The 51,704-nt window shown below is 73.1% G+C and carries 44 protein-coding genes and 4 pseudogenes (1 of these 48 running past the window's edge); 27 read left to right on the top strand and 21 right to left on the bottom strand.

Annotation, left to right across the window (positions count from 1 at the left end):
- Positions 1-498: pseudogene (locus tag ACFXAE_RS01405) on the bottom strand (Toxic cation resistance protein); the annotation flags it as partial.
- A gap of 252 nt (positions 499-750) precedes the next feature.
- Here ACFXAE_RS01405 and ACFXAE_RS01400 point away from each other — a divergent pair.
- A complete protein-coding gene (locus tag ACFXAE_RS01400; protein ID WP_384706425.1) occupies positions 751-2,829 on the top strand; it encodes a PhoX family protein in 2,079 nt (692 codons plus the stop codon).
- 105 nt (positions 2,830-2,934) lie between these two features.
- On the opposite strand, the gene ACFXAE_RS01395 is transcribed toward ACFXAE_RS01400, so the two are convergent.
- The 3 genes from ACFXAE_RS01395 to ACFXAE_RS01385 form a co-directional block, all read right to left on the bottom strand.
- Entirely contained in the window at positions 2,935-3,936 is a 1,002-nt protein-coding gene (locus ACFXAE_RS01395) for an endonuclease/exonuclease/phosphatase family protein (RefSeq protein ID WP_384706423.1), read from the bottom strand.
- Positions 3,937-3,979: 43 nt separating this feature from the next.
- Positions 3,980-4,918, bottom strand: a complete 939-nt coding sequence (locus ACFXAE_RS01390; RefSeq protein ID WP_384706422.1) for a hypothetical protein — start codon at positions 4,916-4,918, stop codon at positions 3,980-3,982.
- Positions 4,919-5,208: 290 nt separating this feature from the next.
- Entirely contained in the window at positions 5,209-5,652 is a 444-nt protein-coding gene (locus ACFXAE_RS01385; protein ID WP_384706420.1) for a hypothetical protein, read from the bottom strand.
- Positions 5,653-5,827: 175 nt separating this feature from the next.
- Here ACFXAE_RS01385 and ACFXAE_RS01380 point away from each other — a divergent pair, with 175 nt between their 5' ends.
- The gene (locus ACFXAE_RS01380; protein ID WP_384706460.1) at positions 5,828-6,991 is read left to right on the top strand and encodes a PP2C family protein-serine/threonine phosphatase; all 1,164 of its coding nucleotides are present in this window, start codon (positions 5,828-5,830) and stop codon (positions 6,989-6,991) included.
- 75 nt (positions 6,992-7,066) lie between these two features.
- A complete protein-coding gene (locus ACFXAE_RS01375) occupies positions 7,067-8,149 on the top strand; it encodes a hypothetical protein (RefSeq protein WP_384706418.1) in 1,083 nt (360 codons plus the stop codon).
- Positions 8,150-8,503: 354 nt separating this feature from the next.
- Here the strand turns inward: ACFXAE_RS01375 and ACFXAE_RS01370 are convergent, their stop codons facing one another.
- Positions 8,504-8,668 carry a hypothetical protein gene (locus ACFXAE_RS01370; RefSeq protein ID WP_384706416.1) on the bottom strand — a complete coding sequence of 55 codons (165 nt, stop codon included), beginning with the start codon at positions 8,666-8,668 and terminating at the stop codon, positions 8,504-8,506.
- A gap of 97 nt (positions 8,669-8,765) precedes the next feature.
- Here ACFXAE_RS01370 and ACFXAE_RS01365 point away from each other — a divergent pair, with 97 nt between their 5' ends.
- Positions 8,766-10,109, top strand: coding sequence for a tetratricopeptide repeat protein (locus tag ACFXAE_RS01365; protein ID WP_384706414.1), 1,344 nt, complete (start codon positions 8,766-8,768; stop codon positions 10,107-10,109).
- Positions 10,110-10,175: 66 nt separating this feature from the next.
- Positions 10,176-10,916, top strand: a complete 741-nt coding sequence (locus ACFXAE_RS01360) for a GAF domain-containing protein (RefSeq protein ID WP_384706412.1) — start codon at positions 10,176-10,178, stop codon at positions 10,914-10,916.
- Positions 10,917-11,288: 372 nt separating this feature from the next.
- On the opposite strand, the gene ACFXAE_RS01355 is transcribed toward ACFXAE_RS01360, so the two are convergent.
- A complete protein-coding gene (locus tag ACFXAE_RS01355) occupies positions 11,289-12,101 on the bottom strand; it encodes a hypothetical protein (protein ID WP_384706410.1) in 813 nt (270 codons plus the stop codon).
- A 262-nt stretch (positions 12,102-12,363) separates the two neighbouring features.
- On the opposite strand from ACFXAE_RS01355, the pseudogene ACFXAE_RS01350 reads away from it, so the two are divergent.
- Positions 12,364-12,513 (top strand): annotated as a pseudogene (locus tag ACFXAE_RS01350) (nucleoside hydrolase); the annotation flags it as partial.
- 32 nt (positions 12,514-12,545) lie between these two features.
- On the opposite strand, the gene ACFXAE_RS01345 reads toward ACFXAE_RS01350, so the two are convergent.
- On the bottom strand, positions 12,546-13,079 hold the full coding sequence (locus ACFXAE_RS01345) for a copper chaperone PCu(A)C (RefSeq protein WP_384706408.1): 534 nt from the start codon (positions 13,077-13,079) through the stop codon (positions 12,546-12,548).
- A 186-nt stretch (positions 13,080-13,265) separates the two neighbouring features.
- On the opposite strand from ACFXAE_RS01345, the gene ACFXAE_RS01340 reads away from it, so the two are divergent.
- Both ACFXAE_RS01340 and ACFXAE_RS01335 read left to right on the top strand, forming a co-directional pair.
- On the top strand, positions 13,266-14,969 hold the full coding sequence (locus ACFXAE_RS01340) for a glycoside hydrolase family 13 protein (protein ID WP_384706406.1): 1,704 nt from the start codon (positions 13,266-13,268) through the stop codon (positions 14,967-14,969).
- Positions 14,970-15,229: 260 nt separating this feature from the next.
- Complete coding sequence (locus ACFXAE_RS01335; RefSeq protein ID WP_384706404.1) at positions 15,230-15,997, top strand: carboxypeptidase regulatory-like domain-containing protein; 768 nt, start codon at positions 15,230-15,232, stop codon at positions 15,995-15,997.
- 19 nt (positions 15,998-16,016) lie between these two features.
- Here ACFXAE_RS01335 and ACFXAE_RS01330 read toward each other — a convergent pair whose 3' ends face one another.
- Positions 16,017-16,388 (bottom strand): DUF6479 family protein, encoded by a 372-nt coding sequence (locus ACFXAE_RS01330; RefSeq protein ID WP_384706402.1) that lies wholly within the window; start codon positions 16,386-16,388, stop codon positions 16,017-16,019.
- A 266-nt stretch (positions 16,389-16,654) separates the two neighbouring features.
- On the opposite strand from ACFXAE_RS01330, the gene ACFXAE_RS01325 reads away from it, so the two are divergent.
- The 3 genes from ACFXAE_RS01325 (at position 16,655) to ACFXAE_RS01315 (ending at position 17,746) form a co-directional block, all read left to right on the top strand.
- The gene (locus ACFXAE_RS01325) at positions 16,655-16,777 is read left to right on the top strand and encodes a hypothetical protein (protein WP_384706400.1); all 123 of its coding nucleotides are present in this window, start codon (positions 16,655-16,657) and stop codon (positions 16,775-16,777) included.
- Positions 16,778-16,922: 145 nt separating this feature from the next.
- Entirely contained in the window at positions 16,923-17,303 is a 381-nt protein-coding gene (locus ACFXAE_RS01320) for a MerR family transcriptional regulator (RefSeq protein WP_384706398.1), read from the top strand.
- Between the two features lie 239 nt (positions 17,304-17,542).
- Positions 17,543-17,746: a cold-shock protein gene (locus tag ACFXAE_RS01315; RefSeq protein ID WP_003969786.1), complete on the top strand. Its 204-nt coding sequence runs from the start codon at positions 17,543-17,545 to the stop codon at positions 17,744-17,746.
- Between the two features lie 127 nt (positions 17,747-17,873).
- On the opposite strand, the pseudogene ACFXAE_RS01310 reads toward ACFXAE_RS01315, so the two are convergent.
- Positions 17,874-18,344 (bottom strand): annotated as a pseudogene (locus ACFXAE_RS01310) (serine hydrolase); the annotation flags it as partial.
- 40 nt (positions 18,345-18,384) lie between these two features.
- On the opposite strand from ACFXAE_RS01310, the pseudogene ACFXAE_RS01305 reads away from it, so the two are divergent.
- A pseudogene (locus ACFXAE_RS01305) lies at positions 18,385-18,699 on the top strand (penicillin-binding transpeptidase domain-containing protein); the annotation flags it as partial.
- A gap of 160 nt (positions 18,700-18,859) precedes the next feature.
- On the top strand, positions 18,860-19,780 hold the full coding sequence (bla, locus tag ACFXAE_RS01300; protein ID WP_384706396.1) for a class A beta-lactamase: 921 nt from the start codon (positions 18,860-18,862) through the stop codon (positions 19,778-19,780).
- A gap of 26 nt (positions 19,781-19,806) precedes the next feature.
- Here bla and ACFXAE_RS01295 read toward each other — a convergent pair whose 3' ends face one another.
- Both ACFXAE_RS01295 and ACFXAE_RS01290 read right to left on the bottom strand, forming a co-directional pair.
- Entirely contained in the window at positions 19,807-20,127 is a 321-nt protein-coding gene (locus tag ACFXAE_RS01295; RefSeq protein WP_384706394.1) for an antibiotic biosynthesis monooxygenase family protein, read from the bottom strand.
- Positions 20,128-20,205: 78 nt separating this feature from the next.
- Positions 20,206-21,030, bottom strand: a complete 825-nt coding sequence (locus ACFXAE_RS01290) for a hypothetical protein (protein ID WP_384706392.1) — start codon at positions 21,028-21,030, stop codon at positions 20,206-20,208.
- A gap of 234 nt (positions 21,031-21,264) precedes the next feature.
- Here ACFXAE_RS01290 and ACFXAE_RS01285 point away from each other — a divergent pair, with 234 nt between their 5' ends.
- Positions 21,265-22,413, top strand: coding sequence for a sugar ABC transporter substrate-binding protein (locus ACFXAE_RS01285; protein WP_384706390.1), 1,149 nt, complete (start codon positions 21,265-21,267; stop codon positions 22,411-22,413).
- An 81-nt stretch (positions 22,414-22,494) separates the two neighbouring features.
- Here ACFXAE_RS01285 and ACFXAE_RS01280 read toward each other — a convergent pair whose 3' ends face one another.
- Complete coding sequence (locus tag ACFXAE_RS01280; protein WP_384706388.1) at positions 22,495-24,072, bottom strand: carbohydrate-binding protein; 1,578 nt, start codon at positions 24,070-24,072, stop codon at positions 22,495-22,497.
- 684 nt (positions 24,073-24,756) lie between these two features.
- Between ACFXAE_RS01280 and ACFXAE_RS01275 the strand changes: the two genes are divergently transcribed.
- Both ACFXAE_RS01275 and ACFXAE_RS01270 read left to right on the top strand, forming a co-directional pair.
- Complete coding sequence (locus ACFXAE_RS01275) at positions 24,757-25,434, top strand: DUF998 domain-containing protein (RefSeq protein ID WP_384706387.1); 678 nt, start codon at positions 24,757-24,759, stop codon at positions 25,432-25,434.
- A gap of 59 nt (positions 25,435-25,493) precedes the next feature.
- A complete protein-coding gene (locus ACFXAE_RS01270) occupies positions 25,494-25,706 on the top strand; it encodes a DUF4287 domain-containing protein (RefSeq protein WP_384706385.1) in 213 nt (70 codons plus the stop codon).
- On the opposite strand, the gene ACFXAE_RS01265 is transcribed toward ACFXAE_RS01270, so the two are convergent.
- Positions 25,707-26,912 (bottom strand): acyltransferase family protein, encoded by a 1,206-nt coding sequence (locus tag ACFXAE_RS01265; protein WP_384706383.1) that lies wholly within the window; start codon positions 26,910-26,912, stop codon positions 25,707-25,709.
- Between the two features lie 130 nt (positions 26,913-27,042).
- On the opposite strand from ACFXAE_RS01265, the gene ACFXAE_RS01260 reads away from it, so the two are divergent.
- From ACFXAE_RS01260 to ACFXAE_RS01250, 3 genes are all read left to right on the top strand, one after another.
- A complete protein-coding gene (locus ACFXAE_RS01260; protein WP_384706381.1) occupies positions 27,043-27,987 on the top strand; it encodes an RNA polymerase sigma-70 factor in 945 nt (314 codons plus the stop codon).
- 100 nt (positions 27,988-28,087) lie between these two features.
- Positions 28,088-29,287: an NAD(P)/FAD-dependent oxidoreductase gene (locus tag ACFXAE_RS01255; protein ID WP_384706379.1), complete on the top strand. Its 1,200-nt coding sequence runs from the start codon at positions 28,088-28,090 to the stop codon at positions 29,285-29,287.
- 327 nt (positions 29,288-29,614) lie between these two features.
- Positions 29,615-30,451, top strand: coding sequence for a DUF2182 domain-containing protein (locus tag ACFXAE_RS01250; protein WP_384706377.1), 837 nt, complete (start codon positions 29,615-29,617; stop codon positions 30,449-30,451).
- Positions 30,452-30,483: 32 nt separating this feature from the next.
- Here ACFXAE_RS01250 and ACFXAE_RS01245 read toward each other — a convergent pair whose 3' ends face one another.
- The 4 genes from ACFXAE_RS01245 to ACFXAE_RS01230 all read right to left on the bottom strand — a co-directional run bounded on the left by ACFXAE_RS01245 (position 30,484) and on the right by ACFXAE_RS01230 (position 34,667).
- Positions 30,484-31,158, bottom strand: coding sequence for a DUF1326 domain-containing protein (locus ACFXAE_RS01245; RefSeq protein ID WP_384706375.1), 675 nt, complete (start codon positions 31,156-31,158; stop codon positions 30,484-30,486).
- A 224-nt stretch (positions 31,159-31,382) separates the two neighbouring features.
- Complete coding sequence (locus tag ACFXAE_RS01240; RefSeq protein WP_384706373.1) at positions 31,383-31,733, bottom strand: helix-turn-helix domain-containing protein; 351 nt, start codon at positions 31,731-31,733, stop codon at positions 31,383-31,385.
- Between the two features lie 980 nt (positions 31,734-32,713).
- Entirely contained in the window at positions 32,714-34,231 is a 1,518-nt protein-coding gene (locus ACFXAE_RS01235; protein WP_384706372.1) for a DEAD/DEAH box helicase, read from the bottom strand.
- A gap of 232 nt (positions 34,232-34,463) precedes the next feature.
- On the bottom strand, positions 34,464-34,667 hold the full coding sequence (locus ACFXAE_RS01230) for a cold-shock protein (RefSeq protein ID WP_030939356.1): 204 nt from the start codon (positions 34,665-34,667) through the stop codon (positions 34,464-34,466).
- Between the two features lie 838 nt (positions 34,668-35,505).
- On the opposite strand from ACFXAE_RS01230, the gene ACFXAE_RS01225 reads away from it, so the two are divergent.
- On the top strand, positions 35,506-36,690 hold the full coding sequence (locus ACFXAE_RS01225) for a UDP binding domain-containing protein (protein WP_384706370.1): 1,185 nt from the start codon (positions 35,506-35,508) through the stop codon (positions 36,688-36,690).
- A 51-nt stretch (positions 36,691-36,741) separates the two neighbouring features.
- Here the strand turns inward: ACFXAE_RS01225 and ACFXAE_RS01220 are convergent, their stop codons facing one another.
- A complete protein-coding gene (locus tag ACFXAE_RS01220) occupies positions 36,742-37,515 on the bottom strand; it encodes a polysaccharide deacetylase family protein (protein ID WP_384706458.1) in 774 nt (257 codons plus the stop codon).
- A 598-nt stretch (positions 37,516-38,113) separates the two neighbouring features.
- Here ACFXAE_RS01220 and ACFXAE_RS01215 point away from each other — a divergent pair.
- From ACFXAE_RS01215 to ACFXAE_RS01200, 4 genes are all read left to right on the top strand, one after another.
- Positions 38,114-40,153: an FAD-dependent oxidoreductase gene (locus ACFXAE_RS01215; RefSeq protein ID WP_384706368.1), complete on the top strand. Its 2,040-nt coding sequence runs from the start codon at positions 38,114-38,116 to the stop codon at positions 40,151-40,153.
- Positions 40,150-41,988, top strand: coding sequence for a thiamine pyrophosphate-binding protein (locus tag ACFXAE_RS01210; protein ID WP_384706366.1), 1,839 nt, complete (start codon positions 40,150-40,152; stop codon positions 41,986-41,988). Before ACFXAE_RS01215 ends, ACFXAE_RS01210 begins: the two co-directional genes overlap by 4 nt.
- A gap of 59 nt (positions 41,989-42,047) precedes the next feature.
- Positions 42,048-42,557, top strand: coding sequence for an inclusion body family protein (locus ACFXAE_RS01205; protein ID WP_384706364.1), 510 nt, complete (start codon positions 42,048-42,050; stop codon positions 42,555-42,557).
- 561 nt (positions 42,558-43,118) lie between these two features.
- Positions 43,119-43,778 (top strand): hypothetical protein, encoded by a 660-nt coding sequence (locus tag ACFXAE_RS01200; protein ID WP_384706362.1) that lies wholly within the window; start codon positions 43,119-43,121, stop codon positions 43,776-43,778.
- Between the two features lie 201 nt (positions 43,779-43,979).
- Here the strand turns inward: ACFXAE_RS01200 and ACFXAE_RS01195 are convergent, their stop codons facing one another.
- Positions 43,980-45,437, bottom strand: a complete 1,458-nt coding sequence (locus tag ACFXAE_RS01195; RefSeq protein ID WP_384706360.1) for an FG-GAP-like repeat-containing protein — start codon at positions 45,435-45,437, stop codon at positions 43,980-43,982.
- A gap of 627 nt (positions 45,438-46,064) precedes the next feature.
- The gene (locus ACFXAE_RS01190) at positions 46,065-47,861 is read right to left on the bottom strand and encodes a serine/threonine-protein kinase (protein WP_384706359.1); all 1,797 of its coding nucleotides are present in this window, start codon (positions 47,859-47,861) and stop codon (positions 46,065-46,067) included.
- A gap of 248 nt (positions 47,862-48,109) precedes the next feature.
- Here ACFXAE_RS01190 and ACFXAE_RS01185 point away from each other — a divergent pair, with 248 nt between their 5' ends.
- Positions 48,110-49,255 (top strand): FHA domain-containing protein, encoded by a 1,146-nt coding sequence (locus tag ACFXAE_RS01185; RefSeq protein WP_384706357.1) that lies wholly within the window; start codon positions 48,110-48,112, stop codon positions 49,253-49,255.
- Between the two features lie 247 nt (positions 49,256-49,502).
- On the opposite strand, the gene ACFXAE_RS01180 is transcribed toward ACFXAE_RS01185, so the two are convergent.
- Positions 49,503-50,420 carry a DUF3152 domain-containing protein gene (locus ACFXAE_RS01180; protein WP_384706355.1) on the bottom strand — a complete coding sequence of 306 codons (918 nt, stop codon included), beginning with the start codon at positions 50,418-50,420 and terminating at the stop codon, positions 49,503-49,505.
- Between the two features lie 164 nt (positions 50,421-50,584).
- Here ACFXAE_RS01180 and ACFXAE_RS01175 point away from each other — a divergent pair, with 164 nt between their 5' ends.
- On the top strand, positions 50,585-51,271 hold the full coding sequence (locus ACFXAE_RS01175; protein WP_384706353.1) for a response regulator: 687 nt from the start codon (positions 50,585-50,587) through the stop codon (positions 51,269-51,271).
- Positions 51,268-51,704, top strand: the start of a protein-coding gene (locus tag ACFXAE_RS01170; RefSeq protein WP_384706351.1) for an ATP-binding protein. It continues 1,201 nt past the right edge of the window; 437 of the gene's 1,638 nt are visible here — the first part of the coding sequence; its start codon is at positions 51,268-51,270; the stop codon falls past the right edge of the window. The genes ACFXAE_RS01175 and ACFXAE_RS01170 overlap by 4 nt, the downstream gene beginning before the upstream one ends.

Below are 51,704 nucleotides of genomic sequence, written 5' to 3'. Positions count from 1 at the left end.
CTCCGCTTCGGCCTTGGTGGCAGCCTCGGGCTTCGCTTCCGGCTCGACCTCGACGTCGGTCACCGGCTCGGTCTTCGCTTCGGCCACCGGATCCGCCTCTACCTCCGCCTCGGCGGCGGTCTCGGGCTTCTCCTCGGGCTCGGCCTCCGGCTTCGGCTCGGGTGCCGGGGTCGCCTCGATTTCCTGGGCCGGGGGCGAGGGGGCGTCCGATCGGGTGGGCCCGGGGACCGCGATGTTGTCGAAGGCCGCGGAGACCAGGTCGTGTTCCTCGCGGGGCTCCGGGACGGAGGCCGTGCGGGACGGTGATGTGGGCTCGGGGGACGGAGAAGGGGACGGGACCTTCGGGGCCGCGGGTGTCTCCGCGGCCGGCTCCGTCGGGGCGGGCGACGTCGGGGACGTACTCGCCGTCTCGGCGACGTCCGCCGCACCCCCCGCTTCGGCGGGCCTCGCTTTGCGTGACCGGCCGAACGCGTTCCGCAGGAGAGTGAGAATGCCCATGTGCGCAACCCTTCGCGTGGTTGATGCCCGTCAATCCCTGGCCAGGACGGACACGTAAGGTTAGCGGCCCGCAAGGGCGATCTTGGGCAGGGTTGGGTTTGCGGAATCGTATATGTCAAGGGCGCGATTCGGCCCGGCACAACGTCCCAGATGCTGCCGCAGGTTCACTCACCGTTCATCAGGACGCCCGGCTACCGCACGTATGTACCCCTACGGTCACGCTGACACCACGGGCACCCAAGGAGAGAAAACGTGCGAAAGCTGCTGCCGTTGATCGGAACGTCGTCCGGTTCCCACCCCGGCGGCCGGTCCGCCATGACCTGCCGTTTCCGGTGTGGTGACGCCTGCTTCCACGAGGTGCCCAACACCAGCTCCAACGAATACGTCGGTGACGTCATCGCCGGCGCCCTCAGCCGCCGCTCCATGATGCGCGCGGCCGCCGTCGTGACCGTCGCCGCGGCCGGTGCCGGAGCCGTCGGTGTCGCCGCCGCGCCCGAGGCGCAGGCGGCGCCCGCCGCCAAGGGCGGTCACCACCACCACGACAAACCCAAGGGCGCCCGCGGTCTGCGGTTCACGCCCGTCGCCCCGAACACCGCCGACGCCGTGACCGTGCCGGAGGGCTACCGGCAGAACGTCGTCATCCGCTGGGGCGAGCCCATCCTGCGCGGTGCGCCCGCCTTCGACCCGGAGAAGCAGAGCGCCAGGGCGCAGGCCGGGCAGTTCGGGTACAACTGCGACTTCCTCGCCCTGCTGCCGCTGCGCGGCGAGCGCGACCGGCAGCTGCTCGTCGCCAACCACGAGTACACCGACGAGATCCTGATGTTCCGGGACTACGACGCCGCCAACCCCACCCGCGAGCAGGTCGAGATCGCCTGGGCCGCGCACGGGCTCGCGGTGGTCGCGGTGGAGGAGGAGCACCGCACCGGCAAGCTGACGCCCGTCACCCGGCACCAGCTGAACCGGCGCCTCACGGCCACCTCCGAGTTCCGGCTCACCGGGCCCGTCGCCGGGTCCGACCTGGTGAAGACCTCCGCCGACCCGAGCGGCACCAAGGTGCTCGGCACCCTCAACAACTGCGCCGGCGGCACCACCCCGTGGGGCACGACCCTGCACGGCGAGGAGAACTTCAACCAGTACTTCGCCAACGGCAGCCGCACGACCGACAAGCGGTACGGCATCGGGACCGGCGCCACCGAGCGCAAGTGGGAGCGCTTCGACAAGCGGTTCGACGTCTCCCAGGAGCCCAACGAGGTGCACCGGTTCGGGTACGTCGTCGAGCTGGACCCGTACGACCCCGACTCCACCCCGCGCAAGCACACCGCGCTCGGCCGGTTCAAGCACGAGGGCGCGACCGTGCGGCTGACGCACGACGGGCGCCCGGTCGTGTACTCGGGCGACGACGAGCGCTTCGACTACTTCTACAAGTTCGTCGGCAGCAAGAAGATGCGGCACGGCAACAGCCGCTCCGCCCGCGAGCACAACCTCTCGCTGCTCGACGAGGGCACGCTGTACGTCGCCGAGCTCATCGGCGACTCCCCGGACTTCGAGATCGACGGTACCGGCAGGCTTCCGAAGGACGGCGAGTTCGACGGCAGGGGCCGGTGGATCCCGCTGGCCACCGCCACCGCCGACGGTGCCGTCAGCCACGTCGAGGGCATGACCGCCGAGGAGGTCTTCGTCTTCACGCGTCTCGCCGGTGACAAGGTGGGCGCCACCAAGATGGACCGGCCCGAGGACATCGAGCCCAACCCGGTCACCGGCAAGGTCTACATGGCCCTCACCAACAACTCCAACCGAGGCAAGGCCGGTTACGCCGCCGCCGACGAGGCCAACCCGCGCAACGCCAACAAGCACGGCCACGTCCTGGAGCTCACCGAGCGCTGGAACCGGCCGGAGAGCACGAAGTTCGCCTGGTCGCTGTTCCTGGTCGCGGGCGACCCGGAGGACCCGGCGACGTACTTCGCCGGGTTCCCGAAGGACTCCGTCAGCCCGATCTCCTGCCCGGACAACGTCGCCTTCGACGACCACGGCAACCTGTGGATCTCCACCGACGGCAGCGCCCTCGGCTCCCACGACGGCCTCTTCGGTGTCGCCACGCGCGGCGACCGGCGCGGTGAGCTGAAGCAGTTCCTCACCGTGCCCAACGGTGCGGAGACCTGCGGTCCGGTCATCCAGGACCGGCGGGTGCTCGTCGCCGTACAGCATCCGGGCGAGGTGGACGGGGCGACGGTGGACCGGCCGGCCAGCACCTGGCCCGACGGGCCCGGCACGTACGTCCGCCCGGCCGTGGTCGCGGTGTGGCGCGCGGACGGCCGCGACATCGGCGTCTGACGCGGACGCCGGTGAACGACCGGGCCGGTGCGCCGGCCCGCTCCTTCCGGCAGTCACCGTGCGGTGTGTGCGGGCCGTCCCTTCCCGGGGCGGCCCGCACGTCCGTCACCGGCCGGCGTGCAGGGTCAGGTCGACGACCAGGGCCCTGTGGTCGGTGTCGGGGAGGTCGAGGAAGCGGGCCCGGCGCGCGGCGAAGTCGTCGGAGACCAGGACGTGGTCGATCTGGGTGCCGAAGGCCGGGGCGGTGCGGGACGGCCAGGTCGGGGTCCGGTCGGCACCGTCCAGGCGGGCCGCGTCGCGCAGACCGGTGTCGAGGATGCGGCGGAAGGCCGCGTGGTCCTGGGAGGCGTTGAAGTCCCCGGCGAGCACGGTCGGGGTGCCCCGGTCGGCGGCGGCCGCGTCCCGCAGCCGGCCGAGCTCCCGCTGCCACAGGCCCACCTGGTCGGGCAGCGGCGGCATGGGGTGCGCGAGCTGGAGCCGTACGGCGTGCCCGTCGACGTCGGCGACGGCGCCGGGCATGCCCATGGTGCCGGGGACGCCGCCGGTGGCACGCAGCGGGAAACGGCTGAGGACGACCGAGCCCTCGGAGCCGCCGCCCTCCACCGCCTGCCGGTGCGGGTAGGTGCCGGCCAGCTCCCGCTTCAACGCCGCGTCGCAGGTGTACTCGCACTCCTGGACGAACACGAGGTCCGGCTCCTCCCGGCGTACGGCGTCGATCAGTGCGCCGGTGGCCTGCCCGAACTCCACGTTCGAGGTCAGCACCCGCAGCTCGGCGACGGGCGGCCCCGCGGGATCGCCGGTCTTCCCGTACGGCTCGATGTACCAGGCCAGCAGCCCGAGCAGGGCCACGCCCCACACCGCACCGGTCCACCACCGGGCGAACAGGGTGAACAGCAGCCCGGCGGCCGTGGGCACGAGCAGCCAGGGCAGGAAGGCGAGGAGCTGGGGCACGGGGGTGATGCCGTCGGTGTCGGCGGTCCGGCAGCCGACGACCACGCTCACCCCGGCGAACAGCAGCCCCGCGCACCAGGCGCCGGACCGCCGTCGTCCCCCCGTCCGCCCGGCCCCGTCCCCGGTGACCCACGGGTCGGCAGTCGCAGTGTCCAACGTTCCGGCCTTCCGCTCGCGGGTGCGCTGCCCGAATACTCCCTCAAAGACGAGGGAGGGTGGCGGGCGGTTGCCGGGAACCACCGGTCGGGGCGGTCGTCGGAGCCGGGGGTTCGCGGCGGCTTCCGAAGCGGCCGGTCAGCCAGGAGAGCAGGGCCACCGTCAGGCCCAGGGCGAGGAGGAACCAGGACGCCGTGCGCAGGGTGGCGGTGAGGGCGTCGTAGACCGCGGCCGCCGCCGGGCGGTGGACGCGGTCGGCCAGGTCGGCCAGGGTGAGCCGGCGGCCGACGGCGATCGCGAGGGCGAGCAGGGCGCCGCCCAGGGCCGTGCCCAGGCCGGTCGCGGTGAGCGCGCGCCGGCGGCAGGCGGCGACGGCGATCCCGGTGACGGCGAGGACGACGGCCGCGAGCGGCAGCCAGAGGGCGGCGGCGTCCAGCACCTGGTACCCCTTCCGGAGTCCGGCCACCTCCCCGGCCGGCACCACCGCGACCTCGGTGTGCTCGACGGGGATGCGGTGGGCGAAGGGCATGTGGTCGGCGGCGAGCCGCGCCCGTACCCGCGCGGTGACGGGCGCGAGGTCGACGGTGACCGGGCCGGGGGTGGCCGTGTCGTCGCGCAGGGCGTGCAGCACGGCGTCGTGGACGGCTCTGTTCCCCGCCTCCCAGGCCGTACGGAACGCCTCGGTGCGGGTGAACGAGCGGACGGCGTCCCGTACGAACGGTCCGAGGGCGGGGCCGGCCGCCGTCTTGGGGGCCAGTTCGCGTACGACCTCGTCCCCGACGGCGTCGGCCACGGCGTCGCGGACGTCGGGGTCGGTGGCGAGCGGTGCCATGGTGTCGACGTAGCGGCCGGTGTCGGCGAGGGCGAAGGCCGCCCAGGCGGCCAGGGCGCCGCAGGGGGCGAGCAGGCAGGCCAGGGCGACGAGGACGGCCGAGAGAGCGTTGCGCAGGCGCAGGAGGCGGGGTTCCTGGTGGAGGGGCACGTCTCCAGGCAAGGTGCGGGGGGCCGGGGGCGCGAGCGCTGGGGGCGCGTACGGGTGTACGGGGCTGCCCGGACGGGCCGCTGAGCCCATGTGGGTGCGGGGCGGGGGCGGGTCGTGCGGCCCGGCGTTCGCGGGGTGCCTTCCCCGGAGGGGGGACCCCCGGCCCATCCTCCCCACCCTCCCCCACTCTCGGCTTCGCTCGCGCGGGGACTCCCATCGCCCTGGGGCACCTCCCGGGCCCTTGAGTCACTGGGGGAGGCACGACTGCCCGCGGTTGGTGGAGGGGCGTCTCACCTCGCCCGGTGGCCCGCCGCGTCCTCGTGGGTGTAGAAGCGGTAGAACATCGTCAGGAAGACTCCCGCCGCGACCGCCAGGCCCAGGATCGCGGAGCGCAGGACGCCGGGGCTGGCGGCCTGGATGACCAGGAAGCCGATCGCGATGCCGCCGAACGCGGCCCAGAGCACCGCGTGCAGTTCGCGCCGCACCTTCGGGGCCAGGGCGAGGAGCGCCATGAACACCAGGGCGAACACGAGGCCGGTGAGGAAGCCGAACAGGAAGTTCTCCACGGTGATCGGCCCGCCGTAGCGCCGGTTGGCCGCCGCCCAGTAGCCGTACACGACTCCGAGCAGGACGGGTACGACGACCTTCGCCGCCCTGTGGGTGCGTGCGCTGAAGATGTCGGTCGGGCCGGCCCGCTCGATCGCTCCCCGGGGCCGGGGTGCCGCGTGCACCATGAGAGCACTCCTCTCTCCTCGCCCCCGCCCCACCAATGCACACCTCTCCGGGCCGGTCGGCAAGTGGAGAGCGGATGCGGGCGGTACCGCCCCGTGTTTCGCTGGGGCCGTGAATCCGAGCAGCGGGGGACACGGCCTGCACGACCGGTCCGCCCTGCCCGGCCGGCGCGACGCCGTGCACCGGCACGAGCTGCTGCGGGTGCGGGGCCGCAGTGTCGCCTGGGTGCCGCCGCTGCTGCTGCTCACCGCCATCGCGGTGGCCGACTACAACACCACCGGCGAGTTCCGGATCATCTCCTGGATCGTGCTGGTGCCGGGCATCGCCGCCGCGATCTGCGGGGTGTGGGGCACGGCCCTGTTCGCCGTGCTCGCGATGGCCGTGTACACCGTCGTGGACAACGCCTGGCCGCACCAGTTCCAGGCGGGGCTGCCCGACTTCATCCTCGTCGCCGCCGGCGGCGTCCTCTCCACGCTGGCCTGCGTAGTGCGGGTGCGCGGTGAGCGCCGCGCGCTGCACATGCGGGACGTCACCGAGACCGTACGGCGCACCGTGCTGCGCCCCCTGCCGCCCGGCTGGGGCGGTCTGGAGCACGCCGGGGTCTACCTCACCGCGGACGCCCAGGCCCGGGTCGGCGGCGACTTCTACGACATCCAGCCGGGTCCGTACGGCACCCGGGTGTTCGTCGGTGACGTCCAGGGCAAGGGGCTGGGCGCGGTGGAGACGGCGTCGGTGCTGCTCGGGGCGTTCCGCGAGGCCGGTTACAACGAACCGGAGCTGACGGCCGTCGCCGACCGGCTGGAGGCCCGGATGCTGCGGCACCGCGAGTACACCACCGCCCTCGGCCGGGCCGACGGCGACCGGTTCGCCACCGCCGTACTGCTCGGCTTCCCGGCGGACCGGACCGACGTGGTGGACGCCGTCGTCCTCGGGCACGAGCCGCCGCTGGCGGTCGGCCCCGGCGGTGTGCGGTCCCTGCCGGCCGGCGGAGGGCTCCCGCTCGGCTGCCGCGACCTCGCCCCGGGCCCGCCGCCGGTGTGCCGGGTGCCGGTCGCCGCCGACGAGACGCTGCTGCTGGTCACCGACGGCGTGACCGAGGCCCGGGACGGCGCCGGCGACTTCTACCGGCTCGCCGACGACCTGGCCCGGGCGGTGGCGGCGGACCCGCGGGTCGTGGCACCGGGCCGGCTGGTCGCCGTCGTACGGGACGGGACGCTGCGGCACAGCCGGAGGCACCTGGTCGACGACACCACCGCCTTCGCGGTACGACGGACCCGTGCGCCCCGTGTGTCTCGCGCGCCGGGGGGCGAAGGCCCCGAAGGGGGACGTTCACCTCACTGACATCACCCTTCGCGGCCGCAGCGGTTACCGTGCTGCCGTAGGTGATCGTCGGGGGAATCGACAGGGGAGGGGACCATGCCCGGAACCGTGCTGCTGCTGGCGGCCTCGCCGCTGGGCCGCGGGCGGCTGGTGGACGCGGCGTCCGTGCTCCCGGTCCTCGCGGCGGTGCCGCCCGCCGTGCTGTCCGGCGCGGACACCGCGAACGTCGTCGAACTCGCCGACCCGCTGGAGCCGCAGGCCGTACTGACCCGGCTGCGCGCCGCCGCCGCGGCGCCCGGACCGCTGACCGTGTACGTCACCGGCCAGCTCCAGCTCGACCGCCGCCAGCGGCTGCCGCATCTGGCGCTGGCCCGCACGACCGCGGCCACCGTGCGGTACACCGGACTGCCGTGGCACTGGTTCCGGGAGGAACTGCGGCTGCGTCCGGCGGGTGCGACGACGCTGTTCCTCGATCTGCACGCCGACCCGGAGACCTGGCAGTCGCTGAGCGCGGCGCGCCCGCCGGGCCCGTCCCCGCTCGACTGCGGACCCGACAACGCCGTCTACGGCCGTGTCGCGCCCCCGCCGCCGTCCCGGCGCGGGATCGCGGCACCGGCGTACATGAAGGCGGTCGCGACGATCCTGCGCAGCGGATGGCGTCCGCCGGACGAGGAGCTGCACCAGCAGGCGCTGACCCGGATCGCGCCGGAGAGCGCGGGCACCGATCTGCCGCTGGCGCGGCGCGGGCCGGTGCCGGGTGATCCGCACGCGGCCGTCACCGCCGCCGTGCGCTCCGGCCGGCACGCGGACGCCGACGCGCTCGCCGCGCGGCTGGAGCAGGCGGCCCGGCTGGCGCACGGGCCGGCCTCCGAGGAGGCGCTGCACTGGACGGAGGTCCGGGCGGACCTGGCGATGCTGGCCGGGGACGCGGCGCGCAGCTGCGGTACCTGGCTGGCCGTCGCGACTGCCCGGCTGACCGCCGGGCAGTCGGCGGACGCGCCCGCCGTCGAGACGGCCGTGGACCGGGCGCACCACCAGTGGGGCCGGATCGGCGACCCGGCCCGTGCCCGCGAACTCGGTGCGGTCCTCGCGGAGTTGCGCGGCCGGGTGCCGGGGCGGCGCGAGGGGGCCCTGGACCATGTGCGGCAGCAGCTGCGGCAGTTGCAGACGCAGGGCTGAGGGCCGGGACGGACGACCGCGGACGGACCCTCACCCGTGGGCGACAGCGGTGCCAGGGTGGTGGGTCATGGCCGAGGGGGACGGTGTGGCCAACCAGGGCATTCGGGTACGGCTGGACGGGAACGCCACCGAGAGCGACGTCGGGGTGCCGCGCAAGGCCCTGTCCGGCCGACGGGCCGCTCCACCGGACGGTGCCGGGCCGCTTTGCCGGACCGGGCTCGCTGGACGGTGCCGGGCTCGCTGGACGGTGCCGGGCCGCTTTGCCGGACCGGGCTCGCCGGACGGTGCCGGGCCGCTTTGCCGGACCGGGCTCGCCGGACGGTGCCGGGTCCGCCGGACGGTGCCGGGTCCGCCCTACCGGACCGCCGCCTCCACCGGTGCCGTGGTCTGCCGGTGCGGCTCGGGGTCGGTGGCCTTGGCCGGGCCCGCGTTGGCCGCCAGGACCAGCGCCGCGACCGCGGCGACGGCCGCGGCGAAGCCACGGGCGTAACGCTCGGTGATGCGTGTGCGTTCCAGCACGGCGACCTCGCAACAGCAACGGGTTAAGCACGTTTAATCCACGGTTTAACCTAGGGGCTGTCGGACGCGAACGGCAAGAGGCACTGGGGGAGTTGGCGTGGGGGAGCGGGACGAGCCGGCGGCCATCGGGCGACGGGTCCAGCAGTTGCGGGTGGAGCACGGGCTGACCCAGAAGCAGCTGGCGGAGCCGGTGTACACGCCCGCGTACATCTCCACGCTGGAGGCGGGACGGGTGCGCCCCTCCGACGACGCGCTGCGGCATCTCGCCGGCCGTCTGGGAGTCACCTTCGACGAACTGGCCACCGGACGCCCGGCCCGGCTCGTGACCGAGGTGCACCTGCGGCTGACCGGGGCGCAGCGCACGCTCGCCGTCGGCGAGACGGAGGCCGCGGTGGAGCAGTACACCGGGCTGCTCGCCGAGGCGGAGGCGCACGGCCTGGCCGAGGAGCAGGCCGCCGCGCTGCTCGGGCTCGGGGAGTGCGCCCTGGAGACCGGCGAACTGGCCGAGGGCCGCCAGTACTTCGAGCGGGCCGAGGCCCGGCTCGCCGAGGCGCCGTTGCCCGCACGGGTGCCGGCGCTGCGCGGGCGGGCCGTCGCCCACTACCTCGCGGGGGAACTTCGTTACGCGGTCTACCTCCTCGAGTCCACGATCGACGAGCTGAACCGGGGCGGCCTGCACGACCCGGACGCGCTGCTGCTGCTCTACGCCAGCGCGATCGGCCCGTACATGGACATGGGCGCGCACGCGCGGGCCGCGCAGGCGGCGGAGTTCGCGCTGGCGCTCGCGCCGCAGTCCGGTGACCCGGCGCTGGTGGCGCGCATGCACCGGTCGGTGGCTCGCACCCTGCTCGCCGAGGGCCGTCTCGCCGAGGCGGACGCCTCGCTGGCCAAGGCGGCGGAGCTGTACCGCGGGCTGCAGCTCCGCACCGAGCTGGCCAACTGCCACTGGATGCGCGGCTACGTGTACGCGCAGAACGGCGAACTGGAGCGCGCCGAGAAGGAGATGCGTGAGGCGCTGGAGATGCTGTCGGCCAAGCGGGCGTCCCTCTACAGCAGCCAGGTGACCGTCGAACTGGCCGACGTACTGCGCCGGCGCGGCAGCTCCCAGGAGGCGGAGGCCATGCTGCGGGACGTGCTCGGCGGGCTCTCCCCCGAGCGGGGCGCGGTGCACGCGGCGGCGGCGCACCGGCTGCTCGGGATCATCGCCGAGGACGCCCGCCGGGCGGAGCAGGCCGAGGAACACTACGTCCGCGCGATGAGCCTGCTGGAACGCGCGGGCGCGGCCGGCGACCTGGCCGACCTGTGCCGCCTCCTCGGCGACCTGCTGCGCCGCACCGGCCGCGTCGAGGCGGCCCTGGACGCCTACCGCACCGGCCTGGGCCATCGCACGGCCCCGGGCACCACGACCCTGGGGCCGGCCCCGGCACAACCCCCGGTCTGACCGTTTCGGGCCGGGCGGGCCGGGTAGTCGGGCCTCGTTTCCGGAGGTGAGCGGCCGGAGGAGGCGGTGGGCGTGTGGCCCAGGGACGGTCCCGAGGGCGACCCGGGCCGGGAGGACGAACGGGTGATCGGCGCGATCGCCGCGGAGCTGCGTGACGCCGGACCGGCCGCCGTGCCGGGGCGGCTGTGCGCGGTGGCCGTCGAACTGCTGCCGGTGGACGGCGCGAGCGTGTCGCTGCGCGGCGAGAGCATGCCCGTACAACTCGGCGCCTCCGGTCCGCGGGCCGCGCGTCTCGCCCAGCTCCAGGCCACCCTGGGTGACGGTCCCTGTCACCACGTCATGGAGACCGGCGCGCCGGTCCTCGCCCGCGACCTCGCCGCCGCCGACTGCGCAGGCCGCTGGCCCGTCTTCGCCCAGCAGGCGCTCGGCGTCGGCGTACGCGCCGTGTACGCGCTTCCCCTCGGCAGCGCCGCCGTCTGCGTCGGCACCCTCGACCTCTACCGCGACACCCCCGGCGGACTCACCGACGGCCGGCTGCGGATGGCCCGGCTCGTCGCCGGCGTCATGACGGTGGCGCTGATGGACCTGCCCCGCGACCTCCTGGACGGCGACGAACCCTGGCTCAGCGGACTGGCCGCCGACCACGACCGCGTCCACCAGGCCGTCGGCATGATCATGGCCCAGTTGGGCATCGGCGCCGCCGAGGCCCTGGCCCGCCTGCGTGCCGACGCCTTCGCCCACGACCGCACGGCCCTTGAGGTGGCGCTGGACGTCATGGCCCACCGCAGGCGCTTCGACACCCCTTGAGTGTGTCGACCCCGCCGGCCGGCCCCGCGCTTCCCACGCTCGGCGGCCTTGGACACAGCCGTCCTCCTCCTCACCCGCGCCGTGGTCCTCGGCGTCATGACGATCCGGAACCACCTCTCCCGCGCCGCCCGCCGCGCCGCCCGCGTCGAGCGCGAACCCGACGCGGTGATGCGTCACTTGGACCTCCATGGGGAGATCCCGGGACTCCATGAGGAGATCCCGGGAAGGGACGGGATCCTCGCCCTCGTACGCCAGGACAAGAAGATCCAGGCGATCGAGCCGTACCGCGAGACCACGGGCGCGGACCTGGTCGAGGCCGAGCAGGAGGTGGACCGCCTGAGCCGACCCGCCGCTTCCCGACGGGACCCCGCCTCAGACCCGTACCCGCGCCTGCCGGCCGACGTCCGCCAGGCGGTCCACGCCGAGCTGGGTCATCGCCTGGGTGACCTCGGGGAGGACCGCGCCGAGGCCACCGTTGGTGAGGGTGATCGTGTCATCGCCGACACGGACCGCCGCGAGGTTCACGGTGAGACGCGTCGGGGCTCCTTCGGACGCCTCCCCGGTCATCGTCAGCCGCAGTCCCGCCCGCGCGTCGCCGGCCTCCGGGAGCGGGAGCTGCGTCACCTCGACGAGCTGGGCGCCGGCCCGGGTGGGCGTCGCCTCGAACCGCTCGCACGTCTCCGGCAGCGTCCTCATCCAGGCCAGGACGCGGTCCACGTCGGCGGGCGGGTGCGCGGCGACCTGGTAGCGCAGCTGGGAGTCGTTGTAGGCGTCGTCGAGCGTGGCGGTGGCGCTCGGTCCGGACGGCGGGCCGAACAGTTCCTCCGTGTAGAGGGCGTCGAGCAGCCGGCGGCAGTCGGCGTTCTCCGTCTTCGCCTTGAGCATCCCGTCCCGCCAGGTCGCCGCGCCCCGGCTCGCCATCCACGGCTCCCCCAGATCCGTCTCCGTGATCAGCGCCGCCCGCAGCTGCTCCTCGCTCAACGCCGGCGGGCCGGGCGGGGGCTGCTCGGCGGCGGGCGAGGCGGAGGACGTGGAAGCGGAAGCGGCCGGGGGCTCGGACACGCCCGCGGGCAGCGCGCGCGGCACCTCCCGGTCGCCGGCCACGCACGCCGCCGCGGTCAGCAGGGCCGTCACCGACAGCGCGGAGGCGAGGAGGGCGCGGGCGGCGGCCGGGGCATGGGTCATGGGGGTGCCTCCTGGGGGAACCGGGCCGTCCACGGGCGGCCGTGTTCCCACGGCACCACCCCGCCGGTCGCCCCACCAGCGCGGCGAGCCGTCCGGGTGAGCCGCCCGCGCGGAAACCGGCTCGCACCCCACGTAGGGACGGCAGTCACGCACACCGGCGGAAGGAGCCCTCGTCGTCACCGACGGCCGGTCCGTCCCGGTGATCATCGACTGCGACACCGGGGTCGACCACGCCCTGGCCCTGCTGTTCGCCGTACGCCACCCGGCCCGCGGCCAGACCGTGGTCGACCGCCGCGTCCGCGCCGGCGAGTCCGAGCTCCACGAGGGCACCCGCGAACAGCCCCCGGTGAACGTCGGCCTGGATGTGGATGTGGACCGCTGCGTCGAGCTGTACCTGGCGACGGTCGAGCGGCCCTCGGAGCAGCCGTTCGTCGGGGGGCCGGGTCACTGCTTCGGGGCGCCGCTCTCGTCGTACACGGGCGGCTGCGCCTGGATGCCGAAGGTGGCCGATCCGGCGTCCTCGAACCGCAGGGTGATCTCGGTGGCGTCGCCACCCCTGATCACCTGGCGCACGTCCCGCAGGATCAGGTGGTCCTTGCCGGGCTCCAGTTCGACCAGGTCGTTCTCGGGCACCTCCACGCCGTCCGACAGGCGCTTGCCGTCGGAATCGACGATGTCGACGGACGCGGCCATCGGTGAGCTCGCGCCCACCAGCCGGTCGCTGCCGCCGCCCTTGTTGTAGAGCCACACGTACGCCGCGACGTCGTCGCCCGGCTGCCAGGGATCGCCCGTCGGCTCGGCCAGATGCGCGTACCGGATCATGAGGTCGCCGACGCGGGTGTTCTGCCCCGGCGCGTCCCAGTCCGGGAGGGAGAAGTCGTCGTCCGCGCCGCATCCGCCGCCCGCCAGGGCGAGGGTGGCGGCGAGCGCGCCCGCCGCCAGGCCGTGCCGGGCGCGCGGTGTGCGGGGAAGGGCCATGCTCGCTCGCTCCTCTCGCGGATCCACCGTCCTGCGCACTGAGTAGCCCGGACGAATTCCGGCAAACGAGAGGGAAGGGGTCTCGCCACACCGGCGGGCCCGAGCTCCCCACTGCCCGAGTGTTCACTTTTACGGTGGTGTGGACAGATTCTCTGCCGGTACCCGCACGCACCCAGAGGAGACCGCGTGACCGACCGCACCACCACGCCCGCCCCCCGGCCGCCGCACCCCGCCCCCGGCGCCACGCCCGACCTCTCCTCCCAGAACCCCGACTGGTGGCGGCAGGCCGTCGTCTACCAGGTCTACCCCCGCAGCTTCGCCGACGCCGACGGCGACGGACTCGGTGACCTGCGCGGCATCACCCGGCGCCTCACCCACCTCGCCGCGCTGGGCGTCGACGCCCTGTGGATGAGCCCCTTCTACCCCTCCGAGCTCGCCGACGGCGGCTACGACGTCGCCGACCCGCGCGACGTCGACCCCCGCCTCGGCACCCTCGACGACTTCGCCGAGCTCGTCGCCGAGGCCCACCGGCTCGGCCTGAAGGTGATCGTCGACATCGTCCCCAACCACACCTCCCACCAGCACGTCTGGTTCCAGGAGGCGCTGCGCGCCGGGCCCGGCTCCCCGGCCCGCGACCGCTACGTCTTCCGCGACGGCAAGGGGGAGCGGGGCGAGCTGCCGCCCACCGACTGGCAGTCCGTGTTCGGCGGCAGCGCCTGGCAGCGGGTGCCGGACGGACAGTGGTACCTGCACCTGTTCGCCGCCGAGCAGCCCGACCTCAACTGGGGCCACCCGGACGTCCGCGCCGACGTCCGCACCACCCTGCGGTTCTGGTCCGACCGGGGCGTGGACGGCTTCCGCGTGGACGTCGCGCACGCCCTCGCCAAGGACCTCGACGAGCCGCTGCGCGACCTCGGCGCCCCCGAGCTGAGCCGCGAGGGCGCCCTCGCCGACTTCCCGCCCGGCACCCACCCCTTCTACGACCGGGACGAGGTGCACGAGATCTACCGCGACTGGCGCAAGATCCTCGACGCCTACTCCCCGCCCCGCATGGCCGTCGCCGAGGCCTGGGTGCCCGGCGCCCGGCGCGCCCTGTACGCCCGTCCGGACGAACTGGGCCAGGCCTTCAACTTCGAGTACCTGGAGGCCGGGTGGGACGCGGAGGAACTCCGCCGGGTCATCACCGACTCGCTGGAGACCGCGCACGCCGCCGGTGCCTCGGCGACCTGGGTGCTCTCCAACCACGACGTCGTCCGGCACGCCTCCCGGCTGATGCTGCCGCCGGGCACGGACGAGAACGCCTGGCTGCTGTCCGGCGGCCACGCCCCCGCCGTCGACCCGGACGCCGGTCTGCGCCGGGCCCGCGCCGCCACCCTGCTGATGCTGGCGCTCCCCGGCTCGGCGTACGTCTACCAGGGCGAGGAGCTCGGCCTGCCCGAGGTCGCCGACCTGCCCACCGAGGTCCTCCAGGACCCGATCTGGGAACAGACGGGGCGCGTCCGCAAGGGCCGCGACGGGTGCCGGGTGCCGTTGCCGTGGACGACGACCGGTCCGTCGTACGGCTTCGGGGCGGCCGGTGCCTGGCTGCCGCAGCCGCCGTCCTTCGCCGCGTACGCCGTCGAGGCACAGGACGGGGCCGAGGGCTCGACCCTGGAGCTGTACCGCGCGGCCCTGCGGATCCGTCGCAAGCTGATCGACGGCGAGACGCTGACCTGGGCGGAGGAGACCCCGGAGGGAGTCCTGCAGTTCGACCGCGGCGACGGCTGGCGCTGTGTGGCCAACCTGTCCGCCGGCCCGGTCTCCCTCCCGGCGGGCGAGGTCCTGCTGACCAGCGCGCCCCTGGAGGACGGCCGCCTCGGCCCGGACACCACGGCCTGGCTCGGCCGCTGACCCGCACACCGTCCCGTCCCGGCCCGCCGGGACGGGTCAGGACAGGACAGGACAGGACAGACCCGTGGACGGGGCCGGTCCGCCGGAGGTCCCCGGGCCGGCTGCGGGCGGTCGTCGGCCTCCGGCAGCGGGTCCCGCTGCCACCTCCGGCCGCCGCCCGGCCACCCGTACGGCCGTTCAGCACGGGCGACCTGAGCGGACGCACCGGCAGAATCGGCTCCGGGGGTGCCCGTGACGGCCGTACAGGGAGCCCGCCGACGATGAACAGGTCCAGCAGGACAGCGGCCGCCGCGCTGACTGCGGCCGGGATTCTCGCGGGTGCGGCGTGGCCGACGGGCGGGGCTTCTGCCGCCGCTCGCGCCCCGGCGGCGACGCACGACCGGGTGCTCTGGGGCGCCGCGACGATCCCGCCCGGCCGGGACGGCATCGTCGAGGCCGCCGGACTCACGGGCTCCGCCCTCGGCGCCGGTTCCACGCTGACCCTGAGCGCCCCCGCCGGGGCCCGGGTGACGGGCGTCCCCCTCGACGCCCCCGGCTACCGGGGCACGGTGGCCGCCGACGGCCGCAGCGCCGTCTACACCGCGGTCTCGGCGGAGCGGCCCTGGCGGGCGGGCACCTTCCCCTTCGTGCTGGTGGTGCCCGTGGACGCGGTGCCCGGAACCCGGCTGAGCGGATGCGTCCTGCGGCTCGCGGACGCGGACGGCACGGCCCGGGCGGCCGGCGGCTGTCAGGTGACCGTGGGACTGGCCGAACCGGCCCTGACCCGCCCGGAGCCCGGTGTGCCGCTGGGCGCGCGGCCGGTGATCGCCGGCACCGCCCACCCGGGCGCGCGGATCACCGTCTCCGACCGGGACGGCCACGAGGTGTGCACCGACACCGCCGGGTCCGACGGCCGCTGGAGCTGCGCTCCCGGGCCCGCCCTCCCGGCCGGCCCCAACCGGCTCCAGGCCACCGCCGTCCTGAACGGCGTGAGCGCGTCGAGCGAGCAGATCCAGATCACCGTGGGGAACGCCGCCCCGGCCCGCTGACCGGCGGCGCCCCGCCGGGTCACACGTGCCCGGGGCCTCCGCTGCCGAAGGAGCCGCTGGATCCGGGCAGCCAGCGCCTGCGTTGCTGGTCCTTGCCCGTCCTGGTGGCGGCGTGATGGAGCTCGTAGGGCATGAGCCGTGAGCCGGTCCTCGACATGTCCGGCATCTCGTCCGGCTCCCGGATCTCCCGCATCTCGCGGACCGCTCCGCCGTCCGGCAGCCTCGGCTGGTCCTCCGCGGTGGGGCGGGGCTCCTCCTGGTCCATGTACCGCATTCCGACACGTACGGCCCAGATCAGCGCGCCGGCCACGAGCAGCCCGCCGATGAAGGCCGCGAAGACGGCCCACCGGTGCGTACTGGAGGCCAGAACTACATACGTTGCCGTGTCCATGCTTCCGAGTATCGCTGAAGAAATAGGATAAAGCGCCCGGAATGTTCCACCTCGTCACGCTCGTGGCCCGCCCCGGCGGGCGGTCGCCCCCGTGCCGTGACAGATTGCGGCCAGAGGAAGGCCGGGCCGGGCCGTCGCGTCCCCACGTGTGCAGCTCGGGGCCCGGTCCGGCCTTCCCGCCTCCGCGGCCCTGCCCGAGGGCGACGGCATCCCGCCGGGAGTGCTCCCCGCTTCGTACGGAGAGGGCGAGGAGGGAGTGCCCGTCGGTGAACAGCCCGCCGCCCGGCGCCCTCCCCGGCGGCGCCCTCCCCGGGGCCGGACTCGGTGGCGTCCTCGGCGCGACGGGCCCGCACCGCACCCGCCATCGCACCCGCCCGGCCAAGGCGTAGCGGCCGCGTGGAATCCCGCCGCGGGACGTGCGCAGGACATCTGCCGTCGCCACGACAGTTTTTCCGCCGGGCCGACTAGAGTTCTCCCTGGGGAACCCGTCCCCTGTGGCGGACCGTGCCCACCATGGTCCGCGGAAAGGTGCGTATGCCCTCGGAAGGTCAGCCGTACGCCGACGGCCGACGGCCGGACCAGGACCGGCTCCCCGTCGCCGACCGGCTCGACGACGACCACTTCCCGGCCTACACCATGGGCAGGGCCGCCGAACTGGTCGGAGCCACACCCGCTTTCCTCCGCGCCCTGGGCGAGGCGCGGCTGATCACCCCGACGCGCTCGGGAGGCGGTCACCGCCGCTACTCACGCCACCAGCTGAGGCTGGCCGCCCGCGCCCGCGAACTGGTCGACCAGGGCACACCGGTCGACGCCGCGTGCCGCATCGTCAGCCTCGAGGACCAGCTGGAACAGGCCGCACACGCCAACGAGGAGCTGCGCCGGCGAGGCGCGGGGGCGGTCCACGGAAGCCGATGAAAATCTGTCCCGGCCGAAACAGTATTTCCGCTCCGCCGAACAAAATCTCTTTCCCTAAACACCCTGCGGTGCTTTATTCCAGTGATTTTCCTCGCTTGCCGTTGACATCCTCCGTGCTAGGCTGACGTCAGTTGCAGTTGTGGTTGCCAGTTTGCTACCGGGTCTCCGGGCAGGTGATCATCGCGACGATGTAGGGATTCGTAAAGTGCGATTCCCGGCACTGTCTCAGGAGAATTGATATGGCCACCGGTACGGTGAAGTGGTTCAACTCGGAAAAGGGCTTCGGCTTCATCGAGCAGGACGGCGGCGGCGCCGACGTGTTCGCCCACTACTCGAACATCGCCACCTCGGGCTTCCGTGAGCTCCAGGAAGGCCAGAAGGTCAGCTTCGACGTCACGCAGGGCCAGAAGGGCCCGCAGGCGGAGAACATCGTCCCCGCCTGACCTGTACGCAGGGATTCGAGAGCAGGGGTCCGCACTTCGGTGCGGGCCCCTGCTCTCTGTTGTGCCGGCCCTTCCCGGACCTTCCCAGCGCTGCCCGGCCCTTCACGCCCGCCTTTCGCGCGCGGGATCAGCGTGACCGCAGACCTTTCGCCCGCAGCGCGTCCACCGCGATCCGCGCGGCCGTGCCGATCACCGCGTCGGCCGCCGGAAGGACGGCCGCGGTGTGCGCGGTCCGGGTGAACACGGCGACGGCGTAACGGCCCCCGTCCGGATACTCGACGACACCGACCTCGTTGCGCAGGGTCGGCAGGCTGCCGGTCTTCCCGGCGACGTGCACGTCGTCGAACGGGAAACCCGACGCCAGACGGTGCGGCCACACCTGCAGCCCCAGGATCCGCCGGACGGCCGCGCCGTGCTCCGGCGTACACGCCTCGTCCCGCCACACGGCGGCCAGCAGCCGGGTCATGTCGCGCGGTGTGCTGCGGTTGGTGCGGGCCGGGTCGAGCGCCCGCAACCGGGTGACGACCCGCGGGTCGGCGAGTGCCCGGGCCCCGTCGGGACCGGCGTCCTCCTTGACGGTGGCGAGCATCTCGCCGAAGGTGCCGGTGTCCCGGGACGCGACGGAGAAGGCCGCGTCGATGATCGGGCAGGGCCGGGTCCAGGCCAACCCTCTGATCATGGCGTCGGTCACCGCGACGGCCGTGTCCGGCACCTTCCACCAGCCCTCGCTCGTCGCCGGCACGAAGGACGGGACCACCACGACCCCGCTGCCGCCGGAGGTCGTGACCCGGCTGCGCGAACTGATGCGGGCGACCGTCACCGAGGGCACGGCGCGCGTGCTGGCCGACCTGCCCGGCGACATCGGCGCCAAGACCGGGACCGCGGAGGTCTCCGAGGAGCAGGACAACAACGGCTGGCTGGTCGCCCACCGGGGCAATGTCGCCGTGGCCTGCGTGGTCGAGGAGGGCGTCACCGGGGGCGGCTCGGCCGGACCGGTGATCCGTTCCCTGCTGTCCGCCGTACCCGAGTCCTGGCCGAGCCGTCCCGACCGAACCGTCCTGACCTGCCAGTCCTGGCCGAGCCGTCCCGACCGAACCGTCCGAAAGGAACCCCGTGACCGCACGCCCCTCCCGCCGCGCGTTACTGCTGGCCGCGGCCCTCGCCCCCGTGGCGGGATGCGCCACCGGCACCCCGGCGCGCGAGCGTGGCCGGACCGGCCCGCCGGCACCGAGCCGCACCCCCACGCCCTCGCCGGTGGACCCCCAAAGCCTCACCGACCTGGAACGCGAGTACGGCGCCCGGCTCGGGGTGTACGCCCTCGCGACCGGGACCGGCGCCACCGTGGTCCACCGCGCCGACGAACGCTTCGCGCTCTGCTCCACCTTCAAGACGCTCGCGGCGGCCGCGGTCCTGGACCGTCACCCGGTCGCCGGCCTGGACCGGCGCGTCACCTACACCCGGGCCGACCTCGTCGCCTACTCACCGGTGACCGAGAAGCACGTCGGGACCGGCATGTCCCTCCGCGACCTCTGCGACGCGGCCGTACGGTACAGCGACAACACCGCCGCCAACCTGCTGCTGCGCGAGATCGGCGGCCCGCGCGCACTCACCGCCCACCTGCGCGGACTCGGCGACCGCGTGAGCCGCCTCGACCACAACGAACCCGAGCTGAACAGCAACCCGCCGGGAGACCCGCGCGACACCACCAGCCCCCGGGCCGTCGCCGCCGACTACCGCGCCCTCGTCCTCGGCGACGCCCTGCCGGCCGCGAAGCGGGAGCTGCTGACGGACTGGCTGATCCGCAGCACCACCGGCGGCCGGCGCGTCCGGGCCGGCGTTCCCCGGGACTGGAAGGTGGGCGACAAGACCGGCACCGGCGACTGGGGCCGGGCCAACGACGTCGCCGTGCTCTGGCCGCCGCGCGGCGCCCCGCTGGTGATCGCCGTCCTGACCGAGCGGCCCGACCGCGAGGCCGACCCCAGCGACGCCCTGGTCGCCGAGGCGACCCGTCGTGTGCTCACCGCCCTCGTCTGAGCCGGGTCGAGGGGGCGGCTTCGGCGTCAGTCCTGCTTGGGCGCGGCCTGCTGGACCACCTCGAAGGACCACAGCGTGGCGTCCGTGGCCGCCGGCCGGGGCTTCTCACCCTGGGCCCCGCCGTGGGCGGCCTGGCCGCGACCGGCCATCCAGCGTTGGAAGTCCTCCTCGGTCCGCCAGCGGGTGTAGACGAGGTAGGTGTCCGTGCCTTCCACCGGACGCAGCAGCTCGAACCACTCGAACCCGTCCGAACCCTCCACCGCCCCCGCCCGCGCGGCGAACCGCTGCTCCAGCGTCTCGCGCTGCTCCGCCGGGACCGTGAGTACGTTGATCTTTACGACGCTCATGTCCTGATTGTTCCGCAGGGCCGTCCCGGAACATGCGGCGGGGCACGGTCCGTGCGGGCGCGCCACCCCGGCGGGAGGTCAGCCGAGGCAGATCACCAGGAGGCAGAGCTGCGCGGAGTCCGGCTCGGTCGCCGGTGGCGTGGAAGGGGCGGAGGGGGCGGGCTGGGCGCCGTCACCCTGGTCGGTGCCGCCGTCTCCGTCGCCGCTGCCGGCGGCCGGGGGCGGTGACACCGGTGGCGTGACCGTGCCGGAGCCGGAACCCGAGACGGATTCCGGTCCCGATCCCGTGTCCGAGCGCGAGCCGGAGCGGGAGACGGAGTCCGGGGAGGTCGTACGCGGCTGTGACGGTACCGCCGTCTCCGGGGCGGCTGCGCCGTCCGTGCGGGTGTCGGAGGGGGCGGTGGGCGCCGGTGCGGCTTCGGTGTCCGTCCGCTCGCGCCTGTCGTCGGCCGAGGGGGACTGCGCCGTACGGTCCGGGGAGGACGTCGGGGCGTCCAGGCCGTCGTCGTACCGGTCCGCGGGGGCCTTTGCACCGCCCATGCCCCTGAGGTCGGGCGCCGTGGCGGCCTGGGCGCGGTCCGAGCCGCCCCGGTCCGTCGAGGCGAGGGTCAGCCCGCCGCCGACGAAGGCCACGGCCGTCGCGACCAGGGCCCGCCGCTGGGTCTTCTTCCAGCGGACCAGCTGCCGCCGCCGCGCCGCCCGGCCCGTACCCGTGGGGGTGGATATGGAGGCCGGCCGTGGGGCCGGGGGCATGACGACGGTATCGGGCGCCACGGCCGTCGCCGGTCCGGGAACGGTGCGGCCACCGATGACGGCGGGCGCGATGTCGGGGGCGTAGGCACCGCAGCCCGGGCAGACCAGGGCGCCGTTCAGATGCCGGCGACACGTGGAGCAGTAGTCCATCCGCTGTCTTCCTGAGTTGACGTACCGACGCCGACGCCCGCCGGGGCGGCCGGTCCGGAGCAGGGGACAGCCACGCTAACGACGTCCCCGGCCCACTGTGTGCAGTCCGTGTGCCGCTCCTGCGCACATTCCCCGCACGGCCCGCGAGGGTGCCGTGAGCATGCGTACCGCACCACCGCACAACGGACACAGTCGCCTGGTCGCCCTGCTGCACTCGCCCGGAAGGCATTCCCCGTGAACCCCCGTACCACCCCCCGCGCCCGCACCGCCTCCGTACGCCGCACCGCCCTGCTCCTGACCGCCTGCCTGTCGGCCCTGTCGCTCACCGCGTGCGGTGTCGTCGGCGCGGTGGGCGGCGACGACGCGTCCGCGTCACCGAGCGTGAGCTACGACATCACCGTGGGCCTGCTGCTGCCCGACAAGGACACGGCGCGCTTCGAGAGGTTCGACCGCCCCCTCATCGAGGACCGCGTCTCGTCCCTGACCAACAAGCAGGGCAGGGTCGTCTATGCCAACGCCGAGGGCAGCAAGGACAAGCAGAGCGAGCAGTTCCGGAGGATGGTCGCCGACGGGGTCGACGTGATCGTGGTGGACGCGGTGGACTCCAAGGCCGTCGCGCCGGACGTGGAGAGGGCGAAGGAGGCGGACATACCCGTCATCGCCTACGACCGTCTCGCCGAGGGCCCGATCGACGCGTACGTCTCCCACGACAACGAGCTCGTCGGCCAGGTACAGGGCCGCGCCCTCGTGAACGCGCTCGGCGAGAACGCCGAGGACAGCAAGGTCGTCATGATGAACGGCGCGCCCACCGACCCGAACACGGCGCTGTTCCGGGAGGGCGCGCTCGGCGAACTGGACGGCAAGGTGGACATCGCCAAGTCGTACGACACCAGGAAGTGGCTGCCCGAGGTCGCCGCGGAGCACATGCGCGAGGCGGTGAAGGAGGTCGGCGCCGGGGACATCGCCGCCGTCTACTCGGCGAACGACGGCATGGCCGGCGCCGTCATCGAGGTGCTTCAGGACGCGGGGGTCACCGATCTTCCGCCGGTGACCGGGCAGGACGCCGATCTGGCGGCGGTGCGGCGGATCGTGTCGGGCACGCAGTACATGACGGTGTACAAGTCGTTCCTGCTGGAGGCGACGGGGGCCGCGGACATGGCGGTGGCCAAGGTGCAGGAGAGGTCGATCCAGTTCGACGCCCTGGCGCGTGACGTGGTCGACAGCCCGACGCACAAGGACATCCCGGCGATGCTGGTCCCGGTGGTCGCCCTCACGAAGGAGAACATCGAGGCCACGGTGGTCCAGGACGGCGTCTACACCGTCGAGGACATCTGCGCCGGGGCGTACGCGGCGGACTGCGCGGAGATCGGCCTGACGTCGTAGGAAGCCGGGAGTAGGGAGCGGGAAGCGGGAGGCGGCCGGTCCCCCCGGAGGAACCGGGAGGCCGGCCGCCGCTCACCTCCCCTACGGAGTCACCGTGTTGCCGCCGAAGCGGACGACCAGGCGGCCGTCCGAGGCGAAGGACCAGTCCAGGGCGCCGGAGTAGCCGGCGCACCGGGAGCCGTTGGAGCCGGACCAGAACTGGTTCGAGCCGTCGACGTTGCCGATGGTCCTGTCGTTGGACCCGCTGCCGCCGCGGCACGAGGTGTTGTCGCGGAACACCGAACTGCCCGCGTCGAAGTTGAAGTTGCGCTCGGCGTTGTCGATGCTGACGTTGCCGGAGACGGTCATCGAGCCCGGGTTGCTGTTGTACGTGAACCCGTGCTTGCCGTTGTCGTAGGCGATGCTGCGCCGGATGACGTGGTCGACCCCGATGTCCTCGCCGCCGAGCTTGTAGCCGTTGCGGTCGCCGTTGCCTGCCTGGCCGCCGTTGCTGAGGGTGCCGTTCTCGTAGGCGAGGGAGTCCTCGATGGTCACCGCGCCGATCGCGCCCGTGTCCGACTTGGTGTAGAGGTCCCAGCCGTCGTCGATGTTGTTGTGGGCGACGGCGTACCGGAAGACGTTGCCGGGTCCTGAGGTGAGCTTGGCGGCGAAGCCGTCGGCGTCCTCACCGTCGGAGTCGGCGTTGTCGTGCGACTCGGCGCTCAGGACGAGGTTGTTGGACGGCCACTGGTCGCGGGGCGTGTCGGAGGTCATCCGCGAGAGCTGCAGCCCGGTGTCGCGGTTGTAGCGGGTCACCGTGCGCTCGAAGACGTTGTTGCTGCCGCCGACGAAGATGCCGTTGTCCCCGGCGCGTTCGACGACGATTCCCTTGACGTGCCAGTACGACCCGTTCACGGCGAGCCCGCGGTTGGACGAACTCTCGCTCTGTGCCGAGAAGTTCAGGACGGGCGTCTCACCCGGGTAGGCGGCGAGCTCCGTGCGGTCGCCCGAGGTTCCGTTGTTGCCCGCGGGGATGGTGACCGTCTGGGAGTGGTTGTAGGTGCCGCCGCGCAGGTAGATCGTGCCGCCGGGGGTGATGCGGTCGATCGCGGAGGTGAGCGTGGTCGGGTCGGACTGGGTGCCGGACGCGCCGGCGCTGCCGCCCGGTGCCACGTAGAGGGCGGAGGCGGGCGGCGGGGTGGTCGTGTCGCCGCTCGTCTCCACGTCGATGTAGTCGATGTTGGGCAGTCCCGCGGACGAGGTCGGGCTGAGCCGGACGGTGTTGCCGCCCGAGCGCACCGGCACGGTGAGCGTCTTCGTGGTCCAGCCCGTCCAGTCGCCGGTGGCCTCGAAGGAGGCGGAGGCGACCGTGCTGCCGTTCACCACGATGTTCGCGGCGCGTGCGCCGCCGCTGCCGTTGGCGAAGCGCACCCGGAGCGTCGCCGTCTCGGCGGCGGAGGCGCTCACGGTGAACTGGACGTAGCCACCGGTGCCGTTGGTGCCGTTGCAGAAGCCGCTGCCGGAGTATCCGGACCACTCGGTCTCGACGGCGCCGGTGCAGACCGCCGAGGACCCTTCGGCCTCGTACCGCACGGTGGCGGCCTGCGCGGGGTTGCCGGACATCGCGACGAGCGCGCCGGCCAGCAGGCCGGCGCAGGCGAGGGCGGGTCTCAAGTGCATCGTTCGTCTCCAGGTTCGGTCGGCTGGTCGGACGAGTTCATCGGTGCGTTCGAGTGTGTGAACGGAGAAAGCGCTTTCCGGGACCGTAGGGGCATGTCGTGGGCGCGTCAAGGGTGTTGACGCTGAATCAGATTCACGTCCATGAACGACCGGATTGTGGCGGCATGCCCCGCGCGGGCCGGCGGGGCCATCCGACCGTGCCGGCGAACGCGTCACACGGCCGCCGCTGTTCCACCGCGCACACCGGTGTCCGCCGCCCGGTGGGCAGGTGTTCGCGGGCCCGGCCGGTGATCCGGCGGGTGCCGGCCCGGCCGGTCCGGAGGTCGTCGGTGGCCCGGCCGGTCCGGAGGTCGTCGGTGGACCGGCCGCACGGGCAGTCGAACGCCGCGCGGAGGATGTGGGTGGCCCGTTCCGCGGGATGGCGCGACGGGCCGGTCGCGGCCGGACTCCGGCGGCTGCCGCCGAGGTCCGGGAGGACCGTCCCGCCGCCGGAGCCGGAGTCGCTCAGGCCGGTTCCCGGCACCGGTGCCGTCGGACGCCCCGGCGGAGAGCCTGTGCGCCGTCGACGATCCGACCGGCACCGACCCGGGAACGTGTGACGCGGCACACATCGTCCGGAGCGATGACTCCGCCCCGCGCCGTTGGTCGTACACACGACAACACCGGCGCAAGAAAGGCCCGGCCATGACCCACACGCTCGGCGAACCCCGCCCCCGCCCCGTCGCCCCTGCCACGCCCACGTTGCCGCGCCCGACGGCACGGTGGGCCGTGACCGGCGGCGTGCTGGCGGGTCCGCTGTTCCTCGCGGCCGGCCTCGTCCAGGGGTCCGCGCGGGAGGGCTTCGACTTCACCCGTCACGCGATCAGCCAGCTCGCCCTCGGCGGGGCGGGCTGGATCCAGACCGTGAACTTCCTGCTCGCCGGGGCCTTGCTCATCGCCGGGGCGGCCGGTCTGCGCCGGGTGCTGGACGGCGGCGCGGGCGCGACCTGGGGCCCCGCCCTGATCGGTGTGTGCGGTGCCTCGTTCTGGGCCGCCGCGGCCTTCCCCGCCGACGCGGGCGCGGGCTTCCCCGCCGGCTCCCCCGACACGGCCACGCTGAGCGGACACGGGGCCGCCCACATGGCCGCCGGGATGGCCGGCTACCTCGCCCTGTGCGCCGCGTTCGTCGTCCTGGCCCGCCCGCTCGCCGGCCGCGGCCACCGCGGCTGGGCCGTCGCCTCCCGCCTCGCGCCCGTCGCCGTCCTCGCCGGATTCGCCGGCTCCGCCGCCTCCGTCCTCGCGTTCACCGCGGGCGCGGGCCTCGGCCTGCTCTGGCTGACCGCGCTGACGGCCCGGCTGGCCACCACCCCGGCGGACCGTTAGCCGGCTGCCGCACCATCGACCTCATCAAGATCTTTCCGATCCGAGACGGGAGCACCCCCATGACCGACGCGGTAAAGGGCCCTGCCAGCTACTTCCCCTCCATCGAGAAGAAGTACGGCCGGCCTGTCGCCGAGTGGAAGGAGCTCATCCGCTCCTCCCCGCTCACCAAGCACATGGAGCTCGTCACCTGGCTCAAGGCCGAGCACGGGCTGGGCCACGGACACGCCAACGCCCTGGTCGCCCACACCCTGGCCGAGGACAGCGGCAGGTGATCAGACCCGGGCCGGCGCGGGCCGCCGGGCCCGGCGCAGGAACGGTGCCTCGACGACGTAGTACGACAGCAGGGCCGTCAGGACGGTCAGCACGGCCGTGGCCGGCAGGAGTCCGTCCTTCATCCCGAGGGAGGCCAGCAGCCGTATGACGGGGTAGTGCCACAGGTAGATGCCGTAGCTCAGGTTGCGGCCCACCCAGGTCAGCGGCGTGAGCGAGAGCAGCCGGGAGAGCCCGCTCCCGGGGCGCAGTTCGAGCGCCGCGACCAGGGTGGCGGACAGGACCGCCACCAGCAGGAACCCGACGGTGTACCAGCAGACCGTCCACGGGCCGGCGTCGGCGGTCACCGGCATCCGCCAGGCCACCAGCGCCAGCACGCCCAGCGTCGGCCAGGCCAGCCGGCCCGCCCAGGCGCGCAGCACGGCCAGCCGGGGATCGTCGGCGCACAGCCGCGCCAGGACCACGGCGACGAGGGCGCCGGCCAGCAACTGGTCGGCGCGGGTGTCGGTGCCGTTGTAGATGCGGTGGGCCGCGTCCGGCTGCCACAGGGCGCAGCGCCACAGCACGGGCAGCGCGCACAGGGCCGCCGTGCAGAGCAGCACCGTGCGCGCCCGGGTGTACCGCAGCAGCACCAGCAGCGCGAGCGGCCAGAGCAGGTAGAACTGTTCCTCCACACCCAGCGACCAGGTGTGCGCGAGCGGCCCCATCAGGTCGCCGTACGGCCCGGACTGCGCAGCCCGTACGACGTTGACCAGGAACAGTGCCGACAGGCCCGCCGCCCGCAGGGAGCCGTCGAAGCCCCACAGCGAGGTGGTCACCGACAAGGCCGCGCAGACCGCGCACAGGGCCAGCAGCGCGGGGACGAGCCGCAGCCAGCGCCGCCGGTAGAAGGGGAGCAGGGCGACGCCGCCGGTGCGGGCGTACTCGGCGAGCAGCAGCCGGGTGATGACGAAGCCGCTGAGGGTGAAGAAGAGGTCCACGGCGACCGAGCCGCCCGGCAGCATGTCCGGTGCCACGTGGTAGGCGAGCACCAGGGCGACCGCCACCGTCCGCAGCCCGTCCAGGCCGCTCACCCGGCCGCTGCGCGCCACCGCGGACGGGAAGCCCCGTCCTCGCGGCGGCTCGGGTCCGCCGAAGCCGCGGGGCTCCGCCTCTCCCGTGCCGAGTCCGGAGTCCTCCGCTGTCGCCGAGCCCGCTTCCTGAGCCATGAACGAGATCGCTTCCCGTCTGCCGACTGCCTGGGGTGATCCGGTGAGCCTGTCCCGAAACCACGGACGCATGCCTCCGTACGCCCACCTGGAGGGCCTGATCACCCCGGCGGGGGCTACGATCCGGGGCATGGCGCTGAGCGGTCGGGACGTGGATCGGTTCGAGGCCTTCCGGCCCCGGCTGGAGGCCATCGGCTACCGTCTCCTCGGCTCCGCGAGCGAGGCCGAGGACGCCGTGCAGGAGACGTTCCTGCGCTGGCAGGCCGCCGACACCGGCCGCATCGAGGTCCCCGAGGCCTGGCTGACGAAGGTGCTCACCAACCTGTGCCTCAACCAGCTCACCTCGGCCCGCGCCCGGCGCGAGACCTACGTGGGCGAGTGGCTCCCCGAGCCGCTGCTGGCCGGCGACCGGATGCTCGGCCCCGCCGACACCGCCGAACAGCGCGAGTCGGTCTCGTACGCCGTCCTCACCCTGCTGGAACGTCTCACCCCCAACGAGCGGGCGGTGTACGTGCTGCGGGAGGCCTTCGACTACCCGCACCGGGAGATCGCCGCGATCCTCGACCTCACCGAGGCCGCCAGCCAGCAGATCTTCCACCGGGCCAGGAAGCACGTCGCCGAGGGCAAGGCGCGCACCGAGGTCGACGAGGCCGCCGCCCGGAGGGTCGTCGACGAGTTCCTCGCGGCCGCCACCAGCGGCCGGACCGAGCCCCTCGTGCGGCTGCTCACCCAGGACGCTGTCGCGATCGGCGACGGCGGCGGGAAGGTCCCGGCCCGTGCCAAGGCGTTCGAGGGCGCGCTCGCGGTCGCGACGTTCATGCGGGGCCTGTTCAAGCCGGGCAAGGCCAAGCGCGACATCGTGGGCGGGTCGCCCGCCGTCCACGCCACGACCGCCAACGGCGACCCCGCCCTCGTGATGGTCCTCGACGGCCGGGTCGTCGGCATCATGTGCTTCGCGGTCACCCCCGAGGGCATCACCGCGATCCTCAACCAGGTCAACCCCGACAAGCTGGAGCGCGCGACCCGGCTCTGGGCGGCCGCCGACCACGGCGACCCCCTGCTCACCGTCTTCTGACCGTCATGTGATCCACGTCGCACTCCGCTCCTGTCAGGAAACGGTGGGCCGCCCGGTTCAAGGGGCGACCCGCCGAAGAGCCGACGACAGGAGCAGGGAAATGCAGCACCGCATCATCGTCCTCGGAGCCGGATACGCCGGAGCCATCGCCGCCGGCCGCCTGGCCAGGCGGCTGCGCCGCGAGGACGTCGCCATCACCCTCGTCAACGCCGAACCCGACTTCGTCGAGCGCGTCCGGATGCACCAACTCGCGGTGGGCCAGGAGCTCAGGTCCTTCCCCCTCGACGAGATGTTCGCGGGCACCGGCGTGGAACCGAGGCAGGCGACGGTGACGGCCGTGGACGCCGACCGCAGGACGGTCACCGTCACCGACGACACCGGGGGAACCGGGCAACTGACCTACGACACCCTCGTGTACGCCCTCGGCAGCGGCTGGGACACCCAGGGCGTCCCCGGCACGGCCGAACACGCCCACGGGATCGCCGGCCGCCCCGGCGCCCTCCGCCTGCGCGAGCGCCTGGCCGGCCTGGACGCGGGGCGGTCCGTGGTCGTGGTCGGCGGCGGACTCACCGGGCTGGAGGCCGCGGCCGAGATCGCCGAGTCCCGCCCGGACCTCGACGTCTCCCTCGCCACCCGCGGCGACCTCGGCGACCGGCTCTCCGCCAAGGGCCGCAGGCACCTGCGCGAGGTCTTCGGCAGGCTCGGCATCACGGTGCACGAGCAGGCGTCCGTCACCGCAGTCGGGGCCGACCACGTCACCCTCGCCGACGGCCGCTCCCTCCCGGCCGCGGTCACCCTGTGGACCACCGGCTTCGCCGTCCACCCGATCGCCGGGGCCACCACCCTGAAGACCGACGACACGGGCCGGATCGTGGTCGACGGCACCATGCGCTCCCTCTCGCACCCGGACGTGTACGCCGTCGGCGACGCGGCCCTGGTGGAGGGCCCCGGCGACAAGCCGCTGCGGATGTCGTGCGCCTCGGGCGTCCCCACCGCCTGGCAGGCCGCCGACTCCATCGCGGCCCGCCTGACCGGCGGCAAGCTCCCCCACGCGCCGCTGCGCTACTTCAACCAGTGCATCTCGCTGGGCCGCAAGGAGGGCCTGATCCAGTACGTCACCGCGGACGACCGCGCCGTCGAGGCGGCCCTGACCGGACGCCTCGCCGCCCGCTACAAGGAACTGGTCTGCAAGGGCGCGGTCTGGGGCGTGGTCCACCCGACCCTCGGCATCCCGACCCGCACCCGCGGCGTGCTCCGGGAGCCGACCGCCCCGGACCCGACGGTCAGGGCGGCGGCCTGACGCGCACCGGGTTGGACGTGCACCGGGCCGGACGCGCACTGGGTTGGACGTGCACCGGGCCGGACGCGCACCGGGCCGGACGACCCCCGGGCCGGACGCGCACCGGGCCGGACGACCCCCGGCCGGCCGGTGACGAAGCCGTGGCGCGTGGACCGTTCCGGGAGCCGTCGGGCTTGTCGCTCCCGCCTTCACCGCGCCGGTCGCAGGAGCGGACCTGGTCCTCCTCGCCCGGGACCCTTAGAAGGCCGGCCGCCCGGGCCCGCGGCGTGAGGTCGCGCCGCCGGCCGGTGCGTGCTGTCCTGGAACCAGCCGCAGGAGTACACGCCGATGCGCCACAGCCGGACTTCCCTCTCCATGTCCGCCCGGTCGCCCGCGCCGACCGGAGCGGGCGGCGGCCTGCTGCCGGCCAGGGATCTCGCGGCCGCGTGGCTCGTGATCGTCCTGATCGCGGCGCCCGCCTGGGCACTGACGATCGGGCAGGCCCGGGACATGGGGATCGCACCCGGCACGATGGGAATGGCGCTGCCGCTGTTCCTGCTGCTGTGGGTGACGATGACGGCGGCCATGATGCTGCCGTCCATGGCGCCGGTGGCCCTCACCTGGGTGCGGGGGATCGGCCGGCAGTCCTCCGGCCGGAGGCGGACCGTGCGCACCGCCGAGTTCGTGGGCGGGTACCTGCTGGTGTGGACCGCCTTCGGGCTGCTCGCCTACGCGGCCCTCGCCCTCACCGGCGGCCTGGTGGACGACCGTCCGGACGCCGGACGCCGGATCGGCGCGGCGGCCTTCCTGCTCGCCGGCCTGTACCAGCTCGGCCCCCTCAAGAACGTCTGTCTGCGGCACTGCCGCGACCCGATGAGCCACCTGGTGCGCTACGCGGGCTTCCGGCGGCCGGCCCGCGACCTCCGGGTGGGCGTCCATCACGGCGCCTACTGCGTCGGGTGCTGTGCGGGGCTGATGACCGTACTGATCCCGCTCGGCGTGATGAACGTGGCGGCGATGGCCGCGCTCGCCGTGGTGATCTTCGTGGAGAAGCTGTGGTCCCGTGGCCGGCTGCTCGCGTGGGGCGTAGGCGTCGCGTTTCTGGTGCTCGCCGTGCTCGCACTGTTCCAGGACTGGCTGCTGCCGGGGCTCCGAGGGACGATGCCGATGACGGGCGGCATGTGACGCTCCGGCCCCGAGACACGCCTCCTCCCTGCTCAGGACCGCTCCGGCTCCTGGTCAGGACCGCTCCAGTCGAACGGGAAGTGTTTGCTCGACTTCCCCGAGCGTTCCCAGGAGAAGCCGAAGGCGTCGGCGCGGTCGGTGGTGGCCCGCCCCCAGGTGGCGACCTGGCCGGGTCCGACCTCGGCGCCCGGGGCGTTGTGGACCTGGACGCGCGCGCCGTCCGGCGTCGTCGGGCCGGTGAGCGCCTCGGCGGTGGCCGTGACCCGGCCGGGAACCTCGGCCCGCCAGGTGGCGAGGTCCTCGTCGATCTCGACGTGGACGGGGGCGAAGTCCATGCCGCGCATCTCGGGGTGGAACATCTCCCCGAACCGCGCCGGCCATCCGCCCGCCTCACCGCCGAAGATCGCCCCGAGCGCGGCGCGCTGCCGCTCGTCGGCCCGTTCGTCGAGGAAGACCGCGGCGTACGGGTCGGTGTGCGTGCCGGCCCAGGGGTTTCCGGTGAAGGAGCCGAGCATCAGGACGTTGAGACCGTCGAGCCGCACGTCGTCGAAGCTGCCTTCCCGGATGTGCCAGACCAGCACGCCTTCGCAGTCGCCGTAGGTCGGGGGCTGGGCGAACGTGCAGGGACACGGTATGGCGCACTTGCACACGTCGAACCAGTCGCCGGCCAGGTGCCAGCGCGTACCGGTGGTGACCTGAGCTGTCATCGCGCTTCCCTCCTGCCGAGCCCGAAGGGCTCACTCGGAGTGGCGAGACCGTACGTCCCGAGCCCGAGCCCGCGCCCGGGACGACCGGGCGGCCTCCTCTCCAGCTTGCGCCTCATGTCCGGGCAGGGGAACCCCGGTCACGGCGGCGCTCGCGTACGAGGCCCGTCCGGGTGCCCACGCGCGGTGGAGCGGCGTGCCCGGGCCGGCCGCCCGCGCCCCCGCGGTCAGCTCGAACCGGCATCGACGCCGTGGGACGCCTGGTCCGCGGCACGGCGGTACTCGGCGTTGATGCGCTGGGCTTCCTCGAGCTGGTCCTCGAGGATGACGATGCGGCAAGCCGCCTCGATCGGGGTCCCCCTGTCGACGAGCTCGCGGGCGCGGGCGGCGATCCGCAGCTGGTAGCGGGAGTACCGGCGGTGTCCGCCCTCCGAGCGCAGCGGAGTGATCAGACGGGCCTCACCGATGGCCCGGAGGAAGCCGGGGGTGGTGCCGAGCATTTCGGCGGCCCGGCCCATGGTGTACGCGGGGTAGTCGTCGTCGTCCAGACGATTACCGAGTGGAGTGTCTGCTGGCATGTCACCTCGTTGTACAACGCGTCGAGGGGCCCTGGTGCCGTGCGGCACCAGGGCCCCGAAGGAAATTCAACACCATCGGTCGGCCCTCATGCTGTGCCGACCTTCCGTTTCCGCTACCCGGCCCGGTGAGGGCGGGGGTGCGGGGATCGCGGTTGCGTGACCAAAGACCACCATCCGTTCCGGGGTCCTGCGGTACCCGGGCCGAAAGTCTCTCGGTGCCGGGCGATCCTGATGGCGTCTGCTCCTCCGTCCTTTCCTCTGAACCGACCACTGGGTGAAGGGGTACTGCGGTACTGCTACCCGCCAGTTCATGTCTGCCGGGTCTCGCTCGACCATGTCAACAAGAAGAAGACTAACCGTGCTGCACCGCAATGTCTACTCTGGCAAAAGTAGAATTTGGCGTGCAGGTGCCGCAGGTGCCTGTGGTCCGCGGCAGCGGGGGGAGTACGTCGTCGTGGACGGCGGGACGACGGGACGACGACGAGGGCCCCGCCGACGCGCGTCGGCGGGGCCCTCGTGTCTCTCGGCGGCGGTCTTCCGCCCGTCCCCACGCCTCCCGGGAGGCGGTGCCGATGTGTCCGGAGCGGAGCGCGGACACATGCCGGCCCGGTCCCGGCTCCCGACGACACCGGGCCGGGGTCGTCAGGCCCGTGCTCCGGTCGTCCTCGTCGCAGAGGACGAGGTGATCGACACGGGCACCGGCCGTGAGGGACGGAGCCACCTCGGCCGTCCTGGCGTCACGGACCCGGGGCCGGACGCGTCCCCGTAGCCGGACGCGGGGGGCCCGGGGGGTTGCGAGGCCCCCCGGGGCCCCGGGGGCGCGGTGGCGGGGGGGGGCGCCGACCCGCCCCGGGGCGGGCCCGCGCCCCCGCCCCGGCCCGCGCCCCCGGGGGTTGTACTCCCCCCCGGTGGCCCCGCGTCCGAGCGGGTGTCATGGAGGGCCCCCACCGGTGGGGGCCGGTCATGCGATCAGCGCGGCTCTAGGCGGCCGGGCCGAAGTCGGGCCGTCGCTGTGTCCTGCGGCGGCCCTCTTCGCCGGCGGGCCGGCCCTGGCCGGCGCGGCCCCGGCGGCCCCGGCGGCTGCGGGAGGGGGCGGGGGAGGACGCGCCGCGGGGGCGTTCCACCGCCGGCGCGGGGATGACGACCGGGACACCGGAGGGGGCCTGTGCGCCCGTGATGCGGCTCAGCTCCTCCTCGCCCGAACGGACCTGGGTGACCTGGGGGGTGATGCCCGCCGAAACCATCAGCCGGCTCATGTCGCGACGCTGATCGGGGGTCACCAGGGTGACGACGCTGCCGGACTCCCCGGCGCGGGCCGTACGGCCGCCGCGGTGCAGGTAGTCCTTGTGGTCGGTGGGCGGGTCCACGTTGACGACCAGGTCGAGGTTGTCGACGTGGATGCCGCGCGCCGCGACGTTGGTCGCCACCAGCACCGTCACCTCCCCGCTCTTGAACTGGGCCAGGGTCCGCGTGCGCTGCGGCTGGGACTTGCCGCCGTGCAGGGCCGCGGCGCGGACACCGCTGCTCAGGAGGTGCTTGGTCAGCCGGTTCACCGCGTGCTTGGTGTCGAGGAACATGATCACTCGACCGTCCCGCGCCGCGATCTCGGTGGTCGTCCGGTGTTTGTCCGCGTCGTGCACATGGAGTATGTGGTGCTCCATCGTGGTGACCGCGCCGGCGGAGGGATCGACCGAGTGGACGACGGGGTCGTGCAGGTAGTTCCGCACCAGCCGGTCGACGTTGCGGTCCAGGGTGGCCGAGAAGAGCATCCGCTGCCCGTCGGGGCGCACCTGGTCGAGCAGGGCGGTGACCTGGGGCATGAAGCCCATGTCGGCCATCTGGTCGGCCTCGTCGAGGACCGTGATGCCGACGTCGTCCAGCAGGCAGTCGCCCCGCTCGATCAGGTCCTTGAGCCGTCCGGGCGTCGCGACGACCACCTCGGCGCCGGCGCGCAGCGCACCGGCCTGCCTGCCGATGGACATCCCGCCGACGACGGTGGCCGGCCGCAGGCCCACGGAGCGGGCGTACGGAGTGAGCGCGTCGGTGACCTGCTGGGCGAGCTCGCGGGTGGGGACGAGGACGAGGGCGAGCGGCCGCCGCGGTTCGGCACGCCGCCCCGCCGTACGGGCCAGCAGCGCGAGGCCGAAGGCGAGGGTCTTGCCCGAACCCGTGCGGCCACGGCCGAGGACGTCACGACCGGCCAGGGAGTTCGGCAGCGTCGCCGCCTGGATCGGGAACGGCACGGTCACGCCTTCGTGGCCGAGCGTGGCCAGCAACCGTGCGGGCATGTCGAGATCGGCGAACGACTCGACGGCGGGCAGCGCGGGCGTGATCGTCTTCGGCGGCGCGAACTCGCCCTGTACGGCGGTCCGTCCGGCCTGTCGGTTTCCCTGGCCCTTGGAACGGCGCGGGCCACCGGAGCGAGGGGCGCTGGAGCGGGGAGCGCCGGAGCCTCCTCCGGAACGGTCATGGGTGCGGGACGTGCGGGCACGATTCATGCGGAACCTTCCTTGATGGGGCGCGTACCAAGGAATTCCCGCAGCACATGAGGGGCGCAGAGAATCTCGAGACGAGCCGAATTCGATGGGTGCGGCGTCGGGCCGGCGGGGAAAGCGTCACCGGTCGGTGAAGTGGTGGAGCCTTCCCGTCGCACGTCCCGAAACGCAGCGAGCCGGGGCCCGCACTTCAGAGGTGCGGGCCCCAGCTGCGAAGTATGCGTCGCTGCCGGTGTCAGGCGGGGACGATGTTCTCGGCCGTCGGGCCCTTCTGGCCCTGCGCGATGTCGAACGACACCTTCTGGCCTTCCTGCAGCTCACGGAAGCCCTGGGCGGCGATGTTCGAGTAGTGGGCGAAGACGTCGGGGCCGCCGCCGTCCTGCTCGATGAAGCCGAAGCCCTTTTCCGCGTTGAACCACTTCACGGTGCCAGTAGCCATGTCATTTCTCCTTCGGAGGCGGTGTCGGGAATTCACCTTGTGTGAATTCCGTGTCGCCGTGATGATTAACCCGTCGGAAATGAACCTTCTGGCAACCACACCTGCAACTGGTAACGACAGTAGCACGGGGCGATTGGCCCCGCACGGTCGCTAATTCCGCTCCGGTCGACGGCCGGGGAATACGTGCCGTGCCCCGCACCTATTTCTCATGCCGCGGACACAGATATTGCTCTCCGCGGAGCACGGCTTCCTGCCGTGCGCTTCCGTCCGCACCTCTGTGACCTCCGTCGACGGCGGATGTGCCGCCGTCACCGTCGCCGGCGGATCGCCCGACGGCGAACGCCCGAGCACCCGCTGTCGCGACGAAGGTCACATCCACCGCGTCGGCGCGACGGCCGGGATCGCGGTCACCGCGAAGACGCTGTGGAGACGGACGGCGCGAGGCGCACGCCCGCCCCCTGTCCGCCGGGCGCGTGCCGGTGCGGACGGTCCACAGGTCCCGAAAGGGCGAAGAGGGATTCCCGTGCGGCGACCAATCTTGTTGAATCCTGAAGATCCTCACATGGGGGCAAGTTATGAAGATCGTGTGCGGCACGTGACGTGCGGTGGCGGGCGACGGCGCGGCGTCTCGCCCCGCATGTCCGAGGCGTTCGGCTGCCGCTTCCGCGTTTCCCGCCCCCGGGGCCCTCCTGTGGCTGAAGGGGTGTGGCACACGAAGTGAAGTTTCCGTATCAAATGTGAAGGAATCGCGTTCGATGCCATGGATTCCTTCCAGCCCGACGCGGCTTCCGGCGCGCGTCGGCCGGTTCCGGTTGCTTCTTGGGTGGGGGCCCCGTTCATGTCGAGCTTCTTCGACACCGTCTGGTCATGGCTGGCGGACGCCCTCGACAACGCCGTGCCCGGTGACGTCATCCACCTCGCCGGCGGCCGCTACGAGGACAAGTTCACCGCCGAGGCCGCGGGCACCGCCGAGAAGCCGATCTGGGTCTGCGGCGGCCCCGGCGCGGTGATCGACGCCGGTGACATCAAGGGGGGCTACGCCTTCCACCTCGACGGCGCCGACCACTGGCGGCTGGTCGGCTTCACCGTGCGCAACGGCCAGAAGGGCGTGATGGCGGACGAGGTCGAACACGCCGTCATCCAGGGCCTGACGGTGGAACACATCGGTGACGAGGCCATCCACCTGCGCAACTTCAGCTCGGACAACGTCGTACGCGACAACACCGTCCGCGACACCGGACTGCGCAAGCCGAAGTTCGGCGAAGGCGTGTACATCGGCACCGCCGAGTCCAACTGGTGCACGGTCAGCCGGTGCAAGCCGGACAACAGCGACCGCAACGTCGTGAGCGGCAACCACATCAGCGCCGTCACGGGCGAGGCGGTCGACATCAAGGAGGGCACCACCGGCGGCGTCGTCACCGGCCTCGCCGAGGCCCTGGCGTACGACGACCGGATCGGCGGCCGCTTCCTCAAGCCCGGTCTCGGCTTCGGCGGCGGCTGCCTGCCCAAGGACATCCGGACCTTCGCGCACCGTGCCGAGGAACTCGGGGTCGGCCAGGCCGTCGGCTTCCTGCGCGAGGTGGACGACATCAACAAGCGCCGCCGCGCCCGTACCGTCGACCTCGTCCGCGAACTCGCCGGCGGCGACCTCACCGGGGTCCGGGTGACCGCCCTCGGCGCGGCCTTCAAGCCCAACTCCGACGACATCCGCGACGCTCCGGCCCTCGACGTGGCGAGCACCCTGCACCGGCTCGGCGCCCGCGTCACCGTCGTCGACCCGGCCGCCACCGAGAACGCCCGGCGCGGCCACCCGCAGCTCGACTACGGCACCGACGCGATCTCGGCCGCCGCCGGCGCCGACGTCGTCGTCCTGCTCACCGAGTGGAACGAGTTCCGCCAGATAGCCCCGGAGGTCATGGGCGCCGTGGTGAACCACCGCCGCATCGTCGACGGGCGCCACGCCCTCGACCCCGCCCGGTGGCGCGCCGCCGGCTGGGAGTACCGCGCCCTCGGCCGCCCGTGACGAGGCGGCGCGGGAGAGCGGGCGGACCGCCTGGGCGAACGGTCCCGGGGCTCAGCGCACCGGGAAGCCGAAGGAGTAGCCCTGCTCCTTGAGCCAGGGCAGGACGCGGCGCAGCGCTTCGACGCTCTGGGCACGGTCGCCTCCCGCGTCGTGGAAGAGGACCGTCGGCCCATTGGAGATTTCCCGCTGGACGGTGGCGACGATGGCGTCGGCGCCCGGCTGCTCGAAGTCCTTGGTGTCCACGTTCCAGCCCAGCGGGCGCATGCCCCGGGAGGCGACCAGCTCGCGGCTGTAGGGGGTGAAGGCCCCGCCGGGGGCCCGGTAGTACATCGACCGCACGCCCCCGGACGCCTCGATGATCATGCGTTCGGCGTCGAGGATCTCCTTCTTCTGGTAGGCCTCGGACTTCTTGTCCATGGCGGTGTCGTGCGACACCGTGTGGTTGCACAGCCGGTGCCCGGCCGCGACCACTTCCTTCACGAGGTCCGGGTGGGCCTGCGCCTGCGTCCCCGTCACACAGAACGTGGCCTTCACCCCGTACTCCTCGAGTATGTCGAGCACTTGAGGGGTCCACGCGGGGTCGGGACCGTCGTCGACGGTGATGTTGACGCCGCGCGCCCCCTGGTCCGAGGCGTGCACGATGGTCGCCGCGACCGGCTCGGTGGCACTGCCCGGCGTGGCGGGCGCGGTCGCCTTCGGCGACGGGTCGCCCACCACGCCGGCCTGCGCGGTCCACACCGAGGCCCCGACGGCGAGCACTGTCACCCCGAGCGCCGCCCCGACCAGCTTGCCGTACCAGCCGCGCCCGCCACCGTGCCGTGCCATGTCCGTCCCGCCCTCGCGTAGTTGCCGTCGTTCCCCGGTCACCCCGACCACCTGACAGGACGAGGGACGGTGTCCAGGGGATGCGTCCGTTACCGATCACGGACAATGCCGGGGGAGTTCGCGGACAACTCCACGAGCGGCGTGCCCGGGGACGTGCCGGGGCCGGGTCCGGCACGTCCCCGGCACGGGCGCGCGGCCGCGGTCTCGGTGCCGCCGGCGAGGACGCCGGCCACGCGGTGGCAGGAGACCGGGCCGGGCGGCTGGACGGGGTGGCCGATCGGCCCGGCCGGGACGGTGTCCGGTCCGGTGGCGGTCACGGTGGCCCGGTCGGCGACGGCTCGGCGGGAAATCGCCGTTCCGGCGCCCTTTCCGGGACGTCGGGACCACCGCCATCGAGACACCGGTATTTCCGCACTCCATCAGTGAATTATCGATTCGGCTTCGTTTCTCTTTCCCCATCCGCCTCTGCTGGATCTGCCGTCCGACAAGAGTGGTCCGAGTAAGTCGAATTCGCGTCGAATGGTGCGGTCGGCGTCTTTTGGACTTTGTCATCCGGAGGGAACGGGAAAGCGTTTCTCCATCTCTACGATCGAAAGCTATGACCGACCTTTCACGGGAAAACTCCGCCACCCGTGCGCGCTGGCAGACCTGTCTCCGACTTGCCCGCGAACTCCTTCTCGTCGGCCCGGACGACAAGGACCTCAAACTCGGCTTTCTCCACACCCTGATCGACACGGGCCACCTCGGCCCCACCCACCACCCGCGCAAGAAGATCCTGATCATCGGCGCCGGCATCACCGGCCTCGTCGCCGCCCGGCTGCTCAAGGACGCCGGCCACGACGTCACCGTCCTCGAGGCCAACGCAGGCCGCGTCGGCGGACGCATCAAGACCTTCCGCGCCACCGACCACGACCGGCCCTTCGCCGATCCCGCCCAGTACGCCGAGGCCGGCGCCATGCGGCTGCCCGACTTCCATCCGCTCGCCCTCGCCCTCGTCGACAAACTCGGGCTCGGCCGCCGCCAGTTCTACAACGTGGACGTGGACCCCGCCACCGGCAGCGGCCCCGACGTCCCCGTCCCCCCGGTGACGTACACCTCCTTCACCGGCCGGACCTGGACCTACGGCGACGACAGCCCCGACTTCCGCGAACCCGACAAGCGCGGCAACTCCTGGATCCGCGCCAACCGCGTCCAGGTGCGACGGGCCGACTACACCACCGGTCCCGAACGGATCAACGAGGAATTCCACCTCACCGGCGACGAGGTCCGCGCCCCCGTCGTGAAAATGGTCGACGACGCGCTGGAGAGCGTCCGCGACTACTACTCCGACATCGTCGACGGAAAGCGCGTCGACAAACCGTTCGACGAGTGGGTCGAGGGCTGGGCGCGGGTGATCCGCGACTTCGACGGCTACTCGATGGGCGGCTTCCTGCGCGACCACGCCGGGCTCAGCGACGAGGCGGTCGAGGCCGTCGGAACGCTGGAGAACATGTCCTCCCGGCTGCACCTCTCCTTCTTCCACAGCTTCCTCAGCCGCAGCGACATCAACCCCGCCGTCCGCTACTGGGAGATCCCCGGCGGCAGCTGGCGCCTGCCGGACGCCCTCCACCAAGGTCTGCTCGACGAGGTGCGCCTCGGCAAGCGCGTGATCCGCCTGGAGTACCACGACCCCGGCCGCGACACCGGCCCCGAGGGCACCGGCGCCGTCGGTCCCGACGGCTGGGGCGTGGCCGTGCAGACCGTCGCCGAGGACGACCCCCAGGCACCGCCGCAGCTGTGGACCGCGGACCTGGCGATCGTCACCGTCCCGTTCTCCGCGCTGCGCTTCGTGGAGATCGTCCCCTCGATGTCGTACAAGAAGCGCCGCGCGATCATCGAGACGCACTACGACCAGGCCACCAAGGTGCTGCTGGAGTTCAGCCACCGGTGGTGGGAGTTCACCGAGGACGACTGGCGCGACGCACTGGAGGACATCGCACCGGGCCTGTACGCGTACTACCGGCACAGCGCCGGGGCGGACACCGCGCCCCGCGTCACCCTCCCCGATCCGGCCGCCGGCCTGCTCGGCGCCGCGGTCAAGGACAGCGGCGTCACCGAGGAGATGCGCCGGATCGACGGCGCCCTGCCGCTGCGCGGCCCCGCCGTCCGCCCCGCCACCCACTGCTTCGGCGGCGGCTCCGCCGCAGACAACCCGAACCGGTTCATGTACTACCCGTCGCACCGGGTCGAGGGCAGCACCGGCGGCGTCGTCCTCGCCTCGTACTGCTGGTCCGACGACGCCGCGCGCTGGGACTCCATGCCCGACGCCGAGCGCTACGTCTACGCCCTGCGCAACCTCCAGGCCCTGCACGGCCGCCGCATCGAGGTGTTCTTCACCGGCCGGGGCGCCACCCAGTCCTGGGCCCGCGACCCGTACGCCTTCGGCGAGGCCGCCATCTACACCGCCCACCAGATGACCAGCTTCCACCTGGACGTCTCCCGGCCCGAGGGCCCCGTGCACTTCGCCGGGGAGCACACCTCCCTCAAGCACGCCTGGATCGAGGGCGCCCTGGAGAGCGCGGTCCGCGCCGCCGTCGCCGTCCACCAGGCCCCGCCGGTCACCACCCCCGGCCCGGAGCGGGAGGGGCACGCGTCGTGATCGCGGTCAACCCCGGGTACACCGTCGCCCGTTACCTCGCCCTGCGCCTGGCCGAGCTGGGCATCACCCACCTGTTCGGCGTCCCCGGCAACCACCTCGGCCCGTTCCTGACCGCCCTGCGCGCCGAGGGCGACATCGAGTGGGTCGGCACCCCCACCGAGGGCGGCGCCGGCCAGGCCGCCGACGCCTACGCCCGCATCCACGGCATCGGCGCGGCCGCCGTCACCTACGGCGTCGGCGCGTTCAACCTGCTGAACGCCTGCGGCGGCGCCTACGTCGAGCAGGTGCCGCTCGTCGCCGTCAACGCCTCCCCGCCCTACGAGCAGTGGCAGAACCAGCGCGCCCTCGGGCTGCTCACCTCCCACATGAGCCCGCGCACGGAGAGCAACCTGGACGTCTACCGGCAGGTCACCGTGGACGCGCAGGCCATCTCCCACCCGGGCCTCGCCCCCGGACAGATCGACGCCGCGCTCACCGCCTGCCTGACCGAGCGCAGGCCGGTCTACCTGGAGGTCATGGAGGACCTGTGGGACGAGCCCTGCGCCGCACCCGAGGCGCCGATCGTCCCCCGCGAACGGCCGCTCGGCGCCCGCGGCCGCACGATGCTGGACGACGCCGTGCACGCGATCCTCACCCTGGTCGAGGAGCACCCCGGCCCGGACGGCAGGCCGCGCCCGATCGTGTGGGCCGGCGAGGAGACCGAACGGCTCCACCTCGGCGGGCAGCTCACCGGCCTGGTGGAGGCCACCGGGGTGCCGTACTGCACCACCGTCGGCGCCAAGGCCGTCCTCGACGAGGACCAGCCGCAGTTCCACGGCGTCTACAACGGCCGGGCCAGCCATCCGGACGTGCACTGGATCTTCAAGGAGTGGGCCACCTGCCGGATCGGGCTCGGCGCCTGGTCCACGTCGAAGAACCTCGGCGGTGAGCAGTCCGTCGGCACCGACTGGGTGATGGCCGCGCACGGCGGGGTCAGCGTCGGCACCTCCTACTTCCCCGACGTACAGCTCGGACAGCTGCTGCCCGCCCTCCAGGACGCGCTGGTCAAGGCCTACGGCTCCGGCGGGCTGGCCGCCGACTACTACGCCGAGGCCCACGCCCACCACGGAGCGCCCGGGAACCGCCCCGCCACCCTGGAACAGCACCGGGCCGCACTCCGCGTCCCCGGCTCGCTGTCCCGTACGCCCGAACACCTCACCTACGACGGCGTGTTCGATCGGATCAACCACTTCCTGGGCGAGGAGACCCGGGAGGACTGGACGGTCGTCTCCGACGCCGCGTTCTCCCTCATCGGCTCGATGAACCTGTCGCTGCCCGCGGGCGGGTTCCTGTCCCAGGTCAGCTGGCTGTCCATCGGCTGGTCGGTCGGCGCGGCGACCGGTGCCGCGCTCGCGCCCGAGCGCGCGCCCGCCCGTCCGATGGTGTTCGTCGGCGACGGCGCCTTCCAGGAGACCTGCCAGGAGATCTCCACCCACACCCGGCTCGGCCTGCGGTCGGTGGTGTTCGTCATGGACAACGGGCACTTCTACGGCATCGAGCAGATGCTGGTCCACCCGTCCTACTACGCCGGACACGACCGGCTGGAGCCGGACTTCTACAACGTCCTCCACCCGTGGCACTACGACCGCCTCGCGGACGTGTTCGCCGGCCGGGACACCCCGGCGCACGGGGTCCACGTCACGGACACCGCGGAGCTGGACGCCCTGCTGTCCCGTCTCACCGACCCCGCCGACCCGGTCAACGCCGGACCTCTGCTGGTCCGCGTCCGCCTGCACCGGCACGACTACCCGCGGGCGATGGCGTACAAGGTGCCGAAGCCCGGCACGACCGCCTGACGGGCCGCCCGGCCCGTCAGGGAGCAGAGGACACGACCCGTATCCGAAAGGGGCAGGACATGGCTGAACTCAACGTGCTGATCGCGTTCGACGCGGCCACGATCGTCGAACGCAACCCCGGCGCGTCGAAGAACCCCGACGCGCCGACCTACGCCGACGAGAGCCTGATCTACATGACGACGCGCCAGGACCACATCATCGGCACGTCGGGCGCCGAGCTGAACCTCCGTGCCGAACCCGGGGACAGCGTCAAGTGGCGGGAGACGACGCTGTCGCTCGGCAGCGACTACAAGGCGCTCCTGTACCGGTACGTGAGCAGCGACAACGAGCACCTGCTCATCAGGACGCCGGAGATCGAGGTGGTCGACGGCGTCTACCCGATGCCGCAGGAGGGCAGCGAGGGCACGCCGGCGTTCACGACCCAGGAGTACGAGGACCACTACTGGCGGACGACGGTCAAGAAGACCGGCAGGGTCGTCTACCACTTCTCCTTCCAGATCCTGGACCGCCACCGCAACCTGAAGGGGTACTTCCAGTGGGACCCCTTCATCACCATCGAGCGCCCCTGAGGTGTCCACGGCCTTGCCGGCCCTCGGGTGAACGCCGTGCCCTCCACGACCCCCATGTCGTGGAGGGCACGGCGCACCGGGAAACCGGAGGAGTACCCCCGCTCCTTCAGCCAGGGGGAGGACGCGGCGCGGGGCCTCGACCGTCCGGGCGCGGTCGCCCTCCCGGCGCCGGGCCGTCGGGACCATGCCGCAAGCCGTGGACGACCACTTCTCGTGGGGCAGGCGAAAAGGGTCCCGCGGTACGTCGGTGAACCCTCGCGTAATTCAAGGTTAAATCACTGCCGTGACTCACGCCCCACTGCTTACGCTGGCACGGCTGCGCCACGTGGCGCAGCCGCTGCCGAAGTGCCCGGGGAGGGGCACCGACCGCAGTCGTCGGGGGGGCGAGAGATACGGGAGGGGCCCGCCGCGCGCTCGGGGACATGTCCCCACGCGCGTGAAGCGGCTTGTGCTGCACGCGCCGTCGGCCTTCCGGGAAACGGCCGGAAACCCCTCGTGGGCCCACCGTCTCGCCGTGCCCAGAATCCGTTCGATGAATGGTGAGGAATGACCGTGAGACGCATGACCCCCGTCCTTTTGTCCCTCAGCGCCCTGCTGGCGGCCTCCGCCTGGACCGCACCCGCGGCCGGAGCCGCCCCGCAGGCCGACCGGCCGACGGCCGTCCCCAGCGGATGGGAGAAGGTCGACGCCGCCGAACTGACGCACATCGCCCGGAACACGGACGCCCGGCAGGCCCCGCTCGCCGCCGGCGACGACGTCTCCGCGCAGGCCGAGGAGCCCGAGCTGCTGGCCGTGCAGTCGCTCCGCAACGACAGGTTCGTCGCCACGGAGAAGACGTACCCCGCCCCCGACACCGGTGTGCTGCGGGCCCGTTCCGCCGAGTACAACGGTTCCTGGGAGGGCTTCGCCTTCGAGTGGGACGAGACCACCGGCACGTACGCGCTGAAGTCCCTGGCCAACAACCTCTACGTGGCGGTCGAGAAGAACTACACCGGCAGCGCGCAGAACGAGCTGCGCGCCCGCTCCACCAGCGTCGGCGGCTGGGAGCGGTTCGTCCTCTACTACAACGAGAGCCAGGACCGCTGGGCGCTCCAGTCCACGCTGAACGGCCTCTTCGTCACCATGGAGAACAGCTACACCGGCTCCCTCCAGTACGTCCTGCGCGCCCGCTCCGGCGAGATCGCCGGCTGGCAGGAGTTCAACCTCTACAGCCTCGCCTGACGCCCACGCGTCCGGCACCGGCGACGGGGGAGCGCCGGGCGGGTCGCCCCCATGAGGGCGGATCACCCCCATGAGAGACGAAGGCCCGGGCCGGACACCCGGGCCTTCTTCATGCGGCGGTCCACGCCGTACGCCGACGCGCCGGGAGGGGCGGCGCCGGAACTCTCCGGTGCCGCCCCTCCCGGTTGTCCGTCCGGGTGCTCAGGACCCCGACACGGTGTCCCCGAACATGGGATCGTCCCCCGATTTCCCGATGCCCACGGACGCCGCACCGAAGCTGACCGCGCCGGTGACCGTGACGCCTCCGGTGGAGCCGCGCAGGACCCACACCGCGCCGTCGTCGCTGTTCTCGCCGGCCGCGCCCACCGACAGATCGGCGCGACCGTCCTTGTCGTGGTCGGCGAGGTGGACGGCGCCGCCGAAGACGTCCGACGGCTCGTTGGCGCCCGGAACACCCGAGGTGCCCTGGTTGAAGGCCTGGGCGCCGGTGCCCGTCAGGCCGGAGGCGCCGCCGCGCAGCACCCAGACCATGCCCGTGCGGTCCGCGGTGCCGATGCTCTCGAAGCCCGCGCCCACGGCGAGGTCCGGGTAGCCGTCGGCGTTGACGTCGCCCGCGGCGAGTGCGCCACCGAACAGGTCGTGGGACTCGTCCGCTCCCGGCACACCCGCGCTGTCCTGGTGGAAGACGGCACTGCGCGTGGCGGAGACGCCCGCCGCACCGCCGTGGAACACGGTGACGTAACCGCCCTTCGCCGTCTGGTCCAGGACGGCAGCGGAGTCGGTACCGACGACCAGGTCGTCGTGCCCGTCGCGGTCGAAGTCGGCCACGGCCAGCGCGCCCGCGTACCCCGTGCCCACCCGGGTCTGCGGCGTGGGCCCGGCCGGGCCGCCCCGGTGGACGACGTTGCCCACGGAGGACCCCACCACCACGTCGTCCGTCCCGTCGCCGTCGAAGTCCCCGGCCGCCAGATGAACGGCTCCCCTGGGGTACGCGCCGGACTCGATCTGCGCGTCGAGGCGCAGCTTCCCGGCCGGGCCACCGGACTTGGTGAATCCGCCCTTGAAGATCCACACGTCCTTGCCGGTGGAACCGACGGCCAGATCGGCCTTCCCGTCACCGGTGAAGTCGCCGACCGCGAGGGACTGGCCGAACCGGTCGTGGCCCGAGGCGTTCGGGTCGCTGATCGCGGTGCCGCCCGACAGGCCGGACGAGCCGCCCCACAGGATCGTGACCGAACCGCCGTCGACATCGTTGCCGACGTCCTCCAGCGGTGTGCCCACGACGAGATCGCCGTAGCCGTCCCTGTTGAGGTCGCCGTGCGCGAGTTCGGTGCCGAAGCGGTCGGAGGTCTCCGGAGAGCCCGGCACGCCGGAGGAACTCTGCGACGTGCTCTTGTGGCGCGCGGCGCTGACACCGCTCGACGAGCCGTAGGCGACGACCACGGCACCCGCCTTGGCCTTCCCGCCGGCGACGGCGCCCGGGGCGCCGGTCGCCAGATCACGGTAGCCGTCACCGTTGAAATCGTCGGCGAGGCCCGACGGGGCGGCACTCGCTGCTCCGGGCAGGGCGATGAGCAGCCCGCCGGCCAGGGCGGCGGCGACGGCGGTGGCGCCCAGTACGGCGGGACGCCGGTAACGCTTGTGATGGGACCGGGGCATGGGTTCCTCTCCACGATGTGCGCACAGTCTTGGGAAAGACCTCCGGCGAACCTGAACGGTTGTGCGAAAAAAGAGAGTTGATGCCGATGGCGAGCAGCGACGGCCTGCCTCGGCTCCGTCGGCCGGTGAGTCGCCGCGGCGCGTCCGCGAGGCGGTGCCCGCCGTACTCGCCGTGGTCCGGGCCGCCCCGGCTGTGACGGCGAGCGCGCCCGCGCGCTGACCGCGCCGTACGCGGGGCTCCGCACGCCGACGTGCCGGGAGCCGGCCGTGGGTGACGCCGGCCGCCCACCACAGGAGCAGCAGGATCTCGCGCCAGGTCTCGGTGGTCGACGCGGTGCGGGCGTGGAGCCAAGCCGGGCGGCGGGGAAGCCCCACCACGGGCAGCGGCGGGCCCGGTGCGTGAACGTCGTCATGGCTGCGGCGACCGCGACGGGTAAGCCGCTCGAAGCCGTACAGCGCCTGCGGGGGCCGGCGGGAGGGCCGTAAGGCCGGGCACGGTGTCCGGCAGATCCAGGACGGAGCCGGGGCCAGGGCCCACAGGTTCAGCGGTGGGCGGCCCCTGCACGGCGACGCCCACGCAGGACGAGCGGATACGACGGGACGAGGACTTCTTCCGCGACGGACGGGTCAGGGCGCCTTCCAGAGCGTCAGTTCGGTGACGTAGTCGCGTCCCTCGACACCCGCGGCGTCCTTCTGGACGACGACGTCCTTGATGGTGAGCATCGCGAGGTTGTCCTCGTCGGTGACGGTGCACAGCATGGTGCCCGGGGTCAGCTGCTCGCCCTGCGCGTCGTCACCGAGCTCGGAGGGCAGCACGTCGGCCGCCGCGCCCTCGGCACACTCCTCGGGGGTGGCGCCCGCGCTCTTCCCCATGGTCGTCAGGAAGCGCAGGGTATAGGTCTCGCCGAACTCCTCGTACTGCAGCTCGTTCCCCTTCCCCGTGCTGAAGCCCTTCGCGTCGATCTTCGGTGCGTCCAGGTCCACGTTGGTGTAGGAGTTGCGGCCGGAAGTGAACTGGGCGCGCAGGGTGAGCGGCTTGTCCTTGAAGATCTCCGTGTAGCCGGTCGGCGTCGCGTTCCCGGTGGGTGACGTGCCGGTGCTCGGCGTGGTGCCCCCGGGGGCCTGGGCGCCGGCGGCCGGCGACGAGGCGGATCGTTCACCACCGCCCTGGTTCTTGTCCGTGTCGTCGTCCCGGGTGAGGACCCAGGCGGCCGTCGCCACCACCACCAGGGCCAGCACGGCCGCGCCGGCCGTCAGCGGGGTGCGGCTGCGGGCCGCCGACGGCGCCGCCGACGGTCCGGTGGGGTGCGGTGCTCCCTGCGGGAACGGGGCAGGGGATCCGGTCGGCGGCGTCGGCTGTGTCCGGCCGCGGTACGGCTGCTCACCGGGCCGGGAGGCATGGGTGGGTGTGTATCCGCCGGACGCCGCACCGGCCGGCGGTGCGGTGCCGGCTGCCGCCGCGGCACCGGGAGGCGCGGTCTCGGCGCCCGCCACGGAGAACGGGGGCACGGTCTCGGCGCCCGCCACGTCCCCGGTACCCGGCCCGGACCCGGTCTCGGCCTGCTGCCGGGCGAGTTCCTCCCGGCGGGCGATGTCCGCCGCCACGGGCGCGGGCAGCCAGCCGGTGAAGTCACGCAGCGGCCGCCCGCTCAGCTCCTGGCAGAGTTCCGCCAGTTCGGAGGGTGTGGGGCGGGCGGTCGCGTCGGCGGCCAGCGTGCGTTCCAGGACGGTACGCAGCGGTTCGGGATATCCGGTCAGGTCCGGCGGCCGGAACTCGCTGTTGGCGATCTTGGTGGCCAGGGTGATGGCTCCGGCCTCGCCGTAGGGATGGCGGCCGGTCGCGGCGACGGCGGCGATCAGGCCGAGCGAGAAGACGTCGGTCGCCGGTGTGAGCTCCTGGCCGCCGGCGTGTTCCGGAGACATGAACTGAGGGGTGCCGATGAGCCCGCCGCTGCGGGTGAGCTGGGTGGCGTCGGCGGCCCGGGCGATGCCGAAGTCGATGATCCAGGGGCCTTCGGAGCCGACGAGGACGTTGCTCGGCTTCATGTCACGGTGGATCACTCCGGCCTTGTGCACGGCGTGCAGCGCCTCCGCCGCGCAGCCGGTCAGCTGCAGCACCGTGGTCAGCGGGAGCGTCCCGTACCCGGTGAGGAGCTGGTCCAGGGCGAGGCCGGGGACGTAGGTGGTGGCCAGCCACGGCTGCGGTCCGGTGGTGTCGTGGTCGACGACGGGGACGATGTGGTAGCCCCGCACCCTGCGGGCGGAGGTCGCCTCCTGCTCGAAGCGGCGGCGGAACTCCTCGTCCTGGGCGTACTCGCGGCGGATCACCTTCAGGGCGACCGGCTGGTTGCCGCGCGTACGGGAGAGGTAGACGCGTCCCATACCGCCCTCGCCGATCCTGGCGAGCAGACGGTAACCGGCCACCTCTCGTGGGTCTTCGGGGCTCAGAGGGCCCAACTGGCCATCGGTCGCAGCGCTGTTCACGTTTTCGACCCTCCTCGTCGGTGGAGTGATCGTACCGACGGGCCCGCGCCCCTGACAGGCATCCGAGAAGATCAGGGAAAGAAACGAAGTCCGGGTATATGTATAGGAGTTGAGTCGATTCGTCCCGATGGCGGATGTCGTCGGGCGGCCTTAGAGTGACACCCCTGCCGTCGGACAGCGAGGTGTCCGTGGAACATCATCTGGCCGCTTCGGCGGAGCGGGCCGACTATCTCGTGGAGCTCTCCAACGTCGTACGCGACACCTCCATCGGCCGGCGCGGCCCGAGGTCCCTGCGCCGCCTGGGTCTGGTCCTGAGGGCCCTGATGGAGCTCACCGGGGATCCCGACGTCTCCGTCTACCTGGTCGCCGACACCAGCCTGCTGGGCGGGCACCGCGAGTTCGGCGACCGGGCCGAGGTCCGGCGGCTGCGCGGCTGGGTGGCCGACGGGCTGGTCGAGGAGGTCGACGACGCCGATGAGCGCGTCCTCGAACTGGCCCGCATGACCTCGTTGCCGGTCGTCACCGGCGACCAGTACGTCGACCACCGCGTCGAACACCCGTGGATCCAGGGCAACACCTGGCAGTTCCTCAGACCGGAGGCCCGCCCCGACGGATCCGTCGCCCTCGTGGCGATGGACATGGGCGTGCGCTCGGCGGCGGAGATCTCCCGCAGGATGGAACTGTCCGCGCTGAAGAAGCAGGGCCTCCTCGGCCCCTCCCGGACGCCGCTGGCCGAGGTGATCATGCGGACCTGGCGCTGCCCGGAACTCCGCTGCACCCTCTACGACATCCGCAAGGGCGAACGGATCCTGCTGCCCCGTATGCGGCGCGGTGTCCCCACCTGTGAGCTGCACGGCACACCTCTGGTGGACGAGGGTCCGCGCCTGGGCACCACCCAGCTGAAGGCCGTCATCGACGGCACCTGCGTGGCCCGGTACACCCTCGACGAGGGCTCCGAGGCGCACATCGGCCGGCTGCCGGGGCAGGCGGGCATCGCCCTGCACAGCCTGCTGTCCCCACAGGTCGCCCAGCAGGTCAGCCGCAGGCATGTGGCCGTCTCCGCCCGGAGCGGCGCGGTCCTGATCCGTGACGTCAGCACCTACGGCACCCGGATGCGCCGCGCCGGCCGGCACGGTGCGTTCGGCCCCTGGGAGAAGCTGCCCCCGGGAACCGACCGCCCCTTCCGCCCCGGTGACGAGGTCGAACTCGCGTCCGGCGTCGTACTCACGCGCAGCGGCCGGCGCTTTCCCGCCGAACTGGCCGACGCCTGGCGGGCGGAAGCCGCCAGGTCCCCCGTGTCGCCCACCGCCGCGGCGCCCACCCGCCGGGCCTGACCACCGTCGCGTCGGCGTCGGTGCCACAAGCCGCCAGCAGCAGTAGCAGGCTCACCGCCGCCGCGGCCAGTCTTCGGACAGTGTGGGATCGAGTCGTTTACTTCCGTTCGATAGAGGGAGGGGATTCTGCGGACGCGGGAGAACGCGGAGTTCACAGTGGTGCCGGCGGTTCATGGCCCTGGGGCCGGTACATGACCGGGCTGTCACGGCCGTCCGCCGTGACGGCCGGCCTCGGGACCGGCGCCGGTCAGACGGGCGGCCCGGTGACGAGGTCACCGTTCTCGTCGTAGGGCCAGGCGTTGGCGACGCACCCGTGCAGGCCCTTGATCTGCTGCATCATCACGGGGGCCAGTCGCCCGGCGCCCCCGCAGGTCACGTGCGAGTGACCGAGGAAGTGCCCCACCTCGTGGTTGATGATCAGCGCCCGGTAGTCATGGATCGGCCCGTCGAAGGTGGGCGAGCCCTTGACCCAGCGCTTGAGGTTCACCACCACCCCTCCGGGAACCTCGCAGTTGTACTCGCCTCCGGTGTCCTGCTGGATGCCGGCCCAGCACAGGGCGTCCGCCGTCGCCGGTGTCGCAATCTTTATCGTGATGTCGTGCGGCGATCCCGCGCCCACCAGCTGGAACGCGTTGTCCGGGTCGTGGGTCCAGCCCCGCGGGGCGGCGAGTATCCCGGCGATCTCGTCCGCCGCCTGGGACGGCGAGATGTCGAGGCCGGTCTCGACCTCCACGACGTAGCGCACCGGGCGGGAGCCGCTGCCCACCGTCTCCCCACTGGCCTGCGCGGTGACGAACGTCCCGCTGCCCGTCGGGGGGACGTCGATCTCGGTCCGGCTCGCGGCGGGGGAGGGGGAGGAGGAAGGGGAAGGGGAGGCGGAGGGGGGCGGTGTGGGTGTGGGTGTGGGAGTGGGGGTGGCGTGCGTGCTCCGCTGGTGCGGCGCACCGCCCGACGCGGCGCTCCGCCCGCCGTCCAGCAAGTACGCCGTCGAACCCAGCAGGCCGGCGGCCACCAGCAGGCCGATCAGCAGGCTCCGGCCCCGGCGGCGCGGCCGTCCCCGGTGATGGGAGGACCGGCGCCGGCGGCCGGCGCGGTGACCGGCGCGGTGACCGGCCGTGGTGCTGCCGGTGGCGGATGCGGATTGCCGCTGTCGTGCCGAATGCATGGCAGCTCAATCTGGTGATCCCAGATGATCCCCATGAGCCGGTGCCGTCACGGAAAGATAACGACGCCCCGCGTTCCCCGGCCCATGTGATCGTTGTGTAACGGCGGTCGGAGAGGGACCTTCCTCGGGACGGTCACCTCGTCCGGTCTGCTTACACTGCCGAAATGCCACGGGTCCTGATCGTCGAAGACGACCTGGATGTCCGCAGGGCCGTCCAACTGGGTCTGCGGCACCAGGGACATGAGGTCCTCGCCGTGGAAACGGGGGAGGAGGGGCTGGAACAGCTCCACCCCTTCCGGCCGGACGTCGTCGTACTCGATCTCATGCTGCCCGGCATGTCCGGCCTGGACGTGTGCCGCCGGATCAGGGACCGCGACCAGGTGCCGATCATCATGGTGACGGCCCGGGGGGACGACGTCGACGTGGTCGTGGGACTGGAGACCGGTGCGGACGACTACGTGGTGAAGCCCGTGCAGGCCCGGGTGCTCGACGCACGGATACGGGCCGTACTGCGCAGACAGGACGCGTCGCTGCCGGACGGCACCCGCCCCAGGGTAGAGACGCACGGCGAGCTGGTCGTCGACCGCGCCGGGCTCGTGGTGACGCACCGCGGCGAACCCGTCACCCTCGCCCCCTCCGAACTGCGGCTGCTGCTGACCCTGTCGGCCTCGCCCGGCCAGGTGTTCAGCCGCCAGCAGCTGCTGGAAGCGGTCTGGGAACACAGTTACCACGGCGACATACGGCTCGTGGACGCCTGCGTGAAGCGACTGCGCAACAAGCTCGGCGAGGGCAGGAATCCCCGGTACGTGCAGACCGTACGCGGATTCGGTTACCGCTTCGGCACCTCATGAGCGACCGGACGTCCGCGCGGACACGGAGGACCGTACGGACGCGGAAGACCGCCGGGGAGCGGAGGACCGCACCCGGGGTCCCCACGGCCGAAGAGCCCCCCGCCGCCGTACCGGGTGCCGGCCCCCGGCGGTTCCTCCGGGCGGCCCTGGCACGCATCCCGCTCCCCCTGCGCGGCCTGCGCCCCCGCCTGCTGACGTCCTTCGTCCTGGTGGCCATGGCCAGCTCCCTGGGCACCGGGGCCCTCGCCTTCCGCGAGGCGCGCACGGGGGTGCTCCAGCAGAGCCAGGACTCCGTCATCAACCAGTTCCGTACGAGCGTCGACGCCGTCGCGCCCTCCATCCCCCTCGCCCCGGACCAGTCGGACCTCCAGTTTGCGGTGGACCAGGTGCTGAACGTGAACCGTTCGTCGGGCTGGCGGATCATGGCCACGTA

This window comes from Streptomyces sp. NPDC059454, assembly GCF_042749965.1.
GTDB lineage: Bacteria > Actinomycetota > Actinomycetes > Streptomycetales > Streptomycetaceae > Streptomyces.
This window is presented reverse-complemented; position numbering and strand designations above follow the sequence as displayed.

What these genes read in the sequence shown, in the direction of transcription:
- ACFXAE_RS01320 (WP_384706398.1), top strand. Translation starts at nt 16,923, where the DNA reads ATGCCCTCGGAAGGTCAGCCGTACGCCGACGGCCGACGGCCGGACCAG.
- ACFXAE_RS01200 (WP_384706362.1), top strand. Translation starts at nt 43,119, where the DNA reads ATGACCCCCGTCCTTTTGTCCCTCAGCGCCCTGCTGGCGGCCTCCGCC.
- ACFXAE_RS01245 (WP_384706375.1), bottom strand. Translation starts at nt 31,158, where the DNA reads ATGACAGCTCAGGTCACCACCGGTACGCGCTGGCACCTGGCCGGCGAC.
- ACFXAE_RS01230 (WP_030939356.1), bottom strand. Translation starts at nt 34,667, where the DNA reads ATGGCTACTGGCACCGTGAAGTGGTTCAACGCGGAAAAGGGCTTCGGC.
- ACFXAE_RS01255 (WP_384706379.1), top strand. Translation starts at nt 28,088, where the DNA reads ATGCAGCACCGCATCATCGTCCTCGGAGCCGGATACGCCGGAGCCATC.
- ACFXAE_RS01220 (WP_384706458.1), bottom strand. Translation starts at nt 37,515, where the DNA reads ATGGCACGGCACGGTGGCGGGCGCGGCTGGTACGGCAAGCTGGTCGGG.
- ACFXAE_RS01205 (WP_384706364.1), top strand. Translation starts at nt 42,048, where the DNA reads ATGGCTGAACTCAACGTGCTGATCGCGTTCGACGCGGCCACGATCGTC.
- ACFXAE_RS01330 (WP_384706402.1), bottom strand. Translation starts at nt 16,388, where the DNA reads ATGGACACGGCAACGTATGTAGTTCTGGCCTCCAGTACGCACCGGTGG.
- ACFXAE_RS01250 (WP_384706377.1), top strand. Translation starts at nt 29,615, where the DNA reads ATGCGCCACAGCCGGACTTCCCTCTCCATGTCCGCCCGGTCGCCCGCG.
- ACFXAE_RS01215 (WP_384706368.1), top strand. Translation starts at nt 38,114, where the DNA reads ATGACCGACCTTTCACGGGAAAACTCCGCCACCCGTGCGCGCTGGCAG.
- ACFXAE_RS01270 (WP_384706385.1), top strand. Translation starts at nt 25,494, where the DNA reads ATGACCGACGCGGTAAAGGGCCCTGCCAGCTACTTCCCCTCCATCGAG.
- ACFXAE_RS01335 (WP_384706404.1), top strand. Translation starts at nt 15,230, where the DNA reads ATGAACAGGTCCAGCAGGACAGCGGCCGCCGCGCTGACTGCGGCCGGG.
- ACFXAE_RS01275 (WP_384706387.1), top strand. Translation starts at nt 24,757, where the DNA reads ATGACCCACACGCTCGGCGAACCCCGCCCCCGCCCCGTCGCCCCTGCC.
- ACFXAE_RS01345 (WP_384706408.1), bottom strand. Translation starts at nt 13,079, where the DNA reads ATGGCCCTTCCCCGCACACCGCGCGCCCGGCACGGCCTGGCGGCGGGC.
- ACFXAE_RS01355 (WP_384706410.1), bottom strand. Translation starts at nt 12,101, where the DNA reads ATGACCCATGCCCCGGCCGCCGCCCGCGCCCTCCTCGCCTCCGCGCTG.
- ACFXAE_RS01295 (WP_384706394.1), bottom strand. Translation starts at nt 20,127, where the DNA reads ATGAGCGTCGTAAAGATCAACGTACTCACGGTCCCGGCGGAGCAGCGC.
- ACFXAE_RS01260 (WP_384706381.1), top strand. Translation starts at nt 27,043, where the DNA reads ATGGCGCTGAGCGGTCGGGACGTGGATCGGTTCGAGGCCTTCCGGCCC.
- ACFXAE_RS01240 (WP_384706373.1), bottom strand. Translation starts at nt 31,733, where the DNA reads ATGCCAGCAGACACTCCACTCGGTAATCGTCTGGACGACGACGACTAC.
- ACFXAE_RS01315 (WP_003969786.1), top strand. Translation starts at nt 17,543, where the DNA reads ATGGCCACCGGTACGGTGAAGTGGTTCAACTCGGAAAAGGGCTTCGGC.
- ACFXAE_RS01180 (WP_384706355.1), bottom strand. Translation starts at nt 50,420, where the DNA reads ATGCATTCGGCACGACAGCGGCAATCCGCATCCGCCACCGGCAGCACC.
- ACFXAE_RS01195 (WP_384706360.1), bottom strand. Translation starts at nt 45,437, where the DNA reads ATGCCCCGGTCCCATCACAAGCGTTACCGGCGTCCCGCCGTACTGGGC.
- ACFXAE_RS01375 (WP_384706418.1), top strand. Translation starts at nt 7,067, where the DNA reads ATGCCCGGAACCGTGCTGCTGCTGGCGGCCTCGCCGCTGGGCCGCGGG.
- ACFXAE_RS01225 (WP_384706370.1), top strand. Translation starts at nt 35,506, where the DNA reads ATGTCGAGCTTCTTCGACACCGTCTGGTCATGGCTGGCGGACGCCCTC.
- ACFXAE_RS01385 (WP_384706420.1), bottom strand. Translation starts at nt 5,652, where the DNA reads ATGGTGCACGCGGCACCCCGGCCCCGGGGAGCGATCGAGCGGGCCGGC.
- ACFXAE_RS01280 (WP_384706388.1), bottom strand. Translation starts at nt 24,072, where the DNA reads ATGCACTTGAGACCCGCCCTCGCCTGCGCCGGCCTGCTGGCCGGCGCG.
- ACFXAE_RS01235 (WP_384706372.1), bottom strand. Translation starts at nt 34,231, where the DNA reads ATGAATCGTGCCCGCACGTCCCGCACCCATGACCGTTCCGGAGGAGGC.
- ACFXAE_RS01290 (WP_384706392.1), bottom strand. Translation starts at nt 21,030, where the DNA reads ATGGACTACTGCTCCACGTGTCGCCGGCATCTGAACGGCGCCCTGGTC.
- ACFXAE_RS01175 (WP_384706353.1), top strand. Translation starts at nt 50,585, where the DNA reads ATGCCACGGGTCCTGATCGTCGAAGACGACCTGGATGTCCGCAGGGCC.
- ACFXAE_RS01265 (WP_384706383.1), bottom strand. Translation starts at nt 26,912, where the DNA reads ATGGCTCAGGAAGCGGGCTCGGCGACAGCGGAGGACTCCGGACTCGGC.